The following is a 40,700-nucleotide window of genomic DNA, read 5'->3' as shown; positions in this document are numbered from 1 at the left end:
GGCGGGGGGAGCGTGACGGCGGGGGAGCGGGATGCCGGCGCGCGTGATCAGACGAGCGCGTCGGCGAGGCGTTCGATCGTCTCGCGGCCCTCCAGGTCGCGCAGCCACCGGGCGGGCAGCGCGTCCGCGCCGTGCCGCGCGCCCAGCAGGTTGCCGCACACCGACCCGGTCGAGTCGCTGTCGCCCGAGTGGTTGACCGACAGCAGCAGCGCCCGCTCGATCGACGGCTCGGCCAGCGCGCAGTAGACGCCGATGGCCAGCGCCTCCTCGGCCACCCACGCGCCGCCGAGCGATTCGACCGCCTCCGGCGTGTGGTCGGCGCCGCCGGCCAGCGTCACCGCCGCGCGCACGGCCGCGCTGGTCTCCTCGTGCCCGGGGTAGGCGGACAGCAGGTCCAGCCCGTCCTGGACGGCCGCGCGCAGCTCCGCCCCCGCGGTCAGCCTGGCCACGATCGCCGCGAACGCCCCCGCCGCCAGGTATCCCGTCACGTGGCCGTGGGTGATCTGCGCGCAGGCGGCGGCCAGCTCGAACGCCGCCCGCGGGTCGCCGGGCGAGACCAGGCCGAACGGCGCCGAGCGCATGACCGTGCCGCAGCCCTTGGAGTTCCCGTTCACCGGGCCTGGAACTCCCAGCGGAGCCGGTCCGGGGAAGGAGTGGCGCAGACCGGACAGGCAGGCGTTGCCCGGCGCGCGCCGCGAGTACAGCCAGCGCTCCTCGCGCAGCCACCCCGTCCGGTGCGGCCGGTCCTGCGGCGGGGGCGCGCTGTGGTTCTGCGTGTCGAGCCAGCGCAGGTACGCCTCCCGCATCGCCGCGACGGGACGCTCACCGCCGCGTACCAGGCCCTCGACGGTGAAGAGCGTCATCTGCGTGTCGTCCGTGATCAGACCGGCTTTGCCACGCCAATCCGTGACGTATGCGTCGATGCCGTTCTTTCCGTAGTTTCGGCGGATCTCCCGGAGCGACTGGAACTCGATCGGCGCGCCGAGCGCGTCCCCGATCGCGCCGCCGAGCAGACACCCACGAACCCGTTGCTGAACGTCCATAACCGGGATCTTGTCAGGTTCGCGGCGGTCTGAGACATTGCGGATACTTTTCGACACTTGTCACGGAGGTCACGCGTGCCACAATTACGCCCGGCCCTGCTCGCCGTCGCCCTGACCCTGGCGATCGCGAGTCCCGTCCAAGCGGCCGCCGGCCCTGCGATCACCGTCGAGAACGGCCGTACCCAGCCGGTCTTCTCCTACGCGGACGCCGTCCGCGAGCACGTTTACGTCGAATCGACCGTGGACAGCGACGCCGACGGCAAGCTGGACAGGGTCAGAGTGGACATCATCCGGCCCAAGGAGTCCGGCCCCGGGCTCAGGGTGCCGGTGGTCATCGACGAGAGTCCGTACTACGACAACTCGGGCCGAGGCAACGAGGGCGAGCGGAAGGTCTACGACGCCGCCGGCAATGTCGTGAAGTTCCCCCTCTTCTATGACAACTATTTCGTGCCACGCGGCTACGCCGTGCTCAACGTGGACATGCTGGGCACCACCAGGTCCGACGGCTGCCCGGACATCGGCGGCAAGGCCGACGTGCTGGGCGGCAAGGCCGTCATCGACTGGCTGAACGGCCGCGCCAAGGCGTTCAGGTCCGACGGCAGCCCGGCGGTGGCTGACTGGACCACCGGCAAGGCCGCGATGATCGGCAAGTCGTACGACGGCACCCTGGCCAACGCCGTCGCCGCGACCGGTGTCGACGGGCTGAAGACCATCGTGCCGATCTCCGCGATCAGCTCCTGGTACAAGTACCAGCGCTCCAACGGCGTGATCTACAACTACGACTACGCCTCCTGGCTGGCCAACTACGTCGACACCGACCCCGAGGCCAAGTGCCAGGCCGTGCGCGACGCGATGGACGCCCAGGACGGCGACGACACCGGCAATTACAACCCGTTCTGGGCCGAGCGCGACTACATCTCCGGCCTGCTCGGCGACGTCTCCAAGGTCAAGGCCAGCGTCTTCGTGATCCACACGGTCAACGACCTGAACGTCAAGCCGGACAACTTCTCCGCCTGGTGGAAGGCCCTGGCCGACCGCGGCGTGCCGCGCAAGATCTGGGTCGGGCAGACCCAGCACGTGGACCCGTTCGACTTCCAGGACCGCCGCGGGCTGTGGGTGGACACGCTGCACCGCTGGTTCGACTACTGGCTGCACGGCGTGCGCAACGGCATCATGCACGAGCCGCGCGCGGACGTCGAGGTCGGCCCGGCGCAGTGGATCACCCAGCGCGACTGGCCGGCGCCGTTCGCGGTCAAGGCGGCGCTGCGGCCCGCGTCCGACGGCTCGCTCGGCCTGGCCCCCGCGCGCAGGAACAGCACGGCGACCTTCACCGACGTGTCCATGACCGAGTCGGACATGGTGGCCGACATCGGCACGCCCAAGCCGGGCCGGATCGCGTTCACCACCGGCGAGCTCCCGCTCGACCTGCGCCTGTCCGGCACGCCCACCGCCGACCTGCGGGTCAAGCTGGACAAGCCCACCTCCAACCTGACCGCCCTGCTCGTCGACTTCGGCGAGGACACCCGCGTCGACTGGCGGCGCGGCCAGGGCATCACCACGCTGGCCGAGGAGGACTGCTGGGGCGAGAGCACCGCAGCCGACGACGCCTGCTACCGCAAGGTCGTCACGAACGTGGCCACCCGGCCACTGGAGATCGTCGCACGCGGCTGGATCGACGTGCAGAACCGGTACTCCTCCAGCCAGGCCGTGCCGCTGCCCGTGGGCACGTACGGCAAGGTCAAGTGGCTGACGCTGCCGCAGGACTACACGTTCAAGAAGGGCCACAGGATCGGCCTGGTGATCGCCGGCAGCGACGGCACCTACAGCGGGGAGACGGGCACCGGCGCGAACGTGACCGTCGACCTGGCCAAGAGCAGCGTCGACGTCCCGTTCGTGCTGGGCACGCCGCTGAGCTCGGTGCCGAAGGACAAGCTCAAGTTCCACGGGCCTGACCGGGTGGAGATCCCGCAGCCCGACCCCGCGTTCAGCTTCTTCTAAACCGGCTTCTTTAAACCGGCGCGAAGCTTCTGAACCGGCACGAAGCGGCCGCGGGCCTCAGCCCGCGGCCGCTTCCGCGTGTTCTCAGTCGCACTCGCTCCAGAACGTGCCGCCCGAGTCGATCGCCACCATGCCCTTGTCCTTGGCGATCGTCCACGAGACCCGCATCGTCAGCGTGCCCTTGGCACTGGTCGTGCCGCCGGTCTCGACGCCGTCGCCGGTGGTCGTGGCCGTCCAGCGCACGGTGATCCGCCCGGTCCTGACGGCCGGGGCCGCGCAGTGCGTGCGCGGGGCCTTGACCCGGAACGTGGTGCCGGTGACCACGATGCCGCGCGTGGCGCTGGTCGAGGTGACCTCGCAGGTGCCCGTGCAGGACAGCGAGAACGACCCGGCCCGGCCCGAGCCCAGCCGCACCGACGCCGGCACCAGCTTCACCACCGGCGGCGCCGGCCTGGGCAGTTCGACTCGCTTGGCCATCGGACGCAACGCACCACCGGTGTCCTGTTTCGACGGTGCGTCGGCCTGGCCGCCGGACGGCGCCCGCAGGTCGTCACCCGAGGCGGCGGGCGGGTCGGCCGGTGCGCTCGACAGCGGCGAGACGGGCGGTGCGGCAGGCGGCGCGACGGGCGGCGCGGCCGCCGGCGGGGCGGCCAGCGGGCCCTTCGCCGCGGCGCGGGTCAGCGTGGGCGGGTTCTGCTGGGCGTTGACGATCGCCCAGGCCAGCCCGGCCACCAGCAACCCCACACCGATGATCAGCCCGACCCTGGCGACCGTCCTGATCGGCAGGCCCGCCTCGGGATCGTCGTCCTCCTGCCGGGTCTGCCAGTACTCCTCCAGCCGGACGCCCTCACCGTGCGGCCGCCCGTAGCCGGGGAGGTCGCCGCTCCAGGAGATCCCGCCGTAGCGGATGACGGCCCTGCCGTCGCCCCTGCCGTCACCCTCGCCGCCGCCCTTGCCGTTGACCGGGGGGCTGGCAGTATGGGGGTGAGCGTCCAGCACGGTTCCGTTGACCGTCTTGCCGTTGACCGGTTTGCCGTTGGTGTTCCCGATCGGCGCGCCGAAGACGAGCTTGTCGCCCTGCGGCCCGCCGCGGAAGGCCCGGGTACGGCTCGGCGGGCTGAACGGGTGGCGCCCGCGCGCGGCCCGGCCGTAGGACTCACCGTTCGGGTGCTCCTGGTCGGCGGCAGCCGCGCCCGCCGCCGACCAGGGCTTTCCCGAGGTCGCCGTCGTGGGGTCGGCGACCGGGGGCATCGGCGTGGCGTCGGCCACCGGCGGAGTCGGGGTGGGGCCGCCCTCCGCGAGTGTGTGCGTCTGCACCGGGAAGCCGTCCGCTCGCCAGAGCGGGCCTTCGCCGGGCAGCGGCTGCGCCAACGCCAGCCGGTTGGGAAGCGTGCCGGGCATCGCGGTCAGCGGCAGGCGGCGCAGCAGCGCGCCCGCCGACACGGTCCTGGGCGCGGCCCGGCAGGTCGCACAGGAGTGGATGTGACGGCCGATCCTGGCCCTGGCCCGCCGGCCCGGCGCGGCCACCCATTCGGCCACCCGGGCGGTCAGCTCGGGACAACCCTCACGGGTGCGCGCCGCGATGATCGCGGCGAACCATTCCTCCAGGCCGCAGGCGGCCCGCGTGACGAGGGTGTGCGCCTCGGCCACGGTCACGTCGAAGATCATGGCCAGCTCGGCGTCGCCGAGTCCGTGGCGTACGGACAGGTCGAGCAGTTCGCGCTGGGGCCGCTCCAGCGACAGCAGCGCCTCGGGCAGCAGCTCGGACATCCGGCCCGGCCGCGACCACGAGCCGATGCTGGCCGGCCTGGCCACCATCGCCCGGTGGGTGCGGGCCAGCGCGTACATCCAGGCGCGGCGCAGCCCAGGGTCCCTGATCCTGTCGCCGTGGGTGTAGGCGGTCAGTATCGTGCCGGCGACCGCCTGCTCGGCCTCGCCGGGGGCGAGTTCGGTGCGGCAGTAGTCGTAGAGGCGGGAGCCGTGCTTCTCGCACAACTCGCGAATGGCCTGGCGAGCGTCGTCGGACAGGTTTCGCCACATGGTTGCCACACCTCCTCGGTCAGGAACGGCGAACGGTTCGTCGTGCGGCGTGCGGGGTCAGGTCGAGCAGCGAGGCGTGCGCCAGGTAGGCGCGGGTCGCGTCCGGGTCGCCGGCGATCTCCCGCAGCCCGGCCATGGCCGCCGCCAGCTTGGCGCTGTCGCGCTCGCGCACGCCCGCCGCGCGCGCCTCCTTGCGCGGGGTCACCCGGTGCTGCACCGACCGCCGCCGCCAGGCCCACGCCTCCAGCGCCGTGGGCGGCGCCTGGCCGCCGATCACCGCGGCGAGCACCCGCCCGGCCTCCACCGCGTCGTGGATGCCGGTGTTCATGTTGAGCCCGCCGACCGTCGAGGTCAGGTGGGCCGCGTCGCCGACGAACAGCACCCGGCCGCACCGGTACGACGTCAGCACCCCGCGCGAGAGCCCGAACCGGTCGGCGCCGGTGACCCGGATGGGCCGCCCGGTCCCTGGCAGGGCACGGCGCAGCAGCATCGCGAGGTTCGCCGCGGACATGGGCTCCGGCGCGTCGCAGGGGACCTTGAAGATGATCCGCCAGTGGCCGGGCAGCGCCAGCAGCGTGCACGACTGCTCCACGTCCCGTACGTGGGTCAGTGGCGCCAGGCCGGGCAGCAGTTCGTCGAGCGGTGAGTCGGTGAACACCCGCAGCGCCTGCGTCGGGCTCGCCGACCTGGGGAAGGTCATCCCGAGCGAGCCGCGCACCGCGCTGTGCGCGCCGTCGGCGGCGATCAGGTACCTGGCCCGGGCCCAGGTGTGTCCCACCCGGACCCGCACGCCGGTGCCGCCTTCCGCGACGCCGTCCACGTGGGTGCCGAAGCGCACGTCCACGTCCGGGTAGGCGTTCAGCGCCGCCAGCAGCAGCGGTGTGAGCCAGGCCTGGTCCGCGTGGATCCTGAAGGGGTGCCTGGTCAGCCCGTCCAGCCGGTCCATGCCCATCTCGGCCAGCACGATCCCCGACCGGTTGCGCCACTGCACCCGTTCGACCACGCGGCCCCGCTCCACCAGCTGGGCCGCCACGCCCAGCTCGTCCAGCAGGTCGAGGGTGGCCGGGCGGAACGTGCTCGCCCGCGCCTGCCTGCTCAGCTCGCTCTCCCGCTCCATGACGGTGACCGGGACGCCGGCCCTGGCCAGCACGAGTGCCGCCGTCAGGCCCGCGGGCCCGGCGCCGACCACGATCACGCCGTTCATGCTCAGCGACCCCCTCGCGCGGCGGCGGGCCGCCGGTAGGGCACCCGGTTCAGCGTGACGGGCTGCCCGAGCGCCCGCGACAGCGTCCACCAGGCCACGGCCAGGCTCGGGGTCACCAGGAAGCGGTCGTTGCCGGCGCCCAGCGGCCCGAGCACGGGCAGCGTCGCCATGGCGGTCCCGGCGAACACCAGCACCGCGTCGCCGGCCGGTTCTGCCAGCTCGACCTGCTCGATCAGCTCGGACGGGGTGACCGCGTAGGGAAGGAACCCGTCTCTGGCGCGTACCTGGACCACCTGGGTGACCGCCAGGCCCGCGGTCTTCCAGAACCGCTCGGCCAGCTCGGTCAGCCACGGCTGGTACGGCGAGACCAGCACGATGTCCGTCGCGCCCGCGTGCTCCACGGCCTGTCTGGTGGCCAGCGTCGCCGACGCGAACGGCACCCCGGCCAGCAGGCCGAGCTCGGCGCACCTGTCGAGGTCCTCGTCCGGGCCGAGCAGGTATCTCGGCGCGTCGCTGGCCATGACCATCGCGTCCAGCGACAGCCCGCCGAACGAGCGGATCATCGCGGGCAGGGCGTCGTTGTAGCTTTCGAGCCGTTCTGCCAGGTCCAGGCCCGGGCGTACCGGGAAGCGAGCGACGTGCATGTCCGCGCGGGAGCCGAGCAGCCGGGTCAGCTCGGGCTCGGCCGCCGGGTTGTCCGGCGCCACCATCACGCCCACTCTGCCCCGGATCATGGTGCTCGCTCGGGGGCGGTCGGCGAAGCCGGTACGCATGAGGTTCCTCCTGTGGCGGGGTCAGGAGGCGCTGAGCGCCTGGTCGATCACGCTGATGGCCTGCTGGGACACCTGCCGGATGCGGCGCAGCCGATGCACCGTCCTGGCGGGTCCCCGCGTGCCTGCGGTGTCGTCCTGGTCCTCGCCCCAGGGCGGCTGCGCGGGCCGTGTGCCGCGCGGGTGGACTTCGTGGGGTTGCGACCTGCGCAGTTCATCGGTGAGCATGAGGGCTCCTGCCGGACGAGGGTGGATGATTCGGAAGCCGGATAAGCCGGCCCCGTACGCCGCCCCTGGTGATGGCCAGCGCGCCAGCCGCTAACGCGCAGGACACCAGCACCGTGCCGATCACGTCGGGCACATGACGTACGGTGCCAAAAGGGTGGGGCAACGACGGGGCCGGCAGCGCAGGCGCTGCCACCAATCCCGCGCCGGGGACGGACAGGTTGCGCCGGCCGAACTCGACCGGCGGCCGCCCGCCGTCTGATGGCAGCACCAGCGTTCCGCGGCCCGCACGCCCGCTCCTCCCGGCGCGGCCCGCGGCCTCGCGGCCGTCGGGCGACATGCGCCGGGGGAGCGTGAGCGAAGCGGGCGGTACCATCGCGGCGCCGATGTCTTGGGTAAGTCCGAAGTCGTGCTCGGGTGTGTTCGTGTCGTGCCGCAGGGCCTGCCTGGACGCGGCCGTGATGACCGCCGCCGCGTCCGGGCAGTTGAGCGCCGGCCGGGGAGCGGGAACGCTCCGCCTGCCCAGCGGGCAGGCCGGCCGCCCTGAAACGGCGGCGGGCGCGGCGACCGCGGCCAGCGTGACCGCGCCGGCCCGCGTGACCTCGTCCGGCGCCCATCGCACCGCCGGGAGGCCGGGGCCGGGCGACGGCAGCGCCTGCGTCGTCGCCGTGCCATCCGCCGTGTTCGCGATCGCCACCGGGACCTGGCGGCCCCGGCGTTCGCGAAGTGGCGTCGGCGTCATCGGGCCGTCCCCGCACTGACGGTCCGGGGGTGATCGAACGGGCGGTTGGGCACGCTGACGCAGACCATGCGCTCCGTCAGCCCCGCCCGCGGGAAGGGCACGCCGGAACGGGCCGGCGCAGCACCGCCGGCGACCGTCCGCGCGACCTTCGACGCCAGCGCCAGATGCTCGCCGCAGCGACGGCTCACCTTCGCCTCCAGACCTGCCACCTGGGCCAGCCTGAGGCGCATGGGCTCCAGCGACGACCTGCGCTCCAGGCCGTCGAGCGCGGCCAGCCGGGCGGGCCAGCGCAGCGCGTCACCGCAGCGGGCTTCCACCTCGGCGGGCAGGTCCCCGAGCGGGAACCCCTCGTTGCGCAGCCGGGTGGAGATCATGACGGCCATGAACGCCGTCTTGTCGTAGTGGGCCAGCCGGCCGGAGAGCGCGGCGCTGAGCATCCTGACGCGGTGGCTCAGGTAGACCGCGCTCCAGCCGAGCACCAGCAGCCGGTCCGGCCCCATCTCGGTGTGCCAGCCGTTGAGCCGCAGCTCACGCGCCATGCGGTGATACAGCCGCCAGCGGTGGCGCGGGGTGTCGAGCCAGATCTCCGCTCCGCCGAGCGGCAGGCCGGCGACGCTGACGTCCCTGCCTGCCAGACGCGTGCAGATGCGCTGGATCACCAGCTCCTGACCGGGCGTGACCGGATCCTTGCTGAACCAGGAACCGCCACGGGAATCCATGGTCACGTCCGGCCACCTCCTTGCCGGCGGCTCGGGAGAACCGTCCGGGCTGTTAAGCCTCAGTTACCACACGCTCTGATACTCCGCGCCAAACAGGGGGTGTGTCAACTCACAGTTTCCGCATATGTTGTTAGCCGGGTACGTGACACAGCTGACCCACTCGGCAGGGGACAGCCGGGTCCCGATTCCCTTACCCTGGATAGCTCACAGGCGGTAGGAGGTGCGCCGTGGCGAACTTCGCCGAGCGGCTCGATCTCGCGCTGACGAAGCGCGGCTTCACGGGCGCGCAGGTGGCTTCCACGCTGACCGAGGCGGGCATCCCGATCACCCGCGCCTACGTCAGCCAGCTCCGCACGGGCAAGCAGGCCAACCCGACGCTGCAGGTGCTGCGCGCGCTGGCGTCCTGCCTGCAGGTGAGCGTCGGCTGGCTGGTCGGCGACGACTTCCTCGAATCGGGCAAGGTGGAAGACCTGCAGATGCGGGCGGCCGCCATCGGCCTGTCCGCCTCCGGCCTGTCGGAAGGCTCGCTGACCGTGCTGCGCGGCGTGGTCGAGCTGGCCCGCAAGGCCGAGGGCCTGCCCGGCGAGCCCGTGCCCGTCGCCGAGATCCCCGAGGCCACCGCGCCGCTCACCGGCCCGCAGCGGCGCGCGCTCGGGCAGCGGCTGCACGGCCTGCGCCTGGCGGCGCAGCTCTCGGTCGAGCAGGTGGAGACCGCGCTGGGCAAGGGCGCGGCCGCCGTCCCGGCCGTCGAGGAGGGCCGCCTGGCCCCGCCGCCGATCACCGTCGAGCGCCTGCTCACCCTGTACGGCGTGGCCGCGCCGGCCATCCGCGAATACGTGCTCTCGCTGGCCAGGGGCGAGCGCGAGGCCGCCTGGTACGACGCGCACGACGTGCCGGTCTGGCTGGCCACCACGTTCGCGCTGGAGCAGCGGGCCTCGCTGGTGCGCACCTACCACCCGCAGTTCGTGCCGCCCCTGCTGCAGTCCGAGGAGTACGCCAGGGCGGCGATCACGCTGGCCGGGGCCGCCATGTTCGGCCGGCCGTCGGTGGAGGACGCGCTCGACCTGCTGCGCTCGCGCCAGGACACCGTGGCCCGCGACAACGCGGCCGTCTACTGGGCGGTGATCGACGAGAGCGTGCTGCTGCGCGCGATCGTCTCGCCGCAGGCCCAGCTGCACCAGCTCGACCTGCTGGTCGAGCACGCCAAGCGGCCCAACGTCTCCCTGCACGTGGTGCCGATCGACGATCCGGCCTTCCTGCCGCGTACCGGGCCGTTCACGCTGTGGCGCTTCACCGAGGCGTTCGAGCCCGACGTCGCGTGCGCGCACGGGATCGAGTCCGACGAGCTGATCACCGACACGGCCGCGGTGGAGTCCTACCACCAGGCGTTCACGAAGCTGTCGGTGAGCACCACCACGCGCGAGGAGACCTTCGAGGTGCTGAACACGCATCGCGAACGTCTCGCGCGGACGCTCGGTAAATGATCGCGTTATTCCCGATCATCCGATAAACGATCACCTCGTGATCGCGTGGCGATCATTTCGCGTCTGGTAACGCATATTTCCCGAAATTTAATGGCCTTTCCTGTTGTCTTCTCGCGTGCAGCGAGGATCATATGGTCTGGGTCATCGAGTGGGGTCCAAGAGATCAACTTTCCCGAGGTAGTGGGCGAGGGGAAAGGGGCAACACTCAATGCGTCAGCGTGCAATCCGAAACCTGGCGAAGCTCGATATGACCCAAGCGAGGCTCACCCGGATACTTGACGCCGCGGCGGGTGGTAAGAACAACTTCGTAGCGGACAGAGACGCCATGCGCCGCTACGATACGGCCGCCCCCGTGACGACCGAGGCCGCTCGGGCCGTGCTGCGGTATTTATGTCGAGTGGTGCGTCATCTGACGGCCGAAGGCGTGGATCAGTTCCTGATCGTCGGGAGTGGGGTGCCCAGCGGTCTGCCACCCGGCCGGCAGTTGCACGACGTCGCGCGGGCCGACCCGGGCACCTCCGCGGCCCGTGTCGTGTACGTCGAGAACGACCCGATGGTGCTGGCCCTGGCGCGAGCCACCATCGAGCCGATCAACGACCTGGTCCGCGTGGTCGAAGGCGATGTGCGGGAGTTCGACGAGATCCTCGACGACCGGGTCGTCCAGACGTTCCTCGATTGGGACCGTCCGATGGCCGTGCTGGTGGTCTCGACGCACAGCCTGGACGACGACGAATACGCCCGATACGTGGTCAAACGGCTGCGTCAGGTGGTGCCGGAACGGAGCTACCTGTCCCTGCTGCACACCACGTTCGACGGCATCCCGCCGGAGCTGCTGCCCGCCATTCACGATCTGCTGGCGATGACGCTGCCCGGTCACGCGGTCCGTACCAGAGAAGAGGTGGCCGGACTGCTCGAAGGGCTGGATCTGGTGGAGCCGGGACTGGTGTGGGTCCCGCAGTGGCGGCCGGACGGCCGCGACACCGCCTGCGCCGACCGGCCCAGCGCGTCGGGCAGCTACGGCGCCGTGGCCAGGATGCCCTGATCTCCGCGGGGCGCCCTCCTCGTTCCAGTCTCCGGCGGCCCGGCAGGGCCGCCGGAGAGGCCCGGCGAAAAGGCGCGGTGAAAAGGCGCGGCGAAGAAGGCGCGTGAAGAGCCGCGGCGAAGGAGTCAGGCCTTGGCGGCGACCTGGGTCGCGGCCGGCGCGTCCGCCCCGGCCTGGTCCGGCTCGACGCCGAACAGCAGCACCGCCACCACCGCCAGGATGAGCGGCACCGCGCCGAGCAGCGCGGTCGTCCCGATCGACGGGGCCGCGGCCCCCGCGACCAGCACCCCGGTCACGGCCACGCCGCCGAACTTGCCCACCCCCGCCGACAGCCCCGAGCCCCGCGAGCGCACCCGGGTCGGGTAGATCTCCGAACTGTAGGCCGCCAGCACGGCCGCGATCGTGGCGGTCCCCACGATCGGGCCGGCGAGCAGCAGGTACAGCCAGGTCCGGTCCTGGGCCAGCGTCTCGCCGGAGAACGACAACACCGCCAGGGCCACCCCCACCAGCGCCGACAGCGTGATGATGGTCTTCTTGGCGCTCCACAGCCCGTACATGGCGGCGGCGATGAAGATCAGCGGCAGCCCGAGCAGCGTCGAGTCGCGCAGCGCGCGGTCCGCGGTCGCCTGGTCGAGCCCGAGCCGCTGCAGGTTCGACGGGATCCAGAGCTGGAAGCCGTAGGTGACCAGGCCGATGCTCAGCCCCAGGATCACCACGGCGGTGGTGAGCCCGGTGAACGGCGGGCGGAACAGCCGCGTGTAACCGCCGTCGTGCTCGTCCTCGACCCGCTCGACGCGCGTGTCGGCGGGGTCGTCCAGCGCGGTGGCGGCGGCGCCGTACCTGAGCATGACCGCCTTGGCCTCCTCGTCGCGGCCGTGCGCGAACAGGAAGCGCGGCGACTCGGGGATGAAGCGGTTGAGCAGGATGAGGAACACCCCGGTCGGCAGGCCGACCAGCCAGAGCGCGCGCCAGGAGAACGTGGGCGTGAGCGAGGCGGACAGCCAGCTCGCCGCCAGGTACGCCACCGCCAGGTTCCCGCCGATGAGCACCATCACCCACCCCTTGTGCCGGGGCGGGATCGTCTCGGCCAGCAGCGAGAACGTGATCGGCAGCATGCCGCCGGCGCCCAGGCCCATCGCCAGGCACATGGCCAGGTTCCACCAGAAGTCCGGCATGACCCCGCAGATCGCGGTGCCGATGAACAACACGCCGGCGAACAGGATCGACGGCTTGCGGCCGATCTTGTCGCCCATCCAGCCCCACAGGATCGACCCGAGCACCGTCCCGGTCAGGCCGAACAGCGGCAGCAGCGCCACCGGCAGGTCACCGGCCGGGTTGAGCGCGGACTTGAGTCCGTACTCCCTGGCCATGCCGGGCGCGACGAAACCGAGCGTGATCGGCTTCATCGCGTCGATCACCACCGCCACCGACATGACGAGGATCAGCCCGATGTGCGCCGGACGCATCTTCGCGCCGTCCAGCGCCCTGACCCGGACCTCGCCGGCCGGCTTGACCTTGAACGCGCCCCGCGGCACCAGCCCGTACGCGGTGACCAGCAGCCCGATCACGATCAACGCCATGCCGATCGCCATCGGGACGTCCATCGGCATCCCGGCCAGCATGTAGTGCATCTCCGCGCCGTGCAGATACATCGGCAGATGCAGGACGACCCCCGCGACGGTGGCCAGGAACCCCAGCCAGAAATACAGCGGACGGGCTAACTCGACGCCCCCCATGCCTTCCTCTCCAGATGAATCACAGCAGACGGCCCCCGCGTAGCCGCCATTGGATGAACAACACCCGCATCGGCCCGTTCACGAACAGCCACTGGCCCATCCAGACCGTGACGAACATGACGAGGAACGCCCACGCGGAGAGCGGCCCCTCGACGCCGGGCACCAGGTCGCCGTCGAGCAGCAGCCAGATGAGCAGCCCCTCGGGGACGATGGTGATCAGCCCGAACAGCGTCGGCCAGTCCTTGTCCCAGCGGAACTGCATGAGCAGGTGGTAGATCAGCTCCCAGCCGACGCCGACCACGGCGACGGCCAGGAGCACCAGGTAGGCGTCCTTGAAGGACATCGGCAGCACCGCCGTGACCAGTGCGGTCAGCACCACGCCGACCGTGGCCAGCAGGAACAGCCGGGTCTGGATCCGCCCGGCGAGCGTGGGGATCAAGCGAGCCTCCTGTTCGCCGCCCACTTCAGCCACTGGGCGGTGGACCGCATCGGCCCCAGGCCCTTGCAGAACCCCCGCCTGGTGAGGTCGTCGGCGATGTCGAGCGCCGAGGTCTGCATGCCGAGGAAGCTGTCGACGGCCAGGAAGTGGTTGCCCGCCGTCGCCGCGCCCGAGGCGTAGAGCGCGCCGTTGCCGTTCTCGGCGCCGATCACCTCGAAGTTCGGGCCGACCCGCAGCCGGCCGGCCTTGTTCGGCTGCGCGCCGCCGTGCTTGAGCAGGTCGTCGAGCACCCGGTGCTCCGGCATGTCGGCTTCCAGGCCGGTGCAGTCGATGATGAAGTCGGAGACGTACTGCATGTTCGGCGAGTTCGCGCTGCGGGTGAAGGTGATCAGGCGGCCGTCGTGCGCCCGCTCGATGCGGTCGACCACCGCCTGCACCGGGTGGTACCAGCGTTCCTGCCTGCCCCGCTGCATCTGGTCCTGCCAGCGTCTGAGCTTGGGCGTGGTGGTGCCGGCCACCACCTTGGCGAGCTGGGCCCGCCGCTCGGGCGTGGCGTTGCGGAACTGCGCCTTGAGCTGCCCGCCGAAGGCCGACTTGGGCATGGTGAACGCCTGGTAGGCCCAGCCGTCGCCGCCCTTGCGGCGCATGAAGACGCTCGGGCCGTGCGATCCGGTGACGAAGGTGCGGAACAGGTGCACGATCTGCGTCTGCAGCCGATAGCGGTCCCGGTCGTCCATCAGGCGCTGCAGCACGCGCGAGGCGACGATGCCTGCGCCGCGCACCACGACCACCCCGGGCCGCTTCCTGAGCTGGTCGTAGACGTGCTCGTGCGGCTCGTAGGCGTTGACCACCCGGTAGCGTTCGCCCTGCGCCTGGCGGAACTCCTGCAGGTCGTCGAGGAACTTCAGGCCCGGGTAGCCGACGGCCACGTGGACGTACTGCGAGCGCAGCGCGATCCGCTTGGTCACCGCCGTGCCCGCCGGCGGGGTGAGCACGGTGAAGTAGCCGCCGCCCACCCGCTTGCGCACCATGCGCACCTGGCCCTTGGCCAGCATGTCCCAGTAGCCGATGCGGTCGGCCTCGCGCCGCACGGTCCTGATCACCAGCTCGGACTTGGGACTGTAGAAGTCGGCCATGAGCGGCTCGGTGAGCACCTGGAACAGCGGCTTGAACGACAGGTCCTGCCAGGCCTCCTGCACCGCGTAGGACGGGAAGCCCCAGATGTTGTCCGGGCGCGCGCCGGCGTCGGAGCGGATGCGCTCGTGCGCGGGCAGCTGCGAGACGCGCGTCAGGTACTCCCAGGTCTGCCAGGGGGCGTCACTGGTGGACAGCACCCGCATGGCCCCGGTGGGCACCCCGCGGATGCGCAGCACGTCGAGCAGCGTGAACGAGCCGATCCCGCCGCCCACCGACACCAGAGGCACGTCGTAGACGGGGATGCCGGCGGACTGGACGAGCCAGTCGGTCCAGGCCGAGGAGTGCAGTAACTCCGGTGTCAGGTCTCCCCGCGACATGGTGATGATCCCCCTTCGGAGGGTAAAGGTAGCGCAAATGCCATCGATTCAGTCCCACCAGAACGACCACGCGTGTCCCCCGATGATCTGCTCGGCGTAACCCTGGAGGTCGCCCGGGCCCTGCACCACGTTGTCGGGGCAGAACGTCCAGTGCTCGGCGGCCACGTGCAGCGCGTGTTCGGGCTCGACGGGCGGCGCGGCCACGCTCAGCTCCAGCGTGTTGAAGCCCACGCTCACCACCCGGGCGCCGAACCGGTCCTCCCAGCTGCGCACCACCGCCGCCAGCGGCACCATCCACTCGTTGTGGTGCAGCGCGCCCTGCCAGCCCATCACCGCCAGCGCGTCGGCGCCGCGCCAGGCGGCCACCAGGCCCAGCGGCATGTCCTTGCCGGCCAGCTCGCCGGCGTACCAGTCGGCCACCGCACCGGGGTCGGCCCGCAACACCCCGGGCGGGGCCAGGCCGGGGCAGATCGCGCCGAAAGGGTCGATCTCCTCCAGTGCGTCGGGGGGCATCTGCGACACCCACTCCTGCCACACCTCGGCCATGAAGCCCTCGGCGGTGAAATGGTCGATCTGGGCGGGCTCGTCCGGCACGATCTGGCCGATCGCCCACGGCTGCGCCGATTCGTCCAGCAGGACCGGCCACAGCCCGCTGCGCGGATGCCCGGCGCGAAAACGCGCCCACTCCGCGGCCGTCGCCGGCTCGTCGCTCATCCAGAACGCCGGCCTGGCCGCCCGGCCCTGCCTGGTGTACTGCGGATCGGGCCAGACGACGTCGCCCGCGGGCAGGGCGGCGGGCAGGGCACGCCCCCTGCCGCCGTCGGCGAACAGCTGGCACAGTTCGCGTGGCAGCTGGTGATCGTTCATGCCCTACCATTCCGATGCCGAATCCTGTCTCGGAGATGGTAGTGCCGCCGCTCGCCCGGCGACTTTCGTGCCACGCGGCGACGTGTCGCCGACCTTCCGGGAGCCCGTGTCCGCAGAAGCGGCACAATGGGGTCCGTGCTCCCTTTTGACGCTGTTCTGTGTGATCTCGACGGTGTGATCCGGCACTTCGACCACGTGGCCCAGGCCGAGATCGAGGCCCGTTACGGGCTGCCGCTCGCCAAGACCGCCTTCGACCCCCGGCTCATCGACCCGGCCACGCTCGGCCGGATCACCGAACAGGAGTGGATCGAGTCGGTGGCGCTCGCCCTGGGCGGCGACGACGTGGCCCGTCAGGCGGTCGCCGAGTTCGCCGGGGTGAGCTTCTGGGTGGACGAGGAGGTCAGGGCGGTGCTGGCGGCCGCACAGGCGCTGGTGCCGCTGATCATCGTGACGAACGCGATGGACACCGTGGAGGAGCACCTGGACCGGCTGGGGCTCACCTACTTCGCCGACGCCCTGGTCAGCAGCGCCCGGGTGGGCGTGGCCAAGCCGGACCCGCGCATCTACCACCTGGCCGCCGAGGTGGCCGGGGCCGCGCCCGAGCGGTGCCTGTTCGTCGACGACCGGCTGGAGAACGTGACGGCGGCCAGGGAGCTCGGCATGACCGGCGTGCACTACCGCACTCTCGCCGACCTCACGGCCGTGCTCGGCTAGCGATCGCCCGCCGCGCCTGTTTCCGGCGCGGCTCGCGCCGGCCGCGCCGGAAACGTCATGGGCGAGGGCGTCAGTACGCCCCGGTGCCGCCGTACGGCGACTTGCCGGACGTCGTGGTCGGGGTGGGCGTGCCCGCCTTGCCGGCCGGGGCGCGGCCGCCGCTGACCCTGATCAGGCCCAGCAGGCCGTGCTTGGCCCCGTCGATGCCGGCCGCGAACCAGACCGCGTTCTCCCCGCCGGTGGCCGCCGTGCCCGGCTCCAGGTCCCACAGCCCGGGCAGGACGATCACCCGGCCGGCGGCGTCACGCAGCGCGCCCAGGTGGCGTCCGCGCTTGTAGGCGTGGATCGTGCCGTCGCCGAAGTTGCCGACCAGCAGCGCGCCGGCGAACCGGCCGAACCCGCGCGGCGCGGCGGCCAGCGCCCACGGCGCGTTCAGCCCGGTCCTGGCGATGCGCCCGGTCAGGCGGCCGTCCAGGGAGAACCTGCTGACGAACCCCTTGCCCGCGCCGGCCACCGACTTGCCCGTGGCCGGATCGCGCAGCGCGTACGCCACCCAGACGTTGCCGTTCACCACGGCCACGTTGAACGGCGAGTAGCGGGCCGGCACGCCCGGGTCCCTGAACTGCCAGCGGGCCAGGCTCATCCGGCGGAAGTCGGAGTTGAAGGCGTGGATGCGGCCCCGCGCGAAGTCGGCGGCCAGCAGGAAGTCGCCGTCGTCGGTGCTGACCAGGGCCAGGCCCTTGTAGTCCGCGCCCCTGGTGAAGGCGGCGATGATCGCGTTCTTCGGGTCGACCTCGGCGTTCCAGCCGGTGATCGCGCCGCTCGGGCTGGCGAAGATGAACGTGGCGGGCTTGCCCTTCACGGTGAACCCCTCGCCGGGATTGAACACCTGCCCGGTCGGCGCGCCGCCGGGGATCGCCACCTCGGTCCGCTCCTTCTTGCCCGCGCCGGAGTAGACGGTGGCGCTGCCGGTGCCCGCGTTCGACACCCACAAGGTCTTGCCCATGGCCAGGCCCCACGGGTTGACGACCTTGGCGTCGGTCACCTGGGCCTTGCCCTTGACGTCGGACACCAGGTTGACGACGTCGAACCGCGTCCTGGTGGGGGTGGTGGCCTGTGCGGGGGTGGTGAGAGTCGCTCCCAGAACGACCGCGACAGCGCAGAGTGTGATGATGCGTGGCCGCATCCTTGCCTCCTAGTTAGCGCTTGTGACGCGAGATACGCGCGAGCACCGGGAGCGGTTCAGTCTGGTCCGGAATCGGCCGTCGGCGCGTTTCCCCGCCGTCAGCGGGGGAGAGGAGGAGACATGGACGTGTTGGGCATCGACATCGGCGGCTCCGGCATCAAGGGCGCGCCCGTGGACACCACGGCCGGCCGGCTCACCCAGGAGCGCCTGCGCATCCCCACCCCGCACCCGGCCAAGCCCGAACCCGTCGCCGACGTGGTACGGCAGATCGCCAAGCACTTCTCCTGGGACGGCCCGGTCGGCATCACCTTCCCCGGCGTGGTGGCCGACGGGGTGGTGCTGACGGCGGCGAACGTCCACCACTCGTGGATCGGCGTGCCCGCCGCCGAGCTGTTCGACGACGCGGTCGTGCTCAACGACGCCGACGCGGCCGGGACGGCGGAGCTGGCCTTCGGCACCGGCGCGGGCCGGCGCGGGACGGTGCTGATGCTGACGTTCGGCACCGGCATCGGCAGCGCGCTGTTCGTCGACGGGACCCTGGTGCCGAACACCGAGCTGGGCCACCTCCAGCTCCGCGGCAAGGACGCCGAGCTGCGCGCCTCCGACCGGGCCCGCGAGGAACACGACCTGAGCTGGGAGAAGTGGGCCCAGCGGGTGGAGGAGTACCTGCGGCACGTGGAGATGCTGTTCTCGCCCTCGCTGATCATCATCGGCGGCGGGGTGAGCAAGAAGGCGGACAAGTTCCTCGGCCACGTCAACATCGACACCCCCGTCGTGCCCGCCGAGCTGCGTAACGAGGCCGGCATCATCGGCGCCGCGCTCTGCGCCGCCCGGCGCCGCTGACTCCGATCCATCACGCCGGGCCGGGGGTCCGGCCGGTATGGAACAGTTGGCTGGCCGAGATCTTGACCGGGGTGATGGCCGCTCCTACCCTCCAGGCGACAATGCCCTCGGAGCTCCACCGCACGGCTCGCGCCGCCGCCTCACCCAGTCGTCCCGGCGAGCGGGCCGGGCGCGACAGGGAAGGAGCATCGTGACACCCCGCACGAGATCGGCACTCGCGTTCATGGCCGCGGCGAGCATCGTCCTGGCCGTCCTGCCCGCGCAGCCCGCCACCGCGGACGCGCCGGCCACGATCTGGGCCTCCGGCAACTACAACGGCCGCGTCCAGATCGACGTCACCGAGTCGAACGGCGTCTACGTCCTGGCCGACCCCACCCGCCCGGGCGTGCGCTGCGTCGGGCCCGACGGCCGGGCGCTCGTCATCGACCCCGGCCACATCGGCACCCCCCAGTACTACGAGCTGGTGGCGGCCTGCGTGGACGTGTTGTACGGCGTCCAGCGCATGTGGGACATGCTGCGTCACTGGCTGGGCCGCAACGGCATCGACGGCAACGGCCGCGGCGTGCCCGCCCGGGTCGGCACGCGGCCGGGCACCCCGTACAACCCGAGTTTCGTCGACTTCCCGCGTGGCTCCGACGGGCGCTACCCCGTCGCCGTCGACCTGGTGGCCCACGAGTACGGCCACGTGATCTTCCGCACCACGCCGGGCGGCGCCGGTTCCGGCAACGAGAGCGGCGGGCTCAACGAGGGGACCGGGGACATCTTCGGCGCGCTCACCGAGCACTACGCCAACAACCCGAACGACCCGCCCGACTACCTGGTCGGCGAGGAGGTCGCCACGTACGGCGGCCGCCCGCTGCGCAACATGTACAACCCGAGCGCGCTGGGCCACCCGAACTGCTACTCGGCCTCGATCCCGAACACCGAGGTGCACGCCGCGGCAGGCCCGCTGAACCACTGGTTCTACCTGCTGGCAGAGGGCAGCGAGCCGGGCGGCGGCAAGCCGTCCAGCCCGGTCTGCACCGGCGGGTCCGCGCCCGTGGTCGGCATCGGGATCCGGCAGGCCGGCCAGATCTTCATGGCCGCGCTGAACCGCAAGACCTCCGGCTGGCGCTACGCCGGCGCCAGGAAGTCCGCGGTGGAGGCGGCCGCGCAGCTGTTCGGCCAGGGCAGTCCCGCGTGCGCCACCACGAAGGCGGCCTGGAGCGGGGTCAGCGTGCCCGCGCAGCCGGGCGAGGCGGGGTGCGGCATCATCGGCGAGCCCTACTCCGCCGCCGTCAGCCCGTCGTCGGTCACCCTGCCACCCGGCGGCGCGGCCACCGCGACCATCATCACCTCGGGGTCCGATCCGCAGACGCTGACCCTGTCGGCCCGGGGCCTGCCGAGCGGCTGCACCATCACGTTCAGCCCGGCGGCGATCCCCGTCGGCCATTCGTCGGTGCTGACCATCGTCTGCGGCCCGGCGACGCCGCCGGGGACGTACCAGATCACCGTCAACATCGACTCGCCGTGGGACGACAGGACCCTCACCCTCCTGCTCATCGTGGCGCCGGAGGGCTGAGCACCGGCCTCTGGGCGCGGCGCGCGGATATTGGGATGCGGGACGGCGACACGGTCGGGCAACATGGGCGGTTGGCTCCGGGGCCGCGGGGCTCAAATATCCTGAAAGCAGTATGGGAACGCCTTCGTTGTCCTCTCCATTCACCGAGCTCCAAGCCCGCCTGCCCGAGCTGATGCCGCGCGACCAGCGGCGGCTGCGGCGCAGGCTCGACGGCGTGCGCAGAGTCCGCTCGCGCGAGGCCCGCGACAAGATCGCCGCGGAGATCCTCGCCGACGTGGAACGCGCCGAGCAACGACTGGCCAGGCGCCGCGACGCCGTCCCGACCGTGAGCTATCCGGAGAACCTGCCGGTCTCCCAGCGCAAGGACGACCTCCTCGAGGCCATCCGCGATCACCAGGTGGTGATCATCGCCGGCGAGACCGGCTCCGGCAAGACCACCCAGATCCCCAAGATCTGCCTGGAGCTGGGCCGCGGCGTGCGCGGGCTCATCGGCCACACCCAGCCGCGCCGCATCGCCGCCCGCACGGTCGCCGAGCGCATCGCCGAAGAGCTGGGCACCGAGCTCGGCCAGGTGGTCGGCTACAAGGTGCGCTTCACCGACCAGGCGAGCGACCGCACCCTGGTCAAGCTGATGACCGACGGCATCCTGCTGGCCGAGCTGCAGAACGACCGGCTGCTGGAGCAGTACGACACGCTGATCATCGACGAGGCGCACGAACGCAGCCTCAACATCGACTTCATCCTCGGCTACGTCAAGCAGCTCCTGCCCAGGCGCCCCGACCTCAAGGTCATCATCACCAGCGCCACCATCGACCCCGAGCGCTTCTCACGGCACTTCGACGACGCGCCGATCGTCGAGGTCTCCGGCCGCACCTACCCGGTCGAGGTCCGCTACCGGCCGCTCGACGAGGACGACGACCAGACCCAGGGCATCGTCGACGCCTGCCGGGAGCTGATCACCGAGGGCCCCGGAGACATCCTGGTCTTCCTGTCCGGCGAGCGCGAGATCCGCGACGCCGCCGACGCGCTGACCAAGGCCGACCTGCGCAACACCGAGATCCTGCCGCTCTACGCCCGGCTGAGCGCCGCCGAGCAGCACCGCGTCTTCCAGCGCCACACCGGCCGCCGCGTCGTGCTGGCCACCAACGTGGCCGAGACCTCGCTGACCGTCCCCGGCATCAAGTACGTGGTCGACCCCGGTTTCGCCCGCATCTCCCGCTACAGCCACCGCACCAAGGTGCAGCGGCTGCCCATCGAGGCGATCTCGCAGGCCAGCGCCAACCAGCGCAAGGGCCGCTCCGGCCGCACGTCCGACGGCGTCTGCATCCGGCTCTACGAGGAGGAGGACTTCCTCGGCCGGCCCGAGTTCACCGACCCGGAGATCCTGCGCACCAACCTGGCCTCGGTCATCCTGCAGATGACCTCGATCGGGCTGGGCGACATCGAGGCGTTCCCGTTCGTCGAGCCGCCCGACCGCCGCCAGGTCAAGGACGGCGTCAGCCTGCTGCACGAGCTGGGCGCGTTCGACGCCCAGGGCCAGCTCACCCCGATCGGCCGCAAGCTGGCCGGCCTGCCCGTCGACCCGCGCCTGGGCCGCATGGTCATCGAGGCGGAGAAACACGGCTGCCTGCGCGAGGTCATGGTCATCGTGGCCGCGCTGTCGATCCAGGACCCGCGCGAACGCCCGGCCGACAAGCAGCAGCAGGCCGACGAGAAGCACCGCCGCTTCGCCGACCCCGAGTCCGACTTCCTGGCCTACCTCAACCTCTGGAACTACCTGCGCGAGAAGCAGCAGGAGCTGTCCTCCAGCGCCTTCCGCCGGCTGTGCAAGGCCGAGTTCCTCAACTACCTGCGCGTACGCGAGTGGCAGGACATCTACAGCCAGATTCGCCAGACCCTCGGCGCCCAGCCGAACAGCAGCCCGGCCGACCCCAGGCAGGTGCACGAGTCGCTGCTGGTGGGCCTGCTGTCGCACGTCGGCGTCAAGGACGTCCTGGACAAACAGCGCCCCGCCGAGGGCCGCCGCCCGATCCAGGAGTACATCGGCGCGCGCAACGCCCGCTTCGCCATCTTCCCCGGCTCCACGCTGGCCAAGAAGCAGCCGCAGTGGGTCATGTCGGCCGAGCTGGTCGAGACGTCCAGGCTGTGGGCCAGGGTCAACGCCAAGATCGAGCCCGACTGGGTCGAGCCGCTGGCCCAGCACCTGGTCAAACGCACCTACTCCGAGCCGCACTGGGAGAAGAACCAGGGCGCGGTGATCGCGCTGGAGAAGGTCACGCTCTACGGCGTGCCGCTGGTGGTCGGCCGCAAGGTCAACTACGGCCGCATCGACCCCGACCTGTCGCGCGAGCTGTTCATCAGGCACGCCCTGGTCGAGGGCGACTGGGACACCCACCACCAGTTCCTGAAGGCCAACAGGAGGCTGCTGGAGGAGGTCGAGGAGCTGGAGAACCGGGCCCGCCGCCGCGACATCCTGGTCGACGACGAGGCCCTGTACGACTTCTACGACCAGCGGGTGCCCGCCGACGTGGTCTCGGCCCGCCACTTCGACGCCTGGTGGAAGAAGGCCAGGCACGAGCAGCCCGAGCTGCTCACGTTCTCGCCGGAGATGCTGGTCAACGAGGGCGCCGACATCAGCGCCCGCGACTACCCCGACGCCTGGAAACAGCTCGGCCAGCGGATGAAGCTGACCTACCAGTTCGAGCCGGGCACCAACGCCGACGGCGTGACCGTGCACGTCCCGCTGCAGGTGCTCAACCAGGTCAGCGCCGACGGCTTCGACTGGCAGATCCCCGGCCTGCGCGAAGAGCTGATCACCGCGTTGATCCGCGCGCTGCCCAAGCACCTGCGGCGCAACTTCGTGCCCGCGCCCAACTACGCCAAGCAGGTGCTCGCCGGGGTGAAGCAGGGCGGCGAGCCGCTGCTGGAGGCGGTGGAGCGCGAGCTGCTGCGGCTGACCGGCGTACGCGTCCCGCACGACGCCTGGCAGCTCGACCAGGTGCCCGACCACCTGCGCATCACGTACCGGATCATCGACGAGCGCAAGCGCACGGTGGCCGAGGACAAGGACCTCGACGCGCTCAAGCGCCGCCTGGCCCCGCGCCTGCGCAAGACGCTGTCGGAGGCCGGCGACGACCTGGAGCGCACCGGCCTGCGCACGTGGAGCTTCGGCACCCTGCCCAAGGTGTTCGAGCAGGGCCGGATGAAGGGCTACCCGGCGCTGGTCGACGCCGGCGACTCGGTGTCCGTCAAGATCTTCGAGACGCAGGCCGAGCAGCGCCGCTCCCACTGGACCGGCACCCGCCGCCTGCTGCTGCTGAACGTCACCAACCCGGCCAAGTCGCTGCTCGGCGGCCTGTCGAACCAGGCCAAGCTGGCACTGTCACGCAGCCCGCACGGCGGCGCGGTGGCGCTGTTCGACGACGTGGTCAACGCGGCCGTCGACAAGCTGACCCACGACGCGGGCGGCCCGGCCTGGGACCCGGTCGGCTTCGACCGCCTCTACCAGCACGTCCGCGCCCACCTGTACGACACGGCGGCGGACGTCCTGGGCCGGGTCGAGCAGATTCTCAGCGTCTGGCACACGATCGGCTCCGGCCTGGCGTCCATGCGCGCCGGCGCCTCCACCGACGACATCCGCGACCAGCTCGGCAAGCTCGTCTACCCCGGCTTCGTCACCGCCACCGGCCAGCGCCGCCTCCCGGACGTGCTGCGTTACCTGCGGGCCATCGAACGCCGTCTCACCAAGCTCCCCGAGGAGCCGTGGCGCGACGTCGAATGGATGGACCGGGTCCACAAGGTCGAGGACGACTACCACGACCTGCTGCAGAAGCTGCACCCGGCCAGGCGGTCCGACCCCGACGTGCTGGAGATCCGCTGGATGATCGAGGAGTTGCGGGTGAGCTTCTTCGCCCAGACGCTCGGCACGCCCACGCCGGTCTCGGAGAAGCGCATCGCCAAGGCGATGGAGAAACTCACACCGTAGGTGGGCCTCTTGGTCCGGGGGGTCAGGTGGCGCGGGTCCCTCGGTCCGGGGTCAGGTGGCGCGGGTTCTGAAGGCGGAGGTGTCGAGGTCGACGCCGACCGGCTCGGGCAGCCGCAGCACCGCCCCCACGGGCACCCGCGTCGCGGCCCGGTAACCGCCGTCCGCGGGCTCGTGGTGCACGGTGACGGACGCGGGCTCGGCGACGGGGTCGATGACCAGGCAGACCGGCACGCCGCCCCGGGCGTACAACCGGGGCCGCTGGTCGCGGTCACGCTCCGCGGTGCCGGGCGCGACCACCTCGGCCACCATGATCACGCCGGTGGACGTCAGTTCGGCATCGGGTGACAGCGGGCAGCCGAGCGGCCAGAGCACGAAGGCGGGCGTCACGCCGACGCCGGCGGGCTCGACGCGCACGTCCACGGTGCCGATCGCGGCCCGCCACCCGCGTTCCCTGCGCAGCGTCCGCAGCGCGTCACCCAGGTTCGACGCGATCCACAACCGCCCGGGACCGCCGGGCGGAAGCAGGATCATCTGCGAGATGTCGGGCAACGGCCCGGACAATTCCTCGGGAATGCCGAACACGTTCATGGGTCAGTCCTTGACGATCGCGGAGGTGTCGAGCGTGACGCCGACCGGGCCGGGAAGAGCCAGCGGCTCACCCACCGCCACGGTGGTCACGACGCGGTAGGCGCCCCCGTCGGGGTGGCGGTACAGCGTGAGGGTGGCCGGCGTCGCGATGGGGTCGACGACCAGCAGGATGGGCACGCCGCCCTGCGCGTAGACCGCCGGCTTGTCCCGGCGGTCCTGGTGGGTGCTGTCCTCGTCGACGACCTCGGCCGCCATGATCAGGCCCGAGGCCATCAGCTCCCGGCCCGCCCGCCGGGGGCAGCCGGGGGGAGCTAGCACGAGATCGGGCAGCGCGTCGAACAGCTCTCTGGCGGTGCGTGGCAGCCGCCCGCCGGGGACGGCCCGAAGATGGGCGGGCGCCGTCGTGGTCGTGGTCATGTCCCTCCGTGCTCGTGCGGGCACGGGGAGTATTTCACCGTCTCTTGGGTGTGCGCAGGCCGTTTCCAGGAGAGGGCCACCCCGCCCCGAGGGCGAGGTGGCCCGCTCGGCGGCGGTCAGGCCGGGACGCTGGAGATGTCCCTGTCGTAGAAGCGGTGGCCCGCCACCGCGCCGGCGAAGGCGTCCGCGATGTCGTCGCCGGTGATCACCCCGACGTCGTTCGGCAGTTGTGCGGCCTCCAGCAGCCGCGTGCCCGAGCCCACCGCGCCGATCGCCTTCTGGTGCTTGAAGGCCTCCCTGACGAAGAACACGGCGCGGCCCATCGAGGCCAGTGCCGCGCCGTCCGCCGCCACCACCGCGTCGTAGATGACCGAGTTGGCCGCCGACAGCTGGCGGTCCACGGTGGTGTCGCCGACCAGGCCTTCGTGCGGCGCCACGACCTCGCAGATGGCGCCCCGGCCCTCCAGGTCCAGGCGCAGGGCGCGGACGGCGACCGCGTCCGTCCCGTCGCCCATGAGGATGGCGATCTTGCGGGTGGCCACGCTCTGCGGCTGGTTCGTCATGCTGAGCGCGGGCGAGGTGTCGGCGTGCACCGGCTCGCCGGACGGCACGGGCAGGCCGAGGCCCTCGGCGACCTGGGCGGCCAGGTCCGGGTGGATCTTGGCCAGGTGCTTGACCACGCCTTCCTTGATCGGCTTGCGCTCGACGTGGCCGAGCTCGAACAGGTAGGCCGCGACGATGTGCTTCTTCTCCCAGTCGGCCATGCTGTTCCAGAAGAGCGTGGCCTGGCTGTAGTGGTCCTCGAAGCTCGGGCTGCGCTTGCGGATCTTGGTGCCGTCGACCTTCTCCTGGTAGTGCTGGTAGCCGTCGCCGAAGGCGGGGCAGCCGCCGCTGATGGAGTTCAGCGCGTAGCTGGTGCGGCTCTCGTGGATCATGTGCTGGTGGAAGCCGTCGCGCTGGTCGTTGCGTACCTCGGCGATCGGCCGGTTGATCGGGATCTGTGGGAAGTTGGGCCCGCCCAGCCGCAGGAGCTGCGTGTCCAGGTACGAGAAGTTCCTGGCCTGCAGCAGCGGGTCGTTGGTGAAGTCGATGCCGGGCACCACGTTCGCGGTGTGGAAGGCGACCTGCTCGGTCTCGGCGAAGAAGTTCTGCGGGTTGCGGTTGAGCGTCATCTTGCCGATCGGCCGCAGCGGCACCTGCTCCTCGGGGATGATCTTGGTGGCGTCGAGCAGGTCGAAGTCGAAGTCGTGCTCGCGCGACTCGGGCACGAGCTGCACGCACAGCTCGTACTCGGGGTAGACGCCGCGCTCGATGGCCTCCCACAGGTCGCGCCGGTTGAAGTCCGGGTCGTTGCCCTGCACGCGCAGCACCTCGTCCCAGACCAGCGAGTACGTGCCCAGCACCGGACGCCAGTGGAACTTGACGAACGTGCCCTGACCGGAGGCGTTCACGAAGCGGAAGGTGTGGACGCCGAAGCCCTGCATCATCCGGTAGCTGCGCGGGATGGCCCGGTCGGACATCAGCCACATGATCATGTGCAGTGTCTCGGGCTGCATCTGCACGAAGTCCCACAGGGTGTCGTGCGCCGACTGCGCCTGCGGGATCTCGTTGTGCGGCTCGGGCTTGACCGAGTGCACGAAGTCGGGGAACTTGATGCCGTCCTGGATGAAGAAGACGGGCATGTTGTTGCCGACCAGGTCGTAGTTGCCCTGCGTGGTGTAGAACTTGGTGGCGAATCCGCGCACGTCGCGTACGGTGTCGGCGGAGCCGCGCGAGCCCGCGACGGTCGAGAACCGCACGAACACCGGCGTCTTCACGGCGGGGTCGTTGAGGAAGGCGGCGCTGGTGAGGTCCGGCAGCGGCTCGTAGACCTGGAAGTAGCCGTAGGCGCCGGCGCCGCGCGCGTGCACCACGCGCTCGGGGATGCGCTCGTGGTCGAAGCGGGTGAGCTTCTCGCGGAAGTGGAAGTCCTCCATGATCGTCGGACCGCGCACGCCCGCCTTCAGCGAGTTGTCGGTGTCCTCGACGCGGATGCCCTGGTCGGTGGTCATCTTCAGGTCGTCGAGCGGGATCCGGTAGGCGTCGAGCTGCCGGTCCTTGGCTTCACGATCGTCTGGCATGAAAAATCCCCTTTTGATGGCATTTATTGGAGCTAGTGCCCGGTCGAGTGATTCGAAACGGCTCGGTAGAGTGTTGGGCCGATCGAATGGGGGTTTTCGTGATCAAGGCCGTGGTGTTCGACGTCGGTGAGACGCTCATCGACGAGACCCGCATCTGGACGCGCTGGGCCGCCCGCCTGGGCGTGAGCCCGTTCGTGCTCATGGGCGCGCTCGGCGGCATGGCCGCGCTCGACCGCTCCCACCAGGACGCCTTCCGCCTCATCCGCCCCGGTTTCGACCTGCGGGCGGAGGAGGCCGCCTGGGTCCGCGACGAGCCGGACAGCCTGCGCAACAACTTCGACGCCGACGACCTCTACCCCGACGTGCGCCCGGCGCTGTCGGCCATCCGCGCGGCCGGATACCAGGTCATCGTGGCCGGCAACCAGCCCAGCCGGGCCTACGACCAGCTCCTGGCCATGGACCTGCCGGCCGACTCGATCCACACCTCCGAGGGCTGGGGCGTGGCCAAGCCCGCGCCCGAGTTCTTCGCCAGAGTGGCCGAGATCGCCGGCCGCGAACCCGGCGAGATCCTGTACGTCGGCGACCGGCTGGACAACGACGTGCTCCCGGCCGGCAAGGCGGGCATGCGCACGGCGTTGCTGCGCCGGGGCCCGTGGGGCTTCCTGCACGCCGAGCGCGCGCAAGCGGCGGCCGCCGACGTGATCGCCGACGACCTGCACGCCCTGCTGCCTGCTCTGTCGCGCCTTACGTGAGCTCGTCATCGGGATCGACCCGGACGGCGCGCTCCTCCGCCGACAGGTCGCTCTCCGCCTGGAGGCTCCCGGTGTCGCTGCCCCAGTCCGTCGCGATGGCCTCGCCCTCGTGGTCGGGCTCCAGGCCCTCGTCCGGCTCGGTCAGGCGGTGCTGGGGGCGGGGTTCGTGGAGTTTGTCCGGAGCCTCGCGCCGCAGCCGCTCGTCCAGCGTGTCGCGGTGCTGGGGGTCGTCCTCGGCGATCTCGTGGTTGAGCCCGAGGTCGTCGGTGAACTCCGCCACCTCGATCTCCTGCTCGTCCGCCATGCCGTATCGGTCCGGAGGTTTTTCGGTCATACGCGCCCCCTACCCAGCGAGTGGCCCGAAATCCTAGGACTTGGCCTGCCTTAGGGCCTCCGCTAGCTCTTCCTTGCCCATCTGGGACCTGCCGGGGATGTCGGCCCGCTTGGCCTGCTCGTACAGCTCGGCCTTGGACTGCTGCGGGACCAGCGCGCGCAGCTCTTCCGCGCGGCGCTCGGCGAAGGCCTCGCCGAGCTCGCGCAGGCCCTTCTCGCCGACCGCCTTGGCCAGCTCGGGCAGGAGCTTGGTCTCCTCCTCCTCGACGTGGTGGCCGACCGACTCGATCAGCTTGTCCAGCGTCTCGTCGAACGCGCGCGTGCCGGGCTCGGCCCTGACCAGCGCGTCGAGCAGGATCTCGGCCTCCTTGTGCTCCTCCAGTTCGTGGTGCGCGTCGATGCCGGGGTAGACCCGGTCCTCCTCGGCGCGGGCGTGGGCGATCAGGAGGGCGTGCAGCTCGCGTACGAGTGCCTTCTGCTCGCCCTCCCGCTTGCGCAGCCGCTCGAAGAGGGATTCCACGGTGCGGTGGTCATGGGTGATGAGGGTGATGACGTCCGTTGCCATGGCGGCCACCGCTACCCGCCGGGTCAGCGTCCAATCGCCGCGCCCACCAGGGAACGCGGGTCGGCGGCCCCGGCCAGCATCCCGTCGGGACGGACGTCGATCAGGTGCGCGTGGCCGAACGCGCTCCCGTACGGCAGCGCGCCGACCGGGTGCCCGAGCGCCGACAGCCCGTTCGACCAGGTCGTCCCCTCTTCCAGCTGGACGACCGTCTCGTCCGGCGTGTGCCAGGTGTCGAACCCGGTGCCGCCGACGCCCAGCTTCCAGCGGGGCGCGGAGATCGCCTGGCCCGGCGTCTCGCCGTACTTCAGCAGCCGGGTGATGACCTGCAGCAGGATCTGCGGCTGCGCGTCGCCGCCCATGGTGCCGACCACCGAGCGCAGCGAACCGTCGTAGCGCGTGATCAGCGCCGGGGTCAGCGTGTGCGGCGGACGGCGGCCCGGGCCGTACTCGGCCGGATGGCCGGGCTCCAGGGAGAAGCCGATGCCCCGGTTGTGCAGGTTGATCCCGGTGTTCGGCTCGAACAGCATGCTGCCGAAGCCGGAGGCGTTCGACTGGATGAGGGACACGCCCATGCCGTCGCCGTCCACCGCGCACAGGTACGTGGTGTCGCCGTCGGCGGCCGGGCCGCGGACGCGCAGCCGCGAGGTGGGGTCGATGAGCGCCCGCCGCCGGACGATCTCCTCGGCCGCCAGCAGGTCCTTGGCGTCCTCGTGCAGCAGGGCCAGCCGGTCGTGCCCGGCGATCCTGGCCGCCTCGGCCAGCAGATGCGCCCACGACGGGTGCCGCGGCGACTCGGGCAGGTCGAGCCCGTCGACGATGCCCAGCGACATGAGCAGCAGGTATCCCTGCGAGTTCGGCGGCATCGACCAGACGTCGTGGCCGAACGCGCGCACCCGCAGCGGCTCGACCCAGTCGGCGTTCCGCGCGGCGAGATCGGCCTCGGTGTACTCGCCCTGGCCGAGCTCGATCAGGCCCCGGCCGAACTCGCCCAGGTAGAAGCCGTCACGTCCGGTCTCGGCGATCGCCCGCAGCGCCCTGGCCACGCCCGGCCTGGTCACCCGGTCGCCCGCGGTGACGGCCGCCGCGAAGTCTTCGCCGCCCGGCCGCTGGGCCGCGACCAGCGCGCCGGGCAACATCAGCGGCGAGGCGGGGAACCCGTCGGCGGCCAGCCTGATCGCCGGTGCGAGCAGGTCGGCCAGCGGGAGTCGGCCGTACCTGGCGTGCAGGGCGAGCCAGCCGTCCACGCAGCCGGGCACCGGCACGGACCTGACGTCGTGCAGGTGCGGCATGCGCTGATGGCCCTGAGCGCGCAGCCGGGCGGGATCCGCGCCGGAGCCCGCCCGGCCCGAAGCGTTCAACGCGGTCACGGAACCGTCGTGGACCAGCGCGAACAGGTCGCCGCCCAGCCCGCACATGTGCGGCGCGGTGACGGCGAGCACGGCGTTGGTGGCGATGGCCGCGTCCGCGGCCGACCCGCCACGCTCCAGCATCGCGATCCCGGCGGACGAGGCCAGGTGATCGACGCTGCACACCATGCCAGAGGGGGCGTATCTGGTGTTATGCACCTTCAGAGGGTACGGCTCGGCGCCGCGCGCACAAGCCCGCGACGCCGATTACCAGGTGATCCACAGCGATGCCGGCCAGGAGGCCGCCAGACGACCGTCAGGCGGCCGTCTCCAGGCTGGGACGCAGCCCGGCGGCCTGCCTGACCGACTGGCCGGTGAGCCTGGCCAGCGCGACGGCGGCGACCAGCGTGGCGGCCACACAGGCCACGCCGCCGATCTCCAGCGACAGACGGGGGCCGAAGGTGTCGCTGAGCCAGCCGAGCAGCGGACCGCCCAGCGCGCCCGCGCCCGCAGAGACGATGCCCAGCGCGGCGATGACCCGGCCGCGCATCTCGTCCGGGCTGTCGAGCTGGGCCCGGGCCGAGACGGTGGTGTCGATGACCACGGCGCCGGCCGCGATCGGCAACATCAGCGCGGCGAAGGCGCCCAGCCCGGGCATCAGGCCGCTCAGCGCCTGCGCGACACCGGTCAGGAACGCGGTGATCAGCAGCAGCCTGATCGTCAGGTGCGGCCTGGACGCGGCCAGGAAGCCGCCCACGACCGTGCCCACCGCGAACACGGTGGACAGGAGGCCGTAACCGGCCGCGCCGCCCTGCAGCGGTCCCGCGCTCATCGCGGCCATGGTGACCTGGTAATTACGGCCCAGGCTGCCCAGCACCAACGACAGCGCCAGCACCACCAGCAGCCACGGGGTCCGCAGCACGTACCGCAGGCCGGCGACCACCGCGCCCGGCTGCCGCTCGGAGACGGCGAGCACGTGGAACTCCTCGCGGCGCATGAGCGCGAGCGCGCCGATGACCGCGAAGAACGTGGCGGCGTTGATCAGGAACAGGCCGCCCTGCCCGGTGAACGGCAGGATCACCCCGGCCAGGCTCATGCCCAGGATGCGGCCGGCCGAGTTCAGGATCGAGCCCAGCGCCATCGCGTTGGGCAGGTCGGCGGGCGGCACCACCTCGGCGCCGAACCGGCCGAGCGCGGGACCGCCCAGGGCGGAGACCACGCCACCGGCCAGCGCGACCGCGTAGATCGGCAGGAGGGAGTCGACACCCGTGAAAGCGATGAACGCCAGCACGGCCGCCAGCGCCGCCTGCGCGAGCTGCGCGGCGACCACGACCGGACGGGTGGGCAGCCGGTCCGCCAGCGCCCCGCCCCACATGCCGAGCAGCAACGTGGGCAGAGCCTGCATGACCAGGCTGAGCCCGACGCTGGTGGCCGAGCCCGTCATCGTGAGAATGAGCCAGTTGACGCCCAGGACCTGCATCCAGGTGCCGGTCACGGAGACGATGTCCGCGCCTGCCCAGAGCCGGTAGTTGTGATGACGGAGGGCGCGGAACGTGGAGGATGTCGGAGACAAATCTTGTCCTTGCCTTGAAGGTGCAGCCGGGGGATAAACACGCTGCTCCCGGGAACGGATTCCGGTTTGACCGTATTGTGAGGCAAGACACGTTTTATCCCGATTTATCCGGGAAAATGGGGCGTTTGCGGGATGCCTGCCCGAGGCTGGCTCGGGCAGAGGGAAGGCCATGAAGCGTTTCTTCAAGCTCGTCGTGGCGCGATGGCTGGCGCGTACGCCGTACGGACTGGCGATCCTGGGGCTGGGGTGGCTGCTGGGACGCAGGCGCCGCCGGCGCATGCAGCACAGGGACCATCACCGGCAGCACCAGCGCGAGACCGTGCGGGCCGGCCGCCGCTGACAGCCGAGACGTCTCAGACCGGTTCGAGTGGCCGGTCCCGGCTCACCAGCGCGGCGTAGCGGCCCGCGCGGGCCATCAGCTCCTCGTGGGTGCCGCGCTCGGCCACCCTGCCCCCGTCGAGCACCGCGATCTGGTCGGCGTCGCGGACCGTGGACAGGCGGTGCGCGATCGTGATCGTGGTACGGCCGCGCGCCAGCGTGTCCAGCGCCTCCTGCACGGCCAGCTCGGTCTGGGTGTCGAGCGCGCTGGTGGCCTCGTCCAGGACCAGCACCGGCGGGTCGCGCAGCAGCGTGCGGGCGATGGCCAGCCGCTGCTTCTCGCCGCCCGAGAATCGGTAGCCGCGCTCGCCCACCAGCGTGTCGTAGCCGTCCGGCAGCGCGGCGATGTGCTCGTGGATGCGGGCCGCGCGGGCCGCCGCGACCAGCTCCTCGTCGGTGGCGTCCGGCTTGGCGAAGCGCAGGTTGTCCGCGATCGAGGCGTGGAACAGGTACGTCTCCTGCGACACCACGCCGACCGCGTCGCTCAGCGACTCGAACGTCAGGTCCCGGACGTCCACGCCGTCGATCGTGACCCGGCCGCCGGTGACGTCGTAGAGCCTGGGCAGCAGGTAGCTGAGCGTGGTCTTGCCCGAGCCCGTCTCGCCCACCACGGCCAGGCTGGTGCCCGCGGGCACGGTGAGGTCGACGTCGGTGAGCGTGGGCTCGTCGCCGTAGGAGAACGTGACGCCCTCGTAGCGGACCTCGCCGCGCACCTCGCCCAGCGAACGCCCGCCGGGGTGGATGTCCACCGGCAGGTCGAGGTATTCGAAGATGCGGCCGAACAGTGCCAGCGAGCTCTGCACCTCCACGCCCAGGCGCAGCAGCGACACGGTCGGCCGGAACAGCCCGGCCTGCAGCGTGGTGAACGCCACCAGCGTGCCCACCGAGCTGGCGCCGGTGTGCCCGACGGCCCAGTAGATCAGCGCGGGCATCGCGGCCATGATGATCTGGATCGACGACTGCCGCCAGCGCCCGGCCATGCCGGTGCGCACGCCCAGCTCGGCCAGTTCGTCGGAGGCGGCGGCGAACCGGCCGGTCAGCTCGGGGCCGCGGCCCATGGTCCGGCCCAGCAGGATGCCGCTGATCGACAACGACTCCTGCACCATCGCGGAGATCGCGGCCAGCTTGCGCTGCCGTTCGGCGGTGATGCGCCGGCGCTCGCCGCCGACCTTGCGGCTGATCCACACGAACACCGGCAGCAGCAGGAGCGAGACCGCCGTCAGCCGCCAGTCGAGCACGAGCATGGCGACGATCGAGGCGATCACGGAGGTGAGGTTGGAGACGATCGAGGTGGCGGTGGAGGTGACCACCTGCTGCATGCCGCCGATGTCGTTCGCGATGCGCGACTGCACCTCGCCGGTGCGCGTCCGGGTGAAGAAGGCCAGCGACATGCGCTGCAGGTGCCCGTAGACGGCGGTACGCAGGTCGTGCATGACGCGCTGGCCTACGGTGGTGGAGACCAGCGTCTGCACCACGTCGAACACGCTGGTGGCGACCGCCACCACGATCATGCCGAGCGCCAGCAGCGCGAGCAGCGTGGTGTCCCTGGCCGGGATCGCCGTGTCCAGCACCTCGCGCAGCAGGAACGGCGAGGCCAGCGACACCAGCGACGACAGCAGGATGAGCGCGCCGACCAGGGCGAGCCGCCCGCGGTAGGCGCGGAAGAGCTTGATGATGCGCCCGAGCGGCGCGCGTGGTTCTTCGGCCAAAAGTCAGGCCCCTTTCTGATGTCGGTTCAAAGTTTCAGATGTCCACTCAAACGGAGGTTAGCTCATATTTGTTCCGGCGATAGCCTGGGGGTATGGGAGACGTGGAGCTGCCCGAGCTCTTGCACCTGGTCAGCAAGCGGCTGCGGCACGGTTACGTGCACCGGCTCGGGCCGCTCGGGCTGACGCCGGGCCAGGCGCGGGCGTTGCGCGTGCTCGCCGACGCCGAGCAGCCGCTGCGCATGGTGCGGCTGGCCGAGGAGCTCAGGATCGTCCCGCGTTCGCTCACGCCGGTCATCGACGCGCTGGAGGAGTCGGGGCTGGTGCGCAGGGAGGTCGATCCGGCCAACCGGCGCTCCACGCTGGTGGTGCTCACGTCCGAGGGACGGGCGGCGCACGAGACGGCGCTCGACGCGCGCCGGCAGGCGGGACAGGAGCTGTTCGCGGTCCTGTCGGACGAGCAGCGGGAACAGCTCAAGGAACTGCTGAGCGCGGTCGACGCCCAGTTCAGGTGAGACGCCCGGTTCGGATGCGACGCCCGGTTCGGATGCGACGCCCAGGTCAGGTCGAGTCAGGTCAGGTCAGGTGACAGGCGGGCGGATCACGCCGCCGACCACGGTGGCCAGGCAGGGCGGCCCGGCCAGGAGCGCGGCGTAGGGGTAGCGGCCGCGGGCGTCGTAGACGGCGAAGTCGGCGCGCCCGCCGGGTTCGAGCGTGCCGATCCTGCCCGCGCCCCGATCCATGCCCAGTGCCCTGGCCCCGCCCAGCGTCGCGGCCTCCACCAGCCGGCGATCCAGCCCGCGGGTCCGCAGCCCGCGCTCGCGGGCCAGCACCCTGATCGCGCGCGCCTGCCCCAGCACCCCGCCGCCAGAGGTCCTGCTGCCCGCAGTGCCGAGTGCGATCGGGTTACCTTCGTCCAGCAGGGCGAACGTGTCGATGGTGGGTTCCGCGCAGAGGGCGGCCACCGTCCCGCGCAGCCGCAGCAGCTTGCGCTCGCCCGGGTCGAGCGGCCTGGCGCAGGCCACGTGGCAGTGCGGCCCGAGTATGCCCGCCTCGTCCAGCGCGGCGGGGGAGTGCCGGTCGAGGTCGACGAGCAGGCGCAGCCCGAACGTCCTGGCCAGCACGGCCAGGTCCTCCAGCACCGCCGGGTCGCGCGCGTGCGCGGCGAGACCCACCGCGCAGGGCCGGTCCACCTCGCGGATCGCGGTGATCACCGCGTCGCGCTCGCTGTCCTCCCACGCCTGCTCCGAGCCGCACCCCACCTCCAGGTACGACACCCCGGGCCGCCCGGCGGGACCGGCCGGATCGGCGGCCGAATCGACGGTCAGGTCGGCGGTCAGGGTGGCGTGGGCGATCACCCCGGGCTCCGCGCCCGCCCCGGCGGACCTGGCGTCGACCAGCCCGGCCACGATCATGCCCGGCCAGCGCACCTCCCGCTGGATCGGCAGGCGGGACAGCAGCTCGGCCCGCGGCCCCACCCGCAGCACCCGGCCGCCGCCGACCGCCACGCCCGCGTCGCGGATCGGGTCGGTGCTGATCGGCAACACCAGCGGGGCGGAGTGGAGTTCGACGGGCGCGGGCGCACGCCGGGTCAGGATCGGTCCCGTGCGCTTGGCAGGCGGCATCAGAGCTCCCGTCGGATCTCCCGTTCGCATCCTTTTCGGCATTAAACGTGACGTCTGGGCTGCGGTGCAATGCGTTGGGGCGTCAATCGGCGCCGCGTGAATCCCGGGGCCGGTAACGTCCGGAAAGGCGGGCGAGTTTGAGGCTGAGGTGCAGGGCCAGGCGCTCGCCGCCGTCCTTCAGGTCGGTGCGCGCCAGCTCCTCCACGCGCTGCAGCCGGTAGTACAGCGAGGTGCGGTGCAGCCGCAGCGCGCGCGAGGTGGCGACCGCGCTGCCGGCCAGGTCCAGATACGTCTCCAGCGTCTCCAGCAGCGGCAGGTGCTGCTCGTCGGCCAGCAGCGTTTCGAGCCCCGGGTGCAGCTCCTGGTCGGGCAGGTGGGTGAGCATCCGGTAGACGCCCAGCCGCGCCCACTCGGCCGAGCGGCCCAGCCCGGGCACCCGGGCGATCACCTCGGCCGCGTGCCTGGCCTCCGCGTACGCGCCCGCCGCCTCGGCCAGCGCCGGCCTGGTCCGCCCGACGCCCACCACGACCGGCATGGACATGGCCGCGTGCAGCTCGCCTGGCGGTACCGGCGCCCCGGCGGTGAGCAGCACCGCGTGGTCGTAGCGCACCAGGTGCAGCGGATGGTGGCCGCCCAGCCGGCGGCGCACCGCGAGCAGCCCCTGCTCCAGCGCGAGCCGCAGCCCCTCGTCCGGCTCGGCCGTCACGGGCCTGGCCACCAGGACGCTCACCGCCTGCGCCTGCGGGAAGGCGCCCGCCTCGATGAGCTGACGGGCCGCGTCGCGCTCGCCGAGCAGCAGCCCGGTGACCGCCTCCAGCTCCCGGTGCGAGGCCAGGCCGCTGGCCAGGCTCTCGTGGAACAGGGCCAGGGCCAGCGCGGGCGCGGCGGATCCGGCCTCGGCGATGTCGGCGTCGGACATGGGCGGGCCCTGGTCGATGAACCACAGGAAGCCCTGCAGCCCGTCGGCGTGGCGGATCGGGACGCACACCCGCGGCAGCAGGCCCAGGTGCGGCGCACCGGGGGTGCGCAGCGGGGTCGTGGCGCCGTACACGCCGGCGTCGCGCAGCCACTGGCGCACCTCCGGCGTGGTGTGCCTGCGCAGGATGGAGTCGCGGCGGATGTCGTCCATCGCGCCGCTCTGCTCGCTGTACGCCACCACCCGCTGCAGTCGATCTTCGAGCAGCAGGGGACGGTCGAGACGGACGGCGAGCTCGTCCACGATCCGCTGGAGATCCGCCACAACTACCCCTGTACCTGGATATTTCGACAATTGTCGGAATGGGTGCTACTCGTCTTCCCTACAACTGATCGGTGATCTCCGTCAACAACGTCTATACCGTCAAGCCGTGAATGCCCCGAAGAAGCTGCTCAAGGGGTTGCTGGCGACCTTGATCCTGGTGCCGGTCAGCCTCGTGGCGACCCCCGCTTCCGCAGCACCCCCTGACGATCCCGAGTACCCCTGGCGGCAGAACCACTGGCCGCAGACCCAGCCCTGGCAGCAGGACGCCCCCGAGCAGGCCCAGACCCTGCGGGCGCACCCGCCCGGCGGCATCAAGCCGATCGACCCGCAGAACTGGGAGAACCCCGACCACATGACGTGGGCGGACTACAAGAAGCCGCCCGGCACCAACTGGAACGACCCGAACGCCAAGGGCTCGGTGCGGACGTTCAAGGGCGCGCTGGTGCTGCTCGACTACCCGAACCAGCCGTTCGTGGCCACCCAGCCCAAGGGTTCGACGATCTACGCCAACCCGAGCGCCGAGGCCCACGACATCCCGCGTGAGCAGGTCGCGAAGTTCTACCAGGACTTCCTCAACACCCCGAACGACCTCAACAAGGGTCACACCATCCACGAGTACTGGATGGAGGACTCCGGCGGCCGGATCGGCGTCGACCTGACCGGGTTCGGCCCGTACACGCTGCCGGGCAAGGACCACGAGTACGCCATGGAGCCCGCCTTCAACGGCACCGCGGGCTGCCCGGCAGGGGACGCCTGCAACAAGAACCTGCGCACCGACGGCCGCGCCCTGTGGGTCGGCGCGATCGGCGAGGAGGCCGCCAAGCAGTTCGACTTCATCTTCTACCTGAGCGCCGGCCAGGACGAGTCGTCCACCTGGCAGGAGTTCGGCATGATGAAGTTCCCGAACAAGGAGGCCGTCACCGACGAGTGGGGCCCGCCGGACCCCGCACTGCCCAACTGGCTCAAGACCCGCTACGTCGAATGGTCGTCGTGGCAGGCCGCCTCCAACTTCTGGCCCAACGCCCAGTTCGGCGTCGACTCCGTGCAGGCCGAGAGCTCCGGCATGTCCGTCTACGCGCACGAGCTGAGCCACATCCTGGGCATCGCCGACAACTACAACAACCCGTACGGTGTGCCGCCCAGACGTGCGTACTCCGGCATCTGGGACATGCTCAGCCGCGGCACGTTCAACGGCCCCGGCGGCCCGCACAGCCGCTGGCTGATCCCGCCGACGTCCGGTTCGTCCATGGGCGCCCAGCACATGCTGCGCAACAAGCTGAAGCTGGGCATGGTCGACGAGCAGAACGTGCTCAACCTCAACCGTGACGCGCTGGCCCAGTCCGGCGTCGTGACGGCCAAGGTGACCGCCCGCGTCGCCCAGCCGGGCCCGAACGGCCTGTCCGGCATCAACCTGGCCTTCGGCTCCGGCGACAAGAGCGCGCCCTGCGACTTCCGCACCGACCCGCTGTGCGACGGCGACGCGCAGAACAAGTACGACAACTACACCGTCGAAGTCGTCGACAGGATGGGCACCGACTCCTTCACGCCGGACTCGGGCGTCCTGCTGGCCAAGACCAAGAACGCCGACCGGGCCCCGTTCATCTGGGTGGTCGACGCCAACCCGCAGGACATCGGCATGACCGACTACGTCCTGCCCGACGGCACCAAGGTGCCGATCACCATCGGCGACTACCGCCAGCTGTCCGACGCCCTGTTCCACGCCGGGACGGACTCCGGCAGCGAGTACGAGTACGTCGACGAGGCCAACCGCCTGCACTTCTACGTCACCGACGTCAAGCGCGACCGGCACGGCATCCTGTCCTACACGGTGGCCATCCGCTCGCTCGACGGCGCCGGCCCGCAGAAGCGCGGCGTCAGGCTGCTGCCCGCCGCCGGGATCCCGACCGGCAAGAACCTGTCCACCTGCAAGTTCCCGCTGTTCAACACCGGCAGGGCCGCCCCCGCCCAGGGGCAGCACCCCGAGGACGTCAGCGCCTACCTCAACTCCGACGTCTACCGCCTGACCGCCACGGTCGAGGGCAGGGGCTGGACCGCCCAGCTGCCCAGCGCCCTGGCCGCGGTGGACTTCGGCAGGCACGAGACGGTCGCCGTCAACGCGGTGCGTGACTCCGGCGGCTCCCGCCTGGCCAGGGTCAAGCTCACCGCCACCTCGGAGAGCGACCCGAGCAAGAAGATGACCGCCACCTGTCACGTGATCGGTCTTTAGGTGAACGATGGGGTACGGCTGGCACAGGCCGTACCCCATCGGTTTGAATCTCCTCCATAACCGGGGGCTCCTGGAGGAGGACACGTTTGACGGGGAAGTTACCCGAGCGGCGTCGACGCAGAAGGGTGCCGTTGGCCGCGCCCGTCGCCGCGGGGCTGGCGGCGGCGTCCGCGAGCATCCTGGCCGCGTCCCTGGAGTGGGAGATCCCGACGCTGGCCAAGATCGGCGTCACCGCCGCCGCGGCCGTGCTCGTCGGCCTGACCACCTGGGCCACCACGGAGACGCGGCCCAAGCGCCGCGCGCCCGCCGTCGATCCGGGCGAGCTGCCGCCCGACCACTGGCCGCCCGTGACCGAGCACTTCACCGGACGCCAGGAGGCGCTGGCCGAGCTGCACGAGGTGTTCACCGAGCGCAGGAGGTCCAAGGACCTGTCGCCGTCGCTGGTGGTGTCCCTGTACGGCCGGGGCGGTGTGGGCAAGTCCGCGCTCATGACCAGGTTCGGCCAGGAGGTGGCCCCGTGGTTCCCCGACGGCCGGCTCTACGCCGACCTGCGCGGCGTGGAGGACCCGGTGCGCCCTGAGGAGGTGCTGATCGGGTTCCTGCGCGGCCTCGGCGTGCGCCTGACCACCGACCCCGGCGGCCTGGACGAGCTGCGCAAGCTCTGGCTCACCTGGACCAAGGGCCGCAGGATCCTCATCGGCCTGGACAACGCGCACGACGCCGAGCAGGTCAAACCGCTGATCCCGGCCGAGCCCGGCTGCGCGGTGCTGGTCACCTCCCGCCAGCCGCTGTTCCTCAACGGCACCCGCGACCTGCGCCTGAACGTGCTCACCGAGGCGTACGGCGTGGAGCTGCTGGCCAGGCTCGCCGGCGGCGAGCGGGTGGTCGACGACCTCGACGCGGCCAAGGAGATCGTCAAGACCTGCGACCACCTGCCGCTGGCGATCAACATCTGCGGCGGCCGGCTGGCCACCCGTGAGCAGTGGACCCTGCGCCAGATGGCCGACCGGCTGGCCGACACGCGCCGCCTGCTCGACCAGCTCCAGCTCGCACCCACCGTGGACAAGAGCGTGCGGGCCTCCCTGCAGCTCAGCTACGACGACTGCACCGGCATGCAGCGCCGCCTGCTGCGCCTGCTCAGCCGGCTCACCTCGCCCGACGTGCCCGGCTGGGTGGCCGGCGAGCTGCTCGACATCTCCACGCTCGACGGCGCCGACCAGCTCGAAGCGCTGATCGACGTTCAGCTCGCCGAGTGCTCGGGCGTCGACCAGACCGGGACGATGCGCTACCGGCTGCACGACCTGGTCCGCGTGTTCGCCGCCGAGCTGGCCGACCAGGATGAGGAGGAGCGGCGCCGGGCCGCGCTCGAACGCGTGCTGCACGGCTACCGCCGCCGCGCCGAGGCGGCCGCGCAGAACCGCTGGCCGCAGGACTGGAGCAGGGGCGGCCGCCGCTCCAGCGCCGACGGGCAGACGCAGGCTGGCGACTGGCTCAACGCCGAGCGGCTGTCGCTGCTCGCCATGATCCACCTGGCCGCCCAGCTCGGGCTGTGGGAGCTGACGTGGGGGCTGGCCAGGGCGTTCTGCTCGCTGTGTCACTCGCTGCGTGCGTACTGGGGCGACTGGTCGGCGGCGGCCGAGCTGGCCTGCGAGGCGGCCACCCGTACCGGGGACCGGCGGGCGCTGGCCATCTCGCTGCTGGACCGCGCCGCCGTCCAG

Annotated in this window: 34 protein-coding genes; 13 read left to right on the top strand and 21 right to left on the bottom strand. The window is 71.5% G+C overall.

Annotated elements, in window-relative coordinates; all coding sequences use genetic code 11:
• Positions 1-47: 47 nt before the first annotated feature.
• Positions 48-1,043 (bottom strand): ADP-ribosylglycohydrolase family protein, encoded by a 996-nt coding sequence (locus HII36_RS26495; RefSeq protein ID WP_173525958.1) that lies wholly within the window; start codon positions 1,041-1,043, stop codon positions 48-50.
• Between the two features lie 75 nt (positions 1,044-1,118).
• Here HII36_RS26495 and HII36_RS26490 point away from each other — a divergent pair, with 75 nt between their 5' ends.
• Complete coding sequence (locus tag HII36_RS26490) at positions 1,119-3,041, top strand: Xaa-Pro dipeptidyl-peptidase (protein ID WP_173525957.1); 1,923 nt, start codon at positions 1,119-1,121, stop codon at positions 3,039-3,041.
• Between the two features lie 84 nt (positions 3,042-3,125).
• Here the strand turns inward: HII36_RS26490 and HII36_RS26485 are convergent, their stop codons facing one another.
• The 4 genes from HII36_RS26485 to HII36_RS26475 are packed head-to-tail and all read right to left on the bottom strand — an operon-like array spanning position 3,126 to position 7,283.
• A complete protein-coding gene (locus HII36_RS26485) occupies positions 3,126-5,081 on the bottom strand; it encodes an RNA polymerase sigma factor (protein WP_173525956.1) in 1,956 nt (651 codons plus the stop codon).
• A 19-nt stretch (positions 5,082-5,100) separates the two neighbouring features.
• Positions 5,101-6,375, bottom strand: coding sequence for an FAD-dependent oxidoreductase (locus HII36_RS26480; RefSeq protein WP_328807907.1), 1,275 nt, complete (start codon positions 6,373-6,375; stop codon positions 5,101-5,103).
• Positions 6,288-7,058, bottom strand: coding sequence for a hypothetical protein (locus tag HII36_RS55890; RefSeq protein ID WP_217369991.1), 771 nt, complete (start codon positions 7,056-7,058; stop codon positions 6,288-6,290). The genes HII36_RS26480 and HII36_RS55890 overlap by 88 nt, the downstream gene beginning before the upstream one ends.
• Positions 7,059-7,079: 21 nt before the next feature.
• A complete protein-coding gene (locus tag HII36_RS26475) occupies positions 7,080-7,283 on the bottom strand; it encodes a hypothetical protein (protein WP_173525955.1) in 204 nt (67 codons plus the stop codon).
• A gap of 383 nt (positions 7,284-7,666) precedes the next feature.
• Here HII36_RS26475 and HII36_RS26470 point away from each other — a divergent pair, with 383 nt between their 5' ends.
• Positions 7,667-8,041, top strand: coding sequence for a hypothetical protein (locus HII36_RS26470; RefSeq protein WP_173525954.1), 375 nt, complete (start codon positions 7,667-7,669; stop codon positions 8,039-8,041).
• On the opposite strand, the gene HII36_RS26465 is transcribed toward HII36_RS26470, so the two are convergent.
• Entirely contained in the window at positions 8,019-8,747 is a 729-nt protein-coding gene (locus tag HII36_RS26465) for a hypothetical protein (RefSeq protein WP_173525953.1), read from the bottom strand. The genes HII36_RS26470 and HII36_RS26465 overlap by 23 nt on opposite strands.
• A gap of 221 nt (positions 8,748-8,968) precedes the next feature.
• Between HII36_RS26465 and HII36_RS26460 the strand changes: the two genes are divergently transcribed.
• Together HII36_RS26460 and HII36_RS26455 are read left to right on the top strand one after the other, a co-directional pair.
• Complete coding sequence (locus tag HII36_RS26460) at positions 8,969-10,225, top strand: helix-turn-helix domain-containing protein (RefSeq protein WP_173525952.1); 1,257 nt, start codon at positions 8,969-8,971, stop codon at positions 10,223-10,225.
• Positions 10,226-10,433: 208 nt separating this feature from the next.
• Positions 10,434-11,267: an SAM-dependent methyltransferase gene (locus HII36_RS26455; protein WP_328807906.1), complete on the top strand. Its 834-nt coding sequence runs from the start codon at positions 10,434-10,436 to the stop codon at positions 11,265-11,267.
• Between the two features lie 125 nt (positions 11,268-11,392).
• Here the strand turns inward: HII36_RS26455 and HII36_RS26450 are convergent, their stop codons facing one another.
• The 4 genes from HII36_RS26450 to HII36_RS26435 are packed head-to-tail and all read right to left on the bottom strand — an operon-like array spanning position 11,393 to position 15,823.
• Complete coding sequence (locus HII36_RS26450) at positions 11,393-13,003, bottom strand: MFS transporter (RefSeq protein WP_173525950.1); 1,611 nt, start codon at positions 13,001-13,003, stop codon at positions 11,393-11,395.
• Between the two features lie 19 nt (positions 13,004-13,022).
• Positions 13,023-13,442 (bottom strand): hypothetical protein, encoded by a 420-nt coding sequence (locus HII36_RS26445; RefSeq protein WP_173525949.1) that lies wholly within the window; start codon positions 13,440-13,442, stop codon positions 13,023-13,025.
• On the bottom strand, positions 13,439-14,956 hold the full coding sequence (locus HII36_RS26440) for a hypothetical protein (protein ID WP_173525948.1): 1,518 nt from the start codon (positions 14,954-14,956) through the stop codon (positions 13,439-13,441). Before HII36_RS26440 ends, HII36_RS26445 begins: the two co-directional genes overlap by 4 nt.
• Before the next feature lie 48 nt (positions 14,957-15,004).
• Complete coding sequence (locus HII36_RS26435) at positions 15,005-15,823, bottom strand: DUF4253 domain-containing protein (protein ID WP_173525947.1); 819 nt, start codon at positions 15,821-15,823, stop codon at positions 15,005-15,007.
• 135 nt (positions 15,824-15,958) lie between these two features.
• Between HII36_RS26435 and HII36_RS26430 the strand changes: the two genes are divergently transcribed.
• Entirely contained in the window at positions 15,959-16,537 is a 579-nt protein-coding gene (locus HII36_RS26430; protein ID WP_217369990.1) for an HAD family hydrolase, read from the top strand.
• Between the two features lie 70 nt (positions 16,538-16,607).
• Here HII36_RS26430 and HII36_RS26425 read toward each other — a convergent pair whose 3' ends face one another.
• On the bottom strand, positions 16,608-17,723 hold the full coding sequence (locus tag HII36_RS26425) for a TIGR03118 family protein (protein WP_173525945.1): 1,116 nt from the start codon (positions 17,721-17,723) through the stop codon (positions 16,608-16,610).
• Between the two features lie 120 nt (positions 17,724-17,843).
• Here HII36_RS26425 and ppgK point away from each other — a divergent pair, with 120 nt between their 5' ends.
• From ppgK to hrpA, 3 genes are all read left to right on the top strand, one after another.
• On the top strand, positions 17,844-18,566 hold the full coding sequence (ppgK, locus tag HII36_RS26420) for a polyphosphate--glucose phosphotransferase (RefSeq protein WP_173525944.1): 723 nt from the start codon (positions 17,844-17,846) through the stop codon (positions 18,564-18,566).
• Between the two features lie 190 nt (positions 18,567-18,756).
• Complete coding sequence (locus HII36_RS26415; protein ID WP_173525943.1) at positions 18,757-20,127, top strand: M4 family metallopeptidase; 1,371 nt, start codon at positions 18,757-18,759, stop codon at positions 20,125-20,127.
• Between the two features lie 112 nt (positions 20,128-20,239).
• Complete coding sequence (gene hrpA, locus HII36_RS26410; protein ID WP_173525942.1) at positions 20,240-24,112, top strand: ATP-dependent RNA helicase HrpA; 3,873 nt, start codon at positions 20,240-20,242, stop codon at positions 24,110-24,112.
• A 51-nt stretch (positions 24,113-24,163) separates the two neighbouring features.
• On the opposite strand, the gene HII36_RS26405 is transcribed toward hrpA, so the two are convergent.
• The 3 genes from HII36_RS26405 to HII36_RS26395 form a co-directional block, all read right to left on the bottom strand.
• Entirely contained in the window at positions 24,164-24,700 is a 537-nt protein-coding gene (locus HII36_RS26405) for a Uma2 family endonuclease (RefSeq protein ID WP_173525941.1), read from the bottom strand.
• 3 nt (positions 24,701-24,703) lie between these two features.
• The gene (locus tag HII36_RS26400; RefSeq protein ID WP_173525940.1) at positions 24,704-25,117 is read right to left on the bottom strand and encodes a Uma2 family endonuclease; all 414 of its coding nucleotides are present in this window, start codon (positions 25,115-25,117) and stop codon (positions 24,704-24,706) included.
• 116 nt (positions 25,118-25,233) lie between these two features.
• Positions 25,234-27,237, bottom strand: a complete 2,004-nt coding sequence (locus HII36_RS26395) for a catalase (RefSeq protein ID WP_173525939.1) — start codon at positions 27,235-27,237, stop codon at positions 25,234-25,236.
• An 86-nt stretch (positions 27,238-27,323) separates the two neighbouring features.
• Here HII36_RS26395 and HII36_RS26390 point away from each other — a divergent pair, with 86 nt between their 5' ends.
• On the top strand, positions 27,324-27,989 hold the full coding sequence (locus HII36_RS26390) for an HAD family hydrolase (protein ID WP_173525938.1): 666 nt from the start codon (positions 27,324-27,326) through the stop codon (positions 27,987-27,989).
• Here the strand turns inward: HII36_RS26390 and HII36_RS26385 are convergent.
• From HII36_RS26385 to HII36_RS26370, 4 genes are all read right to left on the bottom strand, one after another.
• Positions 27,982-28,323, bottom strand: coding sequence for a DUF5709 domain-containing protein (locus HII36_RS26385; RefSeq protein ID WP_236003884.1), 342 nt, complete (start codon positions 28,321-28,323; stop codon positions 27,982-27,984). The genes HII36_RS26390 and HII36_RS26385 overlap by 8 nt on opposite strands.
• Before the next feature lie 33 nt (positions 28,324-28,356).
• Positions 28,357-28,887 (bottom strand): hemerythrin domain-containing protein, encoded by a 531-nt coding sequence (locus HII36_RS26380; protein WP_173525937.1) that lies wholly within the window; start codon positions 28,885-28,887, stop codon positions 28,357-28,359.
• 23 nt (positions 28,888-28,910) lie between these two features.
• The gene (locus HII36_RS26375) at positions 28,911-30,452 is read right to left on the bottom strand and encodes a gamma-glutamyltransferase family protein (protein ID WP_173525936.1); all 1,542 of its coding nucleotides are present in this window, start codon (positions 30,450-30,452) and stop codon (positions 28,911-28,913) included.
• Positions 30,453-30,549: 97 nt separating this feature from the next.
• Positions 30,550-31,806, bottom strand: coding sequence for an MFS transporter (locus tag HII36_RS26370; RefSeq protein ID WP_217369989.1), 1,257 nt, complete (start codon positions 31,804-31,806; stop codon positions 30,550-30,552).
• Between the two features lie 169 nt (positions 31,807-31,975).
• Here HII36_RS26370 and HII36_RS26365 point away from each other — a divergent pair, with 169 nt between their 5' ends.
• Positions 31,976-32,146 carry a DUF6203 family protein gene (locus tag HII36_RS26365; protein ID WP_173525934.1) on the top strand — a complete coding sequence of 57 codons (171 nt, stop codon included), beginning with the start codon at positions 31,976-31,978 and terminating at the stop codon, positions 32,144-32,146.
• A 13-nt stretch (positions 32,147-32,159) separates the two neighbouring features.
• On the opposite strand, the gene HII36_RS26360 is transcribed toward HII36_RS26365, so the two are convergent.
• Positions 32,160-33,893: an ABC transporter ATP-binding protein gene (locus HII36_RS26360; RefSeq protein WP_173525933.1), complete on the bottom strand. Its 1,734-nt coding sequence runs from the start codon at positions 33,891-33,893 to the stop codon at positions 32,160-32,162.
• Between the two features lie 92 nt (positions 33,894-33,985).
• On the opposite strand from HII36_RS26360, the gene HII36_RS26355 reads away from it, so the two are divergent.
• Positions 33,986-34,405: a MarR family winged helix-turn-helix transcriptional regulator gene (locus HII36_RS26355; protein WP_173525932.1), complete on the top strand. Its 420-nt coding sequence runs from the start codon at positions 33,986-33,988 to the stop codon at positions 34,403-34,405.
• A 66-nt stretch (positions 34,406-34,471) separates the two neighbouring features.
• Here HII36_RS26355 and HII36_RS26350 read toward each other — a convergent pair whose 3' ends face one another.
• The gene (locus HII36_RS26350) at positions 34,472-35,515 is read right to left on the bottom strand and encodes an amidohydrolase family protein (protein WP_173525931.1); all 1,044 of its coding nucleotides are present in this window, start codon (positions 35,513-35,515) and stop codon (positions 34,472-34,474) included.
• A gap of 82 nt (positions 35,516-35,597) precedes the next feature.
• Positions 35,598-36,755 (bottom strand): PucR family transcriptional regulator, encoded by a 1,158-nt coding sequence (locus HII36_RS26345; protein ID WP_173525930.1) that lies wholly within the window; start codon positions 36,753-36,755, stop codon positions 35,598-35,600.
• Between the two features lie 106 nt (positions 36,756-36,861).
• On the opposite strand from HII36_RS26345, the gene HII36_RS26340 reads away from it, so the two are divergent.
• Both HII36_RS26340 and HII36_RS26335 read left to right on the top strand, forming a co-directional pair.
• Complete coding sequence (locus HII36_RS26340; RefSeq protein ID WP_328807904.1) at positions 36,862-38,982, top strand: M6 family metalloprotease domain-containing protein; 2,121 nt, start codon at positions 36,862-36,864, stop codon at positions 38,980-38,982.
• Positions 38,983-39,068: 86 nt separating this feature from the next.
• Positions 39,069-40,700: NB-ARC domain-containing protein (locus HII36_RS26335; RefSeq protein ID WP_236003883.1), on the top strand; the 1,632-nt coding region annotated here is incomplete at its 3' end.

It is taken from the genome of Nonomuraea antri, assembly GCF_013283785.1.
GTDB classification, from domain to species: domain Bacteria; phylum Actinomycetota; class Actinomycetes; order Streptosporangiales; family Streptosporangiaceae; genus Nonomuraea; species Nonomuraea antri.
Note: the sequence above shows the minus strand (reverse complement) of the source record. Positions and strands in the feature narration are given on the sequence as shown.

Excerpts from the sequence above, each read along its gene's own strand:
- HII36_RS26440 (WP_173525948.1), bottom strand. The coding sequence starts at position 14,956 with ATGTCGCGGGGAGACCTGACACCGGAGTTACTGCACTCCTCGGCCTGG.
- HII36_RS26435 (WP_173525947.1), bottom strand. The coding sequence starts at position 15,823 with ATGAACGATCACCAGCTGCCACGCGAACTGTGCCAGCTGTTCGCCGAC.
- HII36_RS26365 (WP_173525934.1), top strand. The coding sequence starts at position 31,976 with ATGAAGCGTTTCTTCAAGCTCGTCGTGGCGCGATGGCTGGCGCGTACG.
- HII36_RS26405 (WP_173525941.1), bottom strand. The coding sequence starts at position 24,700 with ATGAACGTGTTCGGCATTCCCGAGGAATTGTCCGGGCCGTTGCCCGAC.
- HII36_RS26385 (WP_236003884.1), bottom strand. The coding sequence starts at position 28,323 with ATGACCGAAAAACCTCCGGACCGATACGGCATGGCGGACGAGCAGGAG.
- HII36_RS26350 (WP_173525931.1), bottom strand. The coding sequence starts at position 35,515 with ATGCCGCCTGCCAAGCGCACGGGACCGATCCTGACCCGGCGTGCGCCC.
- hrpA (WP_173525942.1), top strand. The coding sequence starts at position 20,240 with ATGGGAACGCCTTCGTTGTCCTCTCCATTCACCGAGCTCCAAGCCCGC.
- HII36_RS26470 (WP_173525954.1), top strand. The coding sequence starts at position 7,667 with ATGTCTTGGGTAAGTCCGAAGTCGTGCTCGGGTGTGTTCGTGTCGTGC.
- HII36_RS26425 (WP_173525945.1), bottom strand. The coding sequence starts at position 17,723 with ATGCGGCCACGCATCATCACACTCTGCGCTGTCGCGGTCGTTCTGGGA.
- HII36_RS26495 (WP_173525958.1), bottom strand. The coding sequence starts at position 1,043 with ATGGACGTTCAGCAACGGGTTCGTGGGTGTCTGCTCGGCGGCGCGATC.
- HII36_RS26390 (WP_173525938.1), top strand. The coding sequence starts at position 27,324 with ATGGGGGTTTTCGTGATCAAGGCCGTGGTGTTCGACGTCGGTGAGACG.
- HII36_RS26475 (WP_173525955.1), bottom strand. The coding sequence starts at position 7,283 with ATGCTCACCGATGAACTGCGCAGGTCGCAACCCCACGAAGTCCACCCG.
- HII36_RS26450 (WP_173525950.1), bottom strand. The coding sequence starts at position 13,003 with ATGGGGGGCGTCGAGTTAGCCCGTCCGCTGTATTTCTGGCTGGGGTTC.
- HII36_RS26380 (WP_173525937.1), bottom strand. The coding sequence starts at position 28,887 with ATGGCAACGGACGTCATCACCCTCATCACCCATGACCACCGCACCGTG.
- HII36_RS26400 (WP_173525940.1), bottom strand. The coding sequence starts at position 25,117 with ATGACCACGACCACGACGGCGCCCGCCCATCTTCGGGCCGTCCCCGGC.
- HII36_RS26485 (WP_173525956.1), bottom strand. The coding sequence starts at position 5,081 with ATGTGGCGAAACCTGTCCGACGACGCTCGCCAGGCCATTCGCGAGTTG.
- ppgK (WP_173525944.1), top strand. The coding sequence starts at position 17,844 with ATGGACGTGTTGGGCATCGACATCGGCGGCTCCGGCATCAAGGGCGCG.
- HII36_RS26355 (WP_173525932.1), top strand. The coding sequence starts at position 33,986 with ATGGGAGACGTGGAGCTGCCCGAGCTCTTGCACCTGGTCAGCAAGCGG.
- HII36_RS26455 (WP_328807906.1), top strand. The coding sequence starts at position 10,434 with ATGCGTCAGCGTGCAATCCGAAACCTGGCGAAGCTCGATATGACCCAA.
- HII36_RS55890 (WP_217369991.1), bottom strand. The coding sequence starts at position 7,058 with ATGCGTACCGGCTTCGCCGACCGCCCCCGAGCGAGCACCATGATCCGG.
- HII36_RS26395 (WP_173525939.1), bottom strand. The coding sequence starts at position 27,237 with ATGCCAGACGATCGTGAAGCCAAGGACCGGCAGCTCGACGCCTACCGG.